Annotated in this window: 37 protein-coding genes and 1 pseudogene (1 of these 38 cut by a window edge); 15 read left to right on the top strand and 23 right to left on the bottom strand. The window is 72.3% G+C overall.

Features of this window, described 5'->3' with window-relative positions:
* The 16 genes from ABB07_RS39870 to ABB07_RS39795 form a co-directional block, all read right to left on the bottom strand.
* Positions 1–1,558, bottom strand: partial view of a type I polyketide synthase gene (locus ABB07_RS39870; protein ID WP_208903935.1) — the 5' end (the start) only. It extends 1,562 nt beyond the left edge of the window; only the first 1,558 of its 3,120 coding nucleotides appear in the window; the start codon lies at positions 1,556–1,558; its stop codon lies beyond the left edge, outside the window.
* A 56-nt stretch (positions 1,559–1,614) separates the two neighbouring features.
* A complete protein-coding gene (locus tag ABB07_RS39865) occupies positions 1,615–2,352 on the bottom strand; it encodes a thioesterase II family protein (RefSeq protein WP_208903934.1) in 738 nt (245 codons plus the stop codon).
* Positions 2,349–3,599: a cytochrome P450 gene (locus ABB07_RS39860; RefSeq protein ID WP_208903933.1), complete on the bottom strand. Its 1,251-nt coding sequence runs from the start codon at positions 3,597–3,599 to the stop codon at positions 2,349–2,351. Before ABB07_RS39860 ends, ABB07_RS39865 begins: the two co-directional genes overlap by 4 nt.
* A complete protein-coding gene (locus ABB07_RS39855) occupies positions 3,596–3,856 on the bottom strand; it encodes an acyl carrier protein (RefSeq protein WP_208903932.1) in 261 nt (86 codons plus the stop codon). The genes ABB07_RS39860 and ABB07_RS39855 overlap by 4 nt, the downstream gene beginning before the upstream one ends.
* Before the next feature lie 406 nt (positions 3,857–4,262).
* The gene (locus ABB07_RS39850; protein ID WP_425264842.1) at positions 4,263–4,988 is read right to left on the bottom strand and encodes an ABC transporter permease; all 726 of its coding nucleotides are present in this window, start codon (positions 4,986–4,988) and stop codon (positions 4,263–4,265) included.
* A 35-nt stretch (positions 4,989–5,023) separates the two neighbouring features.
* Positions 5,024–5,995: an ATP-binding cassette domain-containing protein gene (locus tag ABB07_RS39845; RefSeq protein WP_208903930.1), complete on the bottom strand. Its 972-nt coding sequence runs from the start codon at positions 5,993–5,995 to the stop codon at positions 5,024–5,026.
* A 100-nt stretch (positions 5,996–6,095) separates the two neighbouring features.
* The gene (locus ABB07_RS39840) at positions 6,096–6,830 is read right to left on the bottom strand and encodes a thioesterase II family protein (protein WP_244189848.1); all 735 of its coding nucleotides are present in this window, start codon (positions 6,828–6,830) and stop codon (positions 6,096–6,098) included.
* Positions 6,831–6,894: 64 nt separating this feature from the next.
* The gene (locus ABB07_RS39835) at positions 6,895–10,683 is read right to left on the bottom strand and encodes a non-ribosomal peptide synthetase (RefSeq protein ID WP_208903929.1); all 3,789 of its coding nucleotides are present in this window, start codon (positions 10,681–10,683) and stop codon (positions 6,895–6,897) included.
* 30 nt (positions 10,684–10,713) lie between these two features.
* Positions 10,714–14,601: a non-ribosomal peptide synthetase gene (locus ABB07_RS39830; RefSeq protein ID WP_208903928.1), complete on the bottom strand. Its 3,888-nt coding sequence runs from the start codon at positions 14,599–14,601 to the stop codon at positions 10,714–10,716.
* A gap of 4 nt (positions 14,602–14,605) precedes the next feature.
* Positions 14,606–22,372, bottom strand: a complete 7,767-nt coding sequence (locus ABB07_RS39825; protein ID WP_208903927.1) for a non-ribosomal peptide synthetase — start codon at positions 22,370–22,372, stop codon at positions 14,606–14,608.
* Complete coding sequence (locus ABB07_RS39820) at positions 22,369–30,153, bottom strand: amino acid adenylation domain-containing protein (protein ID WP_482269470.1); 7,785 nt, start codon at positions 30,151–30,153, stop codon at positions 22,369–22,371. Before ABB07_RS39820 ends, ABB07_RS39825 begins: the two co-directional genes overlap by 4 nt.
* Before the next feature lie 51 nt (positions 30,154–30,204).
* On the bottom strand, positions 30,205–31,392 hold the full coding sequence (locus tag ABB07_RS39815) for an NAD(P)/FAD-dependent oxidoreductase (protein WP_208903925.1): 1,188 nt from the start codon (positions 31,390–31,392) through the stop codon (positions 30,205–30,207).
* A gap of 16 nt (positions 31,393–31,408) precedes the next feature.
* Positions 31,409–31,639, bottom strand: a complete 231-nt coding sequence (locus tag ABB07_RS39810; RefSeq protein ID WP_208903924.1) for a phosphopantetheine-binding protein — start codon at positions 31,637–31,639, stop codon at positions 31,409–31,411.
* A gap of 34 nt (positions 31,640–31,673) precedes the next feature.
* Complete coding sequence (locus ABB07_RS39805; protein ID WP_208903923.1) at positions 31,674–33,254, bottom strand: amino acid adenylation domain-containing protein; 1,581 nt, start codon at positions 33,252–33,254, stop codon at positions 31,674–31,676.
* A 91-nt stretch (positions 33,255–33,345) separates the two neighbouring features.
* Positions 33,346–34,038: an LmbU family transcriptional regulator gene (locus ABB07_RS39800; RefSeq protein ID WP_244189847.1), complete on the bottom strand. Its 693-nt coding sequence runs from the start codon at positions 34,036–34,038 to the stop codon at positions 33,346–33,348.
* A 204-nt stretch (positions 34,039–34,242) separates the two neighbouring features.
* A complete protein-coding gene (locus ABB07_RS39795; protein ID WP_208903921.1) occupies positions 34,243–34,458 on the bottom strand; it encodes an MbtH family protein in 216 nt (71 codons plus the stop codon).
* 474 nt (positions 34,459–34,932) lie between these two features.
* Between ABB07_RS39795 and ABB07_RS39790 the strand changes: the two genes are divergently transcribed.
* From ABB07_RS39790 to ABB07_RS39760, 7 genes are all read left to right on the top strand, one after another.
* The gene (locus ABB07_RS39790) at positions 34,933–35,676 is read left to right on the top strand and encodes a thioesterase II family protein (RefSeq protein ID WP_208903920.1); all 744 of its coding nucleotides are present in this window, start codon (positions 34,933–34,935) and stop codon (positions 35,674–35,676) included.
* 30 nt (positions 35,677–35,706) lie between these two features.
* Positions 35,707–36,690 (top strand): AfsR/SARP family transcriptional regulator, encoded by a 984-nt coding sequence (locus tag ABB07_RS39785; RefSeq protein WP_208903919.1) that lies wholly within the window; start codon positions 35,707–35,709, stop codon positions 36,688–36,690.
* 155 nt (positions 36,691–36,845) lie between these two features.
* Positions 36,846–38,027: a serine hydrolase domain-containing protein gene (locus ABB07_RS39780; RefSeq protein ID WP_208903918.1), complete on the top strand. Its 1,182-nt coding sequence runs from the start codon at positions 36,846–36,848 to the stop codon at positions 38,025–38,027.
* 16 nt (positions 38,028–38,043) lie between these two features.
* Positions 38,044–39,072 (top strand): N-acetyl-gamma-glutamyl-phosphate reductase, encoded by a 1,029-nt coding sequence (gene argC, locus ABB07_RS39775; RefSeq protein WP_208903917.1) that lies wholly within the window; start codon positions 38,044–38,046, stop codon positions 39,070–39,072.
* A gap of 172 nt (positions 39,073–39,244) precedes the next feature.
* Positions 39,245–40,396: a bifunctional glutamate N-acetyltransferase/amino-acid acetyltransferase ArgJ gene (gene argJ / locus ABB07_RS39770; RefSeq protein ID WP_208903916.1), complete on the top strand. Its 1,152-nt coding sequence runs from the start codon at positions 39,245–39,247 to the stop codon at positions 40,394–40,396.
* Entirely contained in the window at positions 40,393–41,382 is a 990-nt protein-coding gene (gene argB, locus ABB07_RS39765; protein ID WP_208903915.1) for an acetylglutamate kinase, read from the top strand. Before argJ ends, argB (ABB07_RS39765) begins: the two co-directional genes overlap by 4 nt.
* Complete coding sequence (locus ABB07_RS39760; protein ID WP_208903914.1) at positions 41,379–42,593, top strand: acetylornithine transaminase; 1,215 nt, start codon at positions 41,379–41,381, stop codon at positions 42,591–42,593. The genes argB (ABB07_RS39765) and ABB07_RS39760 overlap by 4 nt, the downstream gene beginning before the upstream one ends.
* Positions 42,594–42,657: 64 nt before the next feature.
* Here the strand turns inward: ABB07_RS39760 and ABB07_RS39755 are convergent, their stop codons facing one another.
* Positions 42,658–43,398, bottom strand: a complete 741-nt coding sequence (locus ABB07_RS39755) for a GbsR/MarR family transcriptional regulator (protein ID WP_208903913.1) — start codon at positions 43,396–43,398, stop codon at positions 42,658–42,660.
* Between the two features lie 222 nt (positions 43,399–43,620).
* Between ABB07_RS39755 and ABB07_RS39750 the strand changes: the two genes are divergently transcribed.
* The 4 genes from ABB07_RS39750 (at position 43,621) to ABB07_RS39735 (ending at position 47,144) form a co-directional block, all read left to right on the top strand.
* Entirely contained in the window at positions 43,621–44,313 is a 693-nt protein-coding gene (locus ABB07_RS39750) for a DUF4097 family beta strand repeat-containing protein (RefSeq protein ID WP_208903912.1), read from the top strand.
* Positions 44,314–44,342: 29 nt separating this feature from the next.
* Positions 44,343–45,317, top strand: a complete 975-nt coding sequence (locus ABB07_RS39745; RefSeq protein ID WP_208903911.1) for an ATP-binding cassette domain-containing protein — start codon at positions 44,343–44,345, stop codon at positions 45,315–45,317.
* Entirely contained in the window at positions 45,314–46,090 is a 777-nt protein-coding gene (locus ABB07_RS39740; protein ID WP_208903910.1) for an ABC transporter permease, read from the top strand. Before ABB07_RS39745 ends, ABB07_RS39740 begins: the two co-directional genes overlap by 4 nt.
* Before the next feature lie 256 nt (positions 46,091–46,346).
* Positions 46,347–47,144 (top strand): LmbU family transcriptional regulator, encoded by a 798-nt coding sequence (locus tag ABB07_RS39735; protein ID WP_244189846.1) that lies wholly within the window; start codon positions 46,347–46,349, stop codon positions 47,142–47,144.
* 28 nt (positions 47,145–47,172) lie between these two features.
* Here ABB07_RS39735 and ABB07_RS39730 read toward each other — a convergent pair whose 3' ends face one another.
* A complete protein-coding gene (locus tag ABB07_RS39730) occupies positions 47,173–47,817 on the bottom strand; it encodes an FMN-binding negative transcriptional regulator (RefSeq protein WP_208903909.1) in 645 nt (214 codons plus the stop codon).
* Between the two features lie 298 nt (positions 47,818–48,115).
* On the opposite strand from ABB07_RS39730, the gene ABB07_RS39725 reads away from it, so the two are divergent.
* Positions 48,116–49,468: a lysine N(6)-hydroxylase/L-ornithine N(5)-oxygenase family protein gene (locus tag ABB07_RS39725; RefSeq protein ID WP_208903908.1), complete on the top strand. Its 1,353-nt coding sequence runs from the start codon at positions 48,116–48,118 to the stop codon at positions 49,466–49,468.
* 91 nt (positions 49,469–49,559) lie between these two features.
* Here ABB07_RS39725 and ABB07_RS39720 read toward each other — a convergent pair whose 3' ends face one another.
* A complete protein-coding gene (locus ABB07_RS39720) occupies positions 49,560–49,796 on the bottom strand; it encodes an MbtH family protein (RefSeq protein WP_208903907.1) in 237 nt (78 codons plus the stop codon).
* A 347-nt stretch (positions 49,797–50,143) separates the two neighbouring features.
* Here ABB07_RS39720 and argB (ABB07_RS39715) point away from each other — a divergent pair, with 347 nt between their 5' ends.
* The gene (gene argB / locus ABB07_RS39715) at positions 50,144–51,052 is read left to right on the top strand and encodes an acetylglutamate kinase (protein WP_208903906.1); all 909 of its coding nucleotides are present in this window, start codon (positions 50,144–50,146) and stop codon (positions 51,050–51,052) included.
* A gap of 130 nt (positions 51,053–51,182) precedes the next feature.
* A complete protein-coding gene (locus ABB07_RS41645) occupies positions 51,183–52,118 on the top strand; it encodes a hypothetical protein (RefSeq protein WP_208903905.1) in 936 nt (311 codons plus the stop codon).
* 48 nt (positions 52,119–52,166) lie between these two features.
* Here the strand turns inward: ABB07_RS41645 and ddaH are convergent, their stop codons facing one another.
* Positions 52,167–53,015, bottom strand: a complete 849-nt coding sequence (ddaH, locus tag ABB07_RS39705) for a dimethylargininase (RefSeq protein ID WP_208903904.1) — start codon at positions 53,013–53,015, stop codon at positions 52,167–52,169.
* Between the two features lie 676 nt (positions 53,016–53,691).
* On the bottom strand, positions 53,692–54,153 hold the full coding sequence (locus ABB07_RS39700; protein WP_208903903.1) for a nuclear transport factor 2 family protein: 462 nt from the start codon (positions 54,151–54,153) through the stop codon (positions 53,692–53,694).
* Positions 54,154–54,440: 287 nt separating this feature from the next.
* Here ABB07_RS39700 and ABB07_RS39695 point away from each other — a divergent pair, with 287 nt between their 5' ends.
* Entirely contained in the window at positions 54,441–56,687 is a 2,247-nt protein-coding gene (locus ABB07_RS39695) for an MMPL family transporter (RefSeq protein WP_208903902.1), read from the top strand.
* Positions 56,688–56,820: 133 nt separating this feature from the next.
* Here ABB07_RS39695 and ABB07_RS39690 read toward each other — a convergent pair whose 3' ends face one another.
* Positions 56,821–57,225: a hypothetical protein gene (locus tag ABB07_RS39690; RefSeq protein WP_208903901.1), complete on the bottom strand. Its 405-nt coding sequence runs from the start codon at positions 57,223–57,225 to the stop codon at positions 56,821–56,823.
* Positions 57,226–57,312: 87 nt separating this feature from the next.
* A pseudogene (locus ABB07_RS39685) lies at positions 57,313–57,671 on the bottom strand (2-oxoacid:ferredoxin oxidoreductase subunit beta); the annotation flags it as partial.

The following is a 57,671-nucleotide window of genomic DNA, read 5'->3' as shown; positions in this document are numbered from 1 at the left end:
CGTCACCGCCCGCCGCCACCAGGTCCAGGCCCGCCAGCGCCTCCTCCCGGTCACCGCCGAGCACCACCGCCCGGTGCTCGAACGACGACCGGGTGGCGACCAGTGAGTGCCCCACGTCCGTCGCCGACAGCGACGGGTCGAGGGCCACGAGCTCCCGCAGCCGCGCCGCCTGCTCCCGCAGGGCCGGCTCCGACCGGGCCGACAGCACCCACGGCACCGCACCGCGGACGCCCGCGGTGGCCGGCGCATCGGCCGGAGCGGCGGGTTCGGGGGCCTGTTCGAGGATCACGTGCGCGCTGGTGCCGCCCATGCCGACCGACGTCACCCCGGCCCGCCGCGGCCGGCCCGGCTCGCCGGTCCAGGGCCGTGCGGCCGTGAGGACCTCGAAGTGCTCCTCGAAGCCGGTGATGGCGGGGTTCGGGGAGCGGAAGTCCGGGTGCGGGACCAGCTGGGCGCGGTCCAGGCAGAGCACGGCCTTCACGAAGCCGACGATCCCCGCGGCGGGCTCCAGGTGCCCGACGTTCGCCTTCACCGAGCCGATCGTCAGGGTGCGGGTGCGGCCGGTCTTGCGGAACACCTCGCGCAGAGCGGACGTCTCGGCCGGATCACCGAGCCGGGTGCCGGTGCCGTGGGCCTCGACGTAGTCGACGTCGTCGAACGGGATGCCGGCGCGCTGGAGCGCGGACAGCACGGTCGCCGCCTGCCCGCTGGGGCTGGGGTCCGGCATCCTGCTGCTCGCTCCGCTGCTGCCGACGCCCCAGCCGCGTACCACCGCGTAGATGTGGTCACCGTCCGCGAGGGCGAGGTCGAGCCGCTTGAGCACGACGAACGCGCCGCCCTCTCCGCGGATGAAGCCGTTGGCCCGTGCGTCGAAGGGGAAGCAGCGGCCGTCGGGCGACAGGGCTCCCAGATTCGCCAGACCGGCCCCCGCTTCCGGATCGACGACGAGGTGCACGCCGCCGGCGATCGCCGCCTCGACGGCGCCGGAGCGGATCCGTTCGCAGGTCAGCGCCAGGGAGACGAGGGAGGAGGACTGGCCGGAGTCGGCGCAGAAGCTCATGCCGCGCACGTCGAACAGGTGCGAGATGCGGTTCGCGATCAGCGCGCCGCTGGAGCCGAGCGCGGCGTAGTGGTCGTCCTGGTCGCTGCCGGAGAGCCTGCGCAGCAGCTCGTACCCGGAGGGCGCGGCGCCGACCACGACGTCGATCTCGCGTCCCGCGAGCGCGGTCGCCGGGATGCGGGCGTCCTCGACGGCCTCCCAGGCGAGTTCGAGACCGAGGCGCTGCACGGGGTCCATGGCGGCGGCTTCCGCCGCTTTCGTGCCGAAGAAGGCGGCGTCGAATCCGTCGATGGAGTCGAAGAACGAACCCGAGCCCAAGGTGGTGGCGTCCGGGTGGGACGCGTGTGCCGAGTTCGCGTCGGCGGCCCGTTGCCGGGGAAACGTTCCGATGGTCGATTTCCCGTCGACCAGCAGGCGCCAGAACTCGTCCGGGCTGTGCACACCGGGAAAGCGGCACGACATCCCGATGACGGCAATATCGGTGGCTGCGCCGGTCATCTGCATTCCTTCCGGTTTCCTCGGTGTACGTGCTCTCACGGGCGGCTGCACCGCGCTCACGGCCAATGGGTCAGCAACTTCCGCAGCTCGTCCGGCGCGTCCATGAAGTCGTAGTGGCCGCCGTCGACCTCCCGGAACTCCACCGAGTCCGCGTACCGGCGCCATCCCTGGAGGTCGGCGAGGGTGACGTCCGGGTCGTCGCGCCAGTGCAGGACGACGACGGGGCAGTCCACCGCGGCCGGCTCGGTCCTCCGGTACGCGCCCGCCGCCGCGTGGTCGCGCAGCAGCACCATCAGGCCCAGCTCGACCATGTCCGGCCGCGGCTCGATCCCCCGGCTGCGGACGAACGCCTCCACCTCGGCGCGCAGTTCGGTCTCGGTCATGGTGAGCATCCGGTCGCGCGAGGCGTCGTGCGGCGCCGGCTGGCCGGAGACGAACAGGCGGTCCGGGGTGGGCAGGCCGCGTTCGGCGAGCCGGAGCACGGTCTCGTACGCGGGCAGCGCGCCCGCGCAGTGCGCGAAGAACGCGAACGGCCGGTCGAGCAGCGGCGCCAGGGGTTCGACCAGGTCGGCGGCGAGCTTCTCGTAGGTGCCGTAGTGGGGGTGGGCCAGCCGGTTCTCGCGGCCGGGGAACTGCACCGGGCAGACCTCGACGTCGCCGAGGGCCGCCGGCCAGGCGCTGAAGGCCGACGCCCCGGACCCGGAGAAGGGGAAGCAGAACAGCCGGGCGGGGTGCTCGGCGGACGGCGGCCGGACGAACCACGGCGACGCGGCGGTGGTGGAGCCGGATGTCATGGCGTCCTTCGTTTCTGCGCGACGATGGGCAGGTGGGTCATCCCGGCGATGAAGTACGACCGCAGGTGCTGCGGTTCGCCGGCGAGTTCGAGGGAGCCGAACCGCTGGGTCAGTTCCTCGAGGAAGACGCGCAGGGTCAGCCGGGCCAGCGGCGCACCGATGCAGAAGTGCGGGCCGAAACCGAACGCGACGTGGCGCTTGGCGCCGCTGCGCGTGAGGTCGAAGGTGTGCGGGTCGGGGAACTGGGCGGCGTCCCGGTTGGCCGAGCCGATCCAGGCGACGACCGCCGCACGGGCCGGGATCGTGCCCCCGGCGATGTGGACGTCGTCCACCGCGTACCGCATGAAGTTGCACGCGGGCGACGTCCAGCGCAGCCCCTCCTCGGCCAGGTTGGGGATCAGCGACGGGTCGGCCTGCGCCTTCTCGAACTGCTCGGGCCGCTCGATGAGGGTGTGCACCAGGCCCGAGACGGTGTGCGGTGTCGTCACGTTGGCGCCGACGAGGATGCTGTAGCCGTCGAGGGCGATCTCCTCGTCGGTCAGCGGCACGCCGCCCGCGCGCACGCTCATCAGGTGGGCGAGCAGGGTGTCGTCCTCGCCGCCGGCCGCCCGCCGCCGCTTGACCCACTCGGTGACGTAGTTGACCAGCTCGTGGTGGGAGATGGCCAGCGTGGCGGCCTCGTTGCCCACCATGAAGTGCGGGTCCGAGGGCGCCGTCACCATCGCGGTCAGCTGGACGAGTTCCTCCCAGTCCTTCGCCGGGATGCCGAGCAGCGGGCCCGTGACCATCGCCGGCAGCAGCAGCGCCCGCTCGGCCAGGTCGAACCTCTCGCCGTCGAGGGCCGGCTCGAGGAAGCGCTGGATGGTCCCGCGGATCGAGTCCTCCCAGGACTTCACCGCGCGGGCGGTGAGCTTCGCGCCGAGCGGCCTGCGGACCTCGGTGTGCCGCGGCGGGTCGGTGGAGGTCAGCAGCTTGCCCGCCGCCGGGTCGTCCACCCCGACGTGGGTGGGTGTGGTGCCGCGCTCGGAGGTGAACTCCCGGTGGTCGCCGAGCACCCGGCAGACGTCCTCGTAGCGGGTCACCGACCAGAACTCCCGGCCGTCGGGCAGGACCTGGTGGTGCAGCGGCGCCCTGTCCCGCATCGCGTCCCAGATCGGGTGCGGATCGCCCGAGGTGTACAGGTCCAGGTCGAACAGGTCGACACGGTCGAGGTCGATGTCGCGCCCGGGACCCGGCGTCAGCCTCACGCCGCCGCCCTCCCCTGCTCGATCAGCTCGGCGACCCGGGCCGGGGTCTGCGCCAGGTAGAAGTCGCGTACGGACAGCTTGACGCCGTAGTCCTGCCGCACCCGCTCGATGATTTTGATGCCGGCGATCGAATTGCCGCCGAACGCGAAGAAGTCGTCCTCCGGGCCCATTTCGCAGTTGAGGTATTCCCCCCACATGTCCGCGATTTCCTGGCCCAGTGACACCGGTGCGCCCGACGGCGCGGCTTGACGTTCCATTGCCAGTCTTTCCTTCCTCCGCCGACCGGGAATGCCCGCTCGCGTCCCTTGCGGTCCGGTGTCCGGACCGTCATCGCCATGACGCCCACCGGGGCCCTGTGTGCGCTGTCCCGCCGGCGAGACAAATTCTTCGAATGGCCGAATCGAGTGTGGCGCGCACGCGCGTCCGTTCCCACCGCGCCGGTGGTGTCCCGGGCGCGCCGGCCATCGGGGTTGAAAGCGCCCCGGTAAGTCCGCACGCCGGCCATTCGCCCCGCCGGGGGGACAGGGCAATTCGACAGCGGCCCGGTGCAACGCCGTTAGAGCCCCGCTGGAACGAGGAGGAACGCGCGCCACGCACACGGCCGCCTCGGCGAATGCGTTCGCCGAGGCGGCCGGGGAGGGGGTGCGGACCGGTGGGCCGGGCTCACACCCGCTTCTTGAAGTTGGCGACCGCCCACACATAGCCGACGACCGTGAGCCCGGCGCACCAGGCGACGGCGGCGACGACGTGGCCGGTCGACGGCGCACTGCCGGACAGCAGCCCGCGCAGCGTCTCGATGATCGGGGTGAAGGGCTGGTACTCGGCGAACTGCCGCACGCCCGTGCCCATCGTGTGCGCGGGGACGAACGCGCTGCTCAGGAACGGCAGCATGATCAGCGGCACGGTGGCCATGCCCGCGGACTCCACCGTCTTCGCGCCCAGGCCCATGGCGACCGTCAGCCAGCTGGTCGCAAACCCGAGGAACAGCATGATGCCGATCGCGCCGAGCCACTGCGGGAAGCTCGCGTGCGGACGGAACCCCATCGCGAAGCCGACGCCGATGATGGCCGCGTCGGCGATCAGGGCGCGCAGCGTCGTGGAGACGACGTGACCGAACAGCACGGCGCCGTGCGACACGTCCATGGCCTTGAACCGGTTGGTGATGCCGGTCGTCATGTCGCTGTTCACGGCCGCCGCGGTCGGCCCCAGCCCGTAGGTGATGGCCATGACGAGCAGGCCCGGCACCGCGTAGTCGACGTACTTGCCCTGGACCTTGAAGGCCCCGCCGAACACGTAGACGAACATGAGCATCATCACGATGGGGAACAGGACCGCGTTGAACACGGTGACCGGATTCCGGGTGGTGTGCTTGTAGTTGCGGCGCATCATGATCGCCGCGTCGCCGAACGACGTCGAGACACTGCTCACGGTGCGACCGCCTCCTTCTCCTTGATCGTGTTCTCGGTGTCCGTGCCGCCGGCCGTGCTGTCGGTCAGGGCGAGGAAGACGTCGTCGAGGTCCGGCGTGTGCACCGAGAACTCCTTGGCGTTGATGGCGTTCTCGTCGAGCCGGCTCAGCAGGGCCAGCAGCGACTTCGACTCACCGTCGTTGGGCACCCGCAGGGTCAGCTCCTCGTCGTCCCGCGTGCCGCCGGGCAGCACACGCGCCGCCGCGTCGAGGTCGTGGACGTCGGCGAAGCGGAACCGGGCGTGGGTGCCGGGGATCTGGCGCTTGAGCTCCTCGGGGGTGCCCTGGGCGACCAGACGGCCCTGGTTGAGCACCGCGATCCGGTCGGCGAGCTGGTCGGCCTCCTCGAGGTACTGGGTGGTCAGGAAGATGGTGGTGCCCTCGGCCACCAGCTCGCGGACGATCTCCCACATCGTGCGCCGGCTGCGCGGGTCGAGACCCGTCGTCGGCTCGTCCAGGAAGATGACCTGCGGGTTGCCGACCAGCGTCATGGCCAGGTCCAGCTTGCGGCGCATACCGCCGGAGTAGGTCCCCGCCATCTTGTCCGCGGACTCCACCAGGTCGAACCGCTCCAGCAGCCGGTCGACCAGCCGGCCGGCCCCGCGCACGCGCTTCAGGTCCGCCACCAGCCGCAGGTTCTCCCGGCCCGACAGCAGCTCGTCCACCGCGGCGAACTGGCCGGTCACGCCGATGGCCGCGCGCACCTGCTTGGTCTCGGTCACCACGTCGTGCCCGGCGACCCGCACCGTCCCGGCGTCGGCCTTCATCAGCGTCGTCAGGATGTTCACGGTCGTCGTCTTGCCGGCCCCGTTCGGACCGAGCAGGGAGAAGATCGACCCCGCGGCGACATCGAAGCCGACGCCGTCGAGCACGACCTTGTCGCCGTACGCCTTGCGCAGCCCTGAAACTGCAATCGCTGAACTTCTCATGCTTCCACTTTCCTCTCCGGGCCTGTCACCCCCCTGTCACGGCGCTCGACCCCGTCTTGCCTGGTCACAGCCGTGCGTCCGGTCGGTGGCCGGCGCCTTGTCAGCGGCTGCGGGCGGACTCCGCTTCGATCACGTCCAGCACCTCGCGGCCGTGGTCGACCAGGTACATGTGGTCGCCGGGGAACTCGGCGTAGCTGAATTCCGCGGTGGTCGCGGCCTGCCACTGCCGGGCCTCCTCCGCGGTGACCAGGCCGTCGTGGTCGCCGCGCAGCGAGCAGATCGGCACCGACACCGGTTCGTCGGTGCTCGGGACGTAGGCCTCGTGCATCTCGCAGTCGGCCTGCAGCGCGGGGAGGATCAGTTCCCGCATCTCCGGGTGGTCGAGGGCCTCGTGCCGGAAACCGGCGAACTCCTCGACCCTGGCGAGGAACTCGTCGTCCGGCAGGCCCGCCGCCCGCCGCTCGCGCTGGGTCCACGGCCCCGGCGACCCGCTGACGACCAGCCGCTCGACGTGCACGTCGCGGTGCTTGAGCAGGTGCACCAGCTCGTAGGCGAGGACCGCGCCCAGGCTGTGCCCGAACAGCACGGTCCGTGCCCCCTCGCCGAGGTCCGCGACGATGTCGTCGATCGAGCCCTTGGCCGCCTCGACGACATTGCGGTACGGCGTGTCAAGGATCCGCCGCTCTCTGCCGGGCAGTTCGACCGAGGTCACCCGCCAGCGGCCCGCGGCCAGCTCCCGCCACGGGTGGAAGAACGAGGGACCCGCCCCCGCGAAGGGCACGCACAGCAGCGTGGTCCGCTCCCCGTGTCCCGCGGATGTGCCGGGTGCTGTCACCCTGACCAACTCCTGTCTTCTGTTCGATGCTTCATGTGACGATGTCCGGGACCGCGAGGCCCGGTCAGCGGGCCAGCTTGCGGTCGATGACCTCGAAGACCTCGGCCACGGGCGCGGGCATGTGCATCTCGTGGTGCACGGCGCGTACGTCGTGCACTTCGATGGCACCGCGGACGTAGGGCCGCCACAGGTGCGCGTAGGTCTCGTCCTGGAGCGTGGCGTTGAAGAACAGCACGTCTCCGCGGTAGACCGGGGACTCGAAATCCATCATGCGGCGCATGTTGTTGGCCAGGACCTTCGACATGGTGTCCAGGAACTCCTGCCGGTTGCCGGTGTCGATGTACCGGCCGAAGTAGTCCTCGAGTTCGTCCCGGTACTCCGACACCTGCTTGCCGGCGTGTATCTCCGTGAATCCGTGGCCTCCCGGCTGGGAGTCCAGGATGGCCACCAGGGCGATGTCGTGACCACGCCGGTCGAGCGCGTCGGCGACGGCGTGGACGACGGTGCCGCCGTAGGACCAGCCGATCAGGTGGAAGGGCCCTTCCGGCTGGATCTTCAGGATCTCGTCGACGTAGTCGTCGACCATCTCCTGCACGGAGCCCGCCAGCGGCGACAGTCCGTCGGAGCCGCGGGACTGCAGGGCGTAGGCCGGCCGGTCCCGCACATGCAGCACGAAGCTGAAGTAGGCCCAGCCGAGTCCGCCGCCGCCGTGGAAGAACCACATCGGCGGCTTCCCGGTGCCGGGATCGCTGTTGAGGGGCAGGACGACCGCGAACGGGTCGGCGAGGTCCACGGGGGTGTCGCCGGTGAGCAGCAGCGCGGCCAGCTCGGCCACCGTGGGGAACTCCATGATCGTACGCAGGGGGATGACGATGCCGAACTCCTCGTGGATGCGCAGGCTGAGCCGGGTGGCGAGGAGTGAGTGCCCGCCCGACGCGAAGAAGCTGTCGTCGATCCCGACCGTGCTCCGGCCGAGCAGTTCACCGAAGAGCGCACACAGCTTCTCCTCATGGGCGTTGCGCGGTGCCCGGCCGGTCCCGGTGGCCGTGACCTCGGTGGGCAGTGCCCGCCGGTCGAGCTTGCCGTTCGGGGTCAGCGGGAGTTCGGGGAGCACCAGCACCGCGGAGGGCACCATGTAGTCGGGCAGCCGGCCGCGCAGGTACGCGGTCAGCTCCTGAGCCCGGACCTCGGTGCCCGGTGCGGGCACCGCGTAGCCGATGACGCGCTTGTCGCCGTCCCGGTTCTCGTGCACCACGGCCGCCGCCTGCGCCACCGCGGGGTGTCCGGCGAGCACGTGCTCGATCTCCCCCAGCTCGATCCGGTAGCCGCGGACCTTCACCTGGTGGTCGGTGCGCGCGATGTACTCCAGCTGACCGTCCCGGTTCCACCGCGCGAGGTCTCCGGTGCGGTACATCCGCGCACCGGCGGGGCCGAAGGGGCTCGGCACGAACCGTTCGGCGGTCAGGTCGGGCCGGCCCTGGTACCCGCGGGCGAGCCCGTCGCCGCCGATGTAGAGCTCGCCCTGCACCCCGCGCGGGACGGGGCGCAGCCGGGCGTCGAGCAGGTACACCCGGGTGTTGCCGACCGGCGTGCCGATCGCCACCCCGGCCCCCGCCGTCACGGGCGCCATGGTCGACCATGTCGTCGTCTCGGTCGGGCCGTACCAGTTGCCCACTTCGGCGGCCTGTTCGGCAAGCGTCCGGGCCAGCCGTACGGGCACGGCCTCGGCACCGGTGATGATCCGCAGCCCCTGTGCGGCGTCCGGCTCGTGGGCCAGCAGCATCTGCCAGAAGCCGGGCGTGGCCTGTACGGCGGTGACCCGGTGGCGGCGTATCAGCGCCAGCACGGCCGAGGGGTCGGTGACGGTGTCCTTGCGCGCCATGACCATGGTCGCGCCGCAGACGAGGGGGAGGTACAGCTCGGTGTTGGCCATGTCGAAGGAGACCGTGGTGCTGAACAGCATCCGCTCCCCCGGGGCCAGCGGGAAGCGCCGCCGCACCGTGGCGAGGAAGTTCGCGACCGCGCCGCGCGGGACGGCCACGCCCTTCGGGGTGCCCGTCGAGCCCGACGTGTAGATCACGTACTGGGTGTTCTCCGGCCGTACGGCCACCTGCGGTGGCGTGTCCGGACACGCCGAGCAGTCCGCACCGGCCAGGGTGGCGGCGTCGAGGACCAGCGCCGGGCCGGCCTGCCGCAGGACGTGGTCGATGCGGGCGCGCGGGTGGTCGGGGTCGACCGGCACATAGGCCGCGCCGGCCTTCAGCACGGCCAGCAGGGCCACCATCAGGTCGACGGTGCGGGGCAGGAGGACGGCGACCAGTGTCTCGGCGCCCACGCCGCGCCCGGCCAGCCAGTGCGCCAGCCTGTTCGACCGGGTGTCCAGCTCCTGGTAGGTGAGCGACTCCTCCTCGCCGATGACGGCGAGTGCCTGCGGCGCCGCCCGGACCTGCCGGCGCACCGCCTCCACCAGGCCCGCCTCCAGGGTGGGTTCGGCGGTGTCGTTGACCTCCGTCAGCAGCCGTTCCCGCTCCCCCGCGACCAGCACGTCGACGTCCCCGACCCGCACCGCCGGATCGGCGGCCACCTGTTCCAGGACGCGCGTGAACCGGGCTGCCATGGCCTCGACGGTGTCCCGGTCGAACAGCCTGGTCGCGTACTGGATGTCGCCGTACAGCGTCCCCGCCTCGTCCGTGGTCATGCTGAAGAACAGGTCGGCCATGGCCTTGGCGGTGAGGGCCTGCTTGAACTCCACCTGGAGTCCGGGGAATTCGAAGGCGGGCTTGGCGAAGTTCTGCCAGCCGCACATCACCTGGAACAGCGGCCGGTACGCCGTGGAGCGGTCGGGGTTGATCGACTCCACCAGGACGTCGAAGGGCAGGTCCTGGTGCTCGTAGGCCGTCAGTGCCTTGTTCCGCACCTGGGTGAGCAGGTCGGTGAAGGCCGGGTCGCCGGAGAGGTCCACGCGCAGCACGAGGTTGTTGACGAAGCAGCCGATCAGGCCGGCCAGCGCCTCGTCGGTCCGTCCTGCGATCGGTGAGCCGATCGGCACGTCCTCGCCGCCGCCGAGCCTGGACAGCAGCACCGCCAGCGCGGCCTGTACGACCATCGCCATGGTGGCCCCGTGCTCGGCGGCCAGCTTCTCCAGCCGGGCCGCCACCTCCGGCCGCACCGCGAAGGCGACGACGTCGCCCTCCGTGGACACCGCCGCGGACCGCGGGCGGTCCAGCGGCAGGGTCAGCGGCTCCGGTATCCCGGTCAGTTCCGCACGCCAGTGGGCGAGTTGTGCCGCGCCGAGACTGTCCGGGTCGGCGAGGTCCCCGAGCAGCTGGCGCTGCCAGAGCGTGTAGTCCTTGTACTGCACCGGCAGCGGCTCCCAGCCGGGCGCCCGGCCGCCGCGGCGGGCGGCGTAGGCCTCGGCGAGGTCCCGGGCCAGCGGCGCGCCCGAACTGCCGTCCGTGGCGATGTGGTGGATGACCAGCACCAGGACGTGTTCCTGGGCGGAGCAGCGCAGCAGGCGGGCCCGGAACGGGATTTCGGCCGACAGGTCGAACGTGTGCGCGACTTCCTCGGCGATCACCTCGTCCACGTCCTCGGGCACCACGTCGACGACCGGCACCGGCACCGGTGCCTCGGCCGCCGGCAGGATCCGCTGGTGCGGCTCGCCGGCGGCGTCGGTCACGTATGTGGTGCGCAGGATCTCGTGCCGCTCGACGATGTCGCGCAACGCGGCCACGAGTGCGTCCTGGTCCAGGCACCCGGTCAGCCGCAGGGCCGACGACATGTTCCAGGTCTCTCCGCCCTCCAGCTGGTGCAGGAACCAGTAGCGGCGTTGCGCGAACGACAGCGGAATCATCGGTTCAGTCCTTCACGGCTTCCTGGGTCGTCATGCCAGCCTGTCGCCGACGACCTCGAAGAACTCGGCGACGGGTGCGGGCATGTGCATCTCGTGGTGGGTGGCGTGCAGTTCGTGCACCTCCAGGGAACCGCCGACGTACGGCCGCCACAGGTGCGCGTACGACGTCTCCTCGAGCGCCGCGTGGAAATACAGCACGTCGCCGCGGTAGACCGGGGACTCGAAGCCGATCATGAGGGAGGTGTTGTTGGCCATGACCTTCGCCATGGTGTCCAGGAATCCCTGCCGGTCGCCCATGCGGATGTACTGGCCGAAGTCGTCCTCCAGCTCCGCCCGGTAGTCCGACGACTGCTTGTCGGCATGGACCTGCCGGAACCCGTGTCCGCCGGGCTGGGCGTCCAGGACGGCCACGAGGCGGACCTCGTGCCCGCGCCGGTCGAGCGCGTCCGCGACGGCCTGCACGACCGTGCCGCCGTAGGACCAGCCGATCAGGTTGAAGGGTCCTTCCGGCTGGATCTTCAGGATCTGGTCGGCATAGTCGTCGATCATCTCCTGCGCGGAGCCCGCGGGCGTTTCCACGCCGTCGGAGCCACGGGACTGCAGGGCGTAGGCCGCCCGGTCCTGCAGATGCGCGGCGAAGCTGTAGTACGCCCAGCCCAGCCCGCCGCCTCCGTGGAAGAACCACACCGGCGGCTTGCCCGTACCGGGATCGCTGTTCAGGGGCAGGACGACCGCGAAGGCGTCGGCGTCGTCGGCGGGCACGCCGCCGGCGAGCATCAGCGCGGCCAGCTCGGCCACCGTGGGGTACTTGATGATCGTCCTGATGGGGATGTCGATGTCGAACTCTTTGCGGATACGGACGCTGAGCCGGGTGGCCAGCAGCGAGTGCCCGCCGAGCGCGAAGAAGCCGTCGTCGATGCCGACGTTCTCCCGCCCGAGCAGCTCGCCGAAGAGGGCGCACAGCTTCTCCTCGAAGGCGTTGCGCGGCTCCCGGCCGGCCGCGGCGCGGGTGTCCTCCTCCGGCAGGGCGCGCCGGTCGAGCTTGCCGTTCGAGGTCAGCGGGATCTCCGCCAGCGGGATCAGCGCGGACGGCACCATGTAGTCCGGCAGCCGCTTCAGCAGGTACGCGGCAAGCTCAGCGGCGTCGAGCGCGGCGTCGGGCTCGGGCACCACATAGCCGACGAGGCGCTTGTCGCCCTCCTGGTACTCGCGCACCAGGACCACCGCCTGCGCCACGCCCGGGTGTCCGGCGAGCGCGTGCTCGATCTCGCCCAGCTCGATGCGGAAACCCCGGATCTTCACCTGGGAGTCGGCCCGTCCCACGTACTCCAGTTGGCCGTTCCTGCTCCAGCGGACCAGGTCGCCGCTGCGGTACATGCGCTCGCCCGGCTCGCCGTAGGGGCAGGCGACGAACCGTCCGGCGGTCAGGCCCGGCCGGCCGTGGTAGCCGCGGGCCTGGCCGTAGCCCGCCACGTACAGCTCCCCGGTCACGCCGGTGGGCGTCGGCCTGAGGTTCGTGTCCAGGACGTAGGCGCGCAGGCCCGGGACGGCCGGGCCGATCACGCTGGCCCGGTAGCGGGCGGCGGAGTGCTCGTCCAGGTCGATGCGGGTGACGTGCACGGTGGTCTCGGTGATGCCGTACATGTTGACCAGCACCGGCGCGTTCGAGGCGTGGCGCGCGTACCAGTCCGCGAGGCGGCCCAGGTCGAGGGCCTCGCCGCCGAACACCACGTACCGCAGCGCCAGTTCCTGGCCGGGGGCTTCGGCGTCGGCCTGGATGAGCTGGTAGAAGGCGGAGGGGGTCTGGTTGAGGACGGTGACCCGCTCGCGGGCGAGGAGCTTCAGGAAGTCGGCCGGGGAGCGGGAGACGTCGTAGGGGACCACGACCAGGCGGCCGCCGTACAGCAGCGGCCCCCACAGCTCCCACACCGAGAAGTCGAAGGCGTAGGAGTGGAAGAGGGTCCACACGTCGTCCGCGCCGAAGGCGAAGTCCTCGGTGGCGGTGAAGAGCCCGACCACGTTGCGGTGCGGGATCAGCACGCCCTTGGGGCGGCCGGTCGACCCGGAGGTGTAGATGACGTACGCCGGGTGCGCGGGGCGCAGGGCCGCCGGGCGCTCGGCGTCGGTGAGGTCGGCGTCCGGCTGCCCGGCGAAGGCCTCGGCGTCGTCGAGGTGGACCAGCGGCAGGTCCTGGGCCAGGTCCTGGGCGGTGGCGTTGGTGCTGGTGGTGACCAGCAGGACCGGCGCTGCGTCCTGGACGATGTAGGCGATGCGGTCGGCCGGGGAGTCGGGGTCGATCGGCAGATAGGCGCCGCCCGCCTTGAGCACCGCGAGCAGCGCGACGACCAGCTCGGCCGAGCGCTCCAGGCAGATGCCGACCAGGGACTCGGGGCCCACGCCCCGGGCGACGAGGTGCCGCGCGAGCCGGTTGGCGCGGGCGTTCAGCTCGCCGTAGGTGAGCGTGGTGCCGTCGCAGGTCACCGCGACCGCGTCCGTCCGCTCGGCCGCCTGCCGTTCGAACAGCTCGACCAGGGTGGCGTCGGGGATGTCGCGGCCGGTGGCGTTGACCTCCGTCAGCAGGTGTTCGCGTTCCGCCGCGCCGAGCACGTCGACGTCCCCGATGCGCATCGCCGGGTCGGCGGCCAGCTGCTCCAGCACCCGGGCGAGCCGGGCGGCGATCACCTCGGCCGAGTCCCGGTCGAACAGCTGGGTCGCGTACTGCAGGTCGCCCCGCAGCGCCCCCGACTCGTCCACGGTCAGGCTGAAGAACAGGTCGACCATGGCGGTCGACGGGATGGCCTGCTCGAACGTCACCTTCAGGCCGGGGATGTCGAGGTCCGGCTTCTGGTAGCTCTGCCAGGCGAACATCACCTGGAACAGCGGCTGGTAGGCGGCGGAGCGCTCGGGGTTGATGGCCTCGACCAGCAGGTCGAACGGCAGGTCCTGGTACTCGTAGGCGGTCAGCGCCTTGTCCCGCACCTGCGCGAGCAGGTCGGTGAACGTCGGGTTGCCGGACAGGTCGGCGCGCAGCACCTGGGTGTTGACGAAGAACCCGATCATGTCGGCGAGCGCCTCGTCGGTCCGCCCGGCGATCGGGCTGCCGATGGTCACGTCGTCGCCGCCGCCGAGCTTGCGCAGCAGCACCGCCAGCGCGGCCTGCAGGACCATCGACATGCTGGCCCCGCGCTCGTCGGCCAGCTTCTGCAGCCCGGTCGCGACCTCGGCCGGCACCGAGATGCCGATCGTGTCGCCGTGCGAGTTCGCCGCCGCGGGCCGGGGGCGGTCGAACGGCAGGTTCAGCGGCTGCGGCACCCCGGACAGTTCCCTGCGCCAGTACTCGATCTGCGCCGCGGCGAGGCTCTCCGGGTCGGACAGGTCACCGAGCACCTCGCGCTGCCACTGCGCGTACTCCTTGTACTGCACGGGCAGCGGCTCGAACCGCGGCGCCCGGCCGTCCCGGCGGGCGGTGTAGGCCTGGATCAGGTCCCGCATCATGGGCGCGCTGGAGCTGCCGTCCGAGGCGATGTGGTGGACGACCACGACCAGCACGTGCTCCTCGGGGGAGCAGCGGAACAGGCTGGCCCGCAAGGGGAGTTCGGCGGCCAGGTCGAACCGGTGGGCGACCGCCTCCTCGATCGCGCCGGCCACGTCCTCGGGCGCCACCTCGACCACCCGCAGCCGCGGGTCCGCCTCGGCTGTCGGCAGGATCCGCGAAAAGGGCTCACCGCCGTCGTCCGTCGCGTAGACGGTGCGCAGGATCTCGTGCCGGTCGACCACGTCGCGGACCGCCGCGCCGAGGGCGGCCTCGTCCAGGGACCCGGTGAGCCGGAACGCCGCCGAGATGTTGTAGGTCGCCGCCCCTTGTTCCAGTTGGTGCAGAAGCCACATACGGCGTTGGGCGAATGACAGCGGAATCATCGATTCACTCCTTGACGATCATCTGGCGCAGACTGGGGCGACGGGGAGCGGCCGATTCCTCCGACCACGCGGCGAGCGCGGCGACCGTCGGCAGGTCGAAGATCTTGCGGATGGGTATCTCGATGCCCAGCTCGGCACGGGCGCGGCTGATCAGCCGGGTGGCGAGCAGCGAGTGCCCGCCCAGTTCGAAGAAGCCGTCGTCGATGCCGACCCGGTCCATGCCGAGCACCTCGGCGAACAGCCTGGCCAGGGCCTCCTCGCGGGGAGTGCGGGGCGCCCGGTAGGCGGCGCCGGTGTACTCCGGTTCGGGCAGCGCGGCCCGGTCCAGCTTTCCGTTCGGGGTGAGCGGCAGCCGGTCGAGGACCATGAAGGCGGCCGGCACCATGAAGTCCGGCAGCCGCTCGGAGACGAAGCCGTGCAGCTCCTTGGTCTCCAGGCCGGCGCGGTCGCCGGCCGTGGTGTCGTCGCCGGCCGTGGCGTCGCCGCCGGTGACGGCGGGCACGACGTACGCGACCAGCTGCTTGCCCGTGCCGCCGCCGCGCCCGTCGCAGGCGAGGACGGCGGCCTGCGCGATGCCGGGGTGCGCGGTCAGCGCGGCCTCGACCTCGCCGGGCTCGACGCGGAAGCCGCGCACCTTGACCTGGCTGTCCGCGCGGCCCACGTACTCCAGCCGGCCCTCTTCGTGGAAGCGGGCCAGGTCGCCGGTGCGGTACATGCGCGCGCCCGCCGGGCCGAACGGGTCGGCGACGAAGCGCTCGGCGGTCAGCGCGGCGCGGCCGTGGTAGCCGCGGCCCACGGCCCCGCCGACGTACAGCTCGCCGACCGCGCCGGGCGGCACCGGCGTCAGGCCGGGGCCGAGGACGTAGGCCCGCATGTTGCCGAGCGGGGTGCCGACGGGCGCGCTGCCCGCCCAGCCCCGGGTGCCGTCAAGGACGGTGAAGGTGGTGGCGTAGAACGACTCGCTCTGTCCGTAGGCGTTGACGACCCGTACGCCCGGGAAGGCGGCCCGCACCTTGTCGACGAGCGACGCGGGCAGGGCCTCGCCGGCGAAGACGACCGTCTCCACACGGGCGCGGCCGGCGATCTCGTCGACGAGTTCGGCGAAGGCGGAGGGCACGGTGGACACGACGCTGCCGCTCCAGTCCTTGCGCTCGCCCAGGACCAGGACGTCCCGGACCACTTCGACGACGCCGCCGGTGGCGAGGGTCGTGAAGATCTCGAACACCGAGACGTCGAAGTTGACCGAGGTGCCCGCGAGGAGCCGCTTGCCCGGCGCCAGCCCGACCCGCTCGGCGAGCCGCAGCACGCCGTTGACCACGCCCGCGTGGGTGATGGCGACGCCCTTGGGCTTGCCCGTGGAGCCGGAGGTGTACATGACGTACGCCAACTGCTGGGGGTGGTGCGGGACTTCGGGGCCGGTGTCGGCGCCGGACAGGTCGAGCGCGTCGAGGAGGACGTCCGGGGCGGTGTGCCCCGGCAGCGCCGCGGCCGTCGCGGAGTCCGTCAGGACCAGGTGCGGCCGCGCCTCGTCGAGGATGGCGGTGAGGCGCCGGCTGGGGTACCTGGGGTCGACCGGCAGATAGGCGCCGCCCGCCTTCAGCACCGCGAGCAGGGCGACCACCAGGTCCGCCGAGCGCGGCAGCGACACCGCGACCACCGACTCACGTCCCACTCCGCGTCCGGCCAGCTCGCGCGCCAGGCGGCCCGCCCGGGCGTCCAGCTCCCGGTAGGTGAGCAGCGTGCCGTCGGCCTCCACGGCGACCGCGTCCGGGGTCCGCGCCACCTGTGCCGCGACGAGCCCGTCGACCGTGAGGTCCGGGGTCGGTACGGCGGTGTCGTTGAACTCGGTGAGCAGCCGGTGGCGTTCGGCCGGTTCCAGGACGTCGACCTGCGCGGCCTTCGCCTGGGGGTCGGCCGCGAGCTGCCGCAGGACGCGCACGAGGCGGGCCGCGATCACCTCCACCGTCTCCCGGTCGAAGACGCCCTGCGTGTACTGGAGGATGAGCTGAAGGTGCGGGGCGGCCGCCGCCATCAGCGTCAGCGGGTAGTTGGTGGCCGTGGACGCGCGCAGACCGGTGAAGGCGATGCCGTCCGCGGCGGCGGAGGCGGCGCTGATGCCCTCCTCGTCGACCGGGTACGACTCGAAGACGACCAGGGTGTCGAAGAGGGACTTCAGGCCGACGGACTGCTGGATCTCCGTGAGCCCGTAGTAGTGGTGGTCCAGCAGAGCGGCCTGCCGGCTCTGGAGCCGGGTGAGGATCTCGGCGAGGGTGTCGCCGGGCGCGTACGCGACGCGTACGGGAAGGGTGTTGATGAACATCCCGACCATCGAGTCGACGCCCGTCACGGCGGGCGGCCGCCCGGAGACGGTGGCGCCGAACACCACGTCCTGACGGCCGGTGAGCCGGCCGAGCAGCAGCGCCCAGGCGCCCTGGACCAGGGTGTTGATGGTGACGCCCAGCTCGGTGGCGCGCCGGCCCAGTGCGCGGGCCTCGTCGGCCGGGAGCGTGATGTCGACCTGGCCGACGCCCTCGCCCGCGCCTTCGGAGCCGGGGGCGAGCAGGGTCGGCTCCTCGACGCCGTCGAGTTCGGCCGCCCACACCCGGGCGGACTCCGCCTCGTCCTGCCGGGCGCGCCAGGCCAGGAACTCGCCGAAGTCGCGGGTCGCGGGCAGGGCGGCCGTCTCGCCGCCGGACGCGTAGAACAGCAGCAGGTCCTGCATCAGCAGGGGCATGGACCAGCCGTCGATCAGCACGTGGTGGGCGGTCATCACGAGTTCGGCGCGGCCGTGCTCGAGGTGGACGAGTGCCACCCGGAGCAGCGGCGGGGTGGCCACGTCGAAGTGGGCGGCCCGGTCCTCGGCGAGGAACCGCTCGAACTCCTCGGTCCGCTCCGCCTCGGCGAGGGTGGTCAGGTCGAGGTGCTGCCAGGGCAGGGACACCGTCTCCGGCACCGCCTGCACGGCGTCGCCGTCCGCCCGGTCGACGAACGCCGCGCGGAGGCCGGCATGACGCCCCAGCAGGGCCTGCGCGGCCCGGTGCATCCGGTCGGGGTCGACGTCGCCGGACAGGTGGAACACCAGCTGCATGTGGTAGGCGTCGAAGGAGGAGCCGGCCAGCGCCGTGTGGAACAGCATCCCGGACTGCACCGGCGTCGTCGGCCACACCTCGGCCAGCTTGCCGAACCGGGCCTCCCAGGCGTCGATCTCGTCCTGGCGCACCTCGACCAGGGGCGCGTCGCTCGGGGTGAGCCCGCCGGCGTCCGGGGCCTGGGCGTGCCGGGCCAGGGCGGTCAGCGCCTCGACCCACAGCCCGGCCAGCTCGGTCACCTCGGCGCGGGAGAGCACTCCGGTCGGGAAGCCGAAGTAGGCGGTCAGCTCGTCACCGGCGGCCACCGCGTTGATCTCCAGCGCCGACAGCACCGGCATGTCCGCGTCGGGCGCGGCGATCAGGTCCCGGTGCGTGGTGTCCGGTGCCCAGCCCAGGCCCCGCAGGTCCTCGGGGATGTCGGCGCCGGAGGAGCGGCCCAGGTAGTTGAACCCGATCTGCGGTGCGCGCGCTCCGGCCAGTTCCGCGGCGGTCTCCTCGTTGAGGTGGCGCAGCAGGCCGTAGCCCATGCCGTTGTCCGGGACCGCCCGCAGCTGTTCCTTGACGGCCTTGACGGCCCGTCCGGCGGCCGCGCCGCCGGCGAACGCGTCGGCCACGTCGACGCCCGCCAGGTCCAGGCGCACCGGGTACATCGCGGTGAACCAGCCGATCGTGCCCGACAGGTCCGCGCCGGGCACCAGGTGCTCCTCCCGGCCGTGTCCCTCCAGCCGCACCAGCGCCTGGGACGCGGAAACACCCCGCGCCTCGCGCCAGCGGGCCAGTGCCAGGGCCAGCCCGGCCAGCAGCCCGTCGTCGACACCGCCGCGGAACACCGTGGGCAGCGTGGTCAGCAGGGTCCGCGTGACGTCCGCCGGCACCTGGACGCGCACCGTGTCCACGGTGGCCGTGACATCGCGGGCGGGGTCCGGCTCCCGCGCGCCCAGCACCGGTTCCTGCGCGCGCAGGACCTCCTGCCAGAAGGGCAGTTCGGCCACCCGCTCGGGGGTGGCCGCCGCCTCGGCCAGGGCATGGGTCCACCGGCGCAGCGAGGTGCCCACCGCCGGCTGTGCCGGGGCGTGTCCGTCGCGGACGCGCTGCCAGGCGGACACCAGGTCCGGCAGCAGGATCCGCCAGGACACCCCGTCGACGACCAGGTGGTGCAGCACGATCAGCAGCCGGTCCGCCGCCGTGTCCGTGGCCGTGCTCGTGCTCGTGCCGGAGGTGAACCACACGAACTGCGCCATGACGCCCGCGTCCGGGTCCAGCCGGTCCGCGGCCGCGTCCAGCTCGGCCTGCACATCGGCGCCGCCGTAGGGGACTTCCCGCAGCAGGGCTCCGGCGTCCACCCGGCCGGCCGGCTCCATCCGCAGGCCCGGCTGCGCCCGGTCGAGCCGGGAGCGCAAGCCGTCGTGCCGGTCCAGGACGGCCTGCAGCGTCGCGAGCAGGCCCGTACGGTCGATGTCCGCGGGCAGGGTCAGCAGCGCGGACATGCAGAACCGGCCGATGCCACCGCCGAGCGCGAGGACGTGGGCCGCCGTCGGCGGCAGCGGGGCCCAGCCCACGCCGCCGCCCGGCAGCTCGGCCAGGGTGACGCGCTCCTCTTCCTGCCGGCCCTCGACCAGCTCCGCGAGCCGGGCGACCGTGCGGTGCTCGAAGATCTCCCGGGTGCTGACGACGACGCCGCGGGTCTTGGCCCGCGCGACGACCTGGATCGAGCGGATGCTGTCCCCGCCGCTGGTGAAGAAGTCGTCGTCGATGCCCACCTGTCCGGCGCCGAGCACGTCGGCGTAGACCTCGGCCAGGATCCGCTCCGCCTCGCTGCGCGGCGCCCGGTACGCGGCGCCGGTGAACTCCGGCTCGGGCAGCGCGGCCCGGTCCAGCTTGCCGTTCGCGTTGAGCGGCAGCCGGTCCAGTACCACGAACAGGGCGGGCACCATGTAGTCCGGCAGCCGCTCGGCCATGTACCGCCGCAGCTCCGCCACGGGGACGTCGGCGTTGCCCGCCGGCGCCACATAGCCGACGAGCCGTTTGGTGCCGCTGTGGTCCTCGCGCGCCATGACCGCTGCCTGGGCGACCTGGGGGTGCCGGGCGAGGACGGTCTCGATCTCGGTCGCGTCGAGGCGGATGCCGTTGATCTTCACCTGGGTGTCGGCCCGGCCGGCGTACCTCAGCCGGCCCTGCTCGTCCCACTGGGCCAGGTCGCCGGTGCGGTACATCCGGGTGCCGGCGGGGCCGAAGGGGCAGGGCACGAACCGCTCCGCGGTCGCCCGGCCGTTGCCGTGGTAGCCGCGGGCGACCAGGCCGGTGACGTACAGCTCCCCGACCACACCGGGCGGAACCGGTGCCAGTTCCGGCCCCAGGACGTGGGCGCGCATGTTGGCCAGGGGGGTGCCGACGGGGATCGCGCCGGTTCCGCTCCACTCCTGCGGAAGCGCGAAGGCGGTGGCGTAGAAGCTCTCGGTCTGCCCGTAGGCGTTGACGACACGGACGCCGGGCAGGGCCCGGTGCACCTTGTGGACCAGGTCGGCCGGGAGTGCCTCACCGGCGAAGACGACGGTGCGCACGTCGAGTTCGACGGCCTCGTCCAGCAGTGCGGAGAACACCGACGGCACGGCGCTGACGGTGGTGCCCGACCACCCGCCGCGCTCGGCGAGTTCGAGCACGTCACGGACGATCTCCACGCACGCCCCGGCGGTGAGCGCGGTGAAGATCTCGAAGACGGAGACGTCGAAGTTCACCGAGGTCGCGGCGAGCATCCGGGACCCCGCCCCGACCTGGACCGTACGACGCAGATCGCGCACCCCGTTGACCACGGCCGCGTGGGTGACGGCCACGCCCTTGGGCGTCCCGGTCGAGCCCGAGGTGAACATCACGTAGGCCAGGTTGTCCGGGCCGGTCCGGGGCGCCGGGGGCTCGACGGCGCGGCCGTCGAGGCACAGGTCGTCGAGGTGGAGCACGCGCGTGCGGCACTTCGCCACGGTCGCCGCCGTCGCGTAGTCGGTCAGGACCAGCGCGGGACCGGCCGTCTCGAGCAGCAGGTCGACGCGCGTGGCCGGGTAGCCGGGGTCGATCGGCAGGTAGGCGCCGCCGGCCTTGAGCACCGCGAGCAGCGCGACCACCAGGTCCGCGGAGCGCGGCAGCGCGACCGCGACCAGGACGTCCGGCCCGACGCCGCGGTCCCGCAGCACCGCCGCCAGCCGGTTGGCGCGGGCGTCCAGTTCCCGGTACGACAGCTCGGTGTGCCCGCACACCACCGCGGTCGCGTCCGGTGTCTCGGCCACCTGGGCGGCGACCAGCTCCGGCACCGTCGCCCGGTCCACCGGCGCCCCCGTGTCGTTCAGCCGTGCCAGCCGGTCCCGTTCGGCCCCGGTGAGCACCTCGACCGCGCCGAGCCGCGTCCCGGGATCGGCGACCACCTGCCGCAGTACGCGCACATAGCGGTCGACGAGGCTCTCGGCCGTGGCGTGGTCGAAGAGTTCCGTCGCGTACTCCAGCCGGCCGTACGCGCCGCCGGACGGGGCCGGGACGATGTTGAAGAACAGGTCGAACTTCGCGGTGCCGGTGCCCGCCGGGACGGGGCTGACCCGCAGGCCGGGTATCTCGATCTGCGACCACTCGAACTGCCAGGCCAGCATCACCTGGAACAGCGGCTGGTACGCGGTGGTGCGCTCCGGGCTCAGCAGCTCCACCAGACGCTCGAACGGGACGTCCTGGTTGTCGTAGGCGGCCAGGGCCCGGTCGCGCACCTGCTCCAGCAGCTCGCCGAACGACGGGTTGCCGGACAGGTCGACGCGCAGCACCCAGGTGTTGGCGAAGAACCCGATGAGATCGTCGAGCTGCTCGTCGGCGCGCCCCTCGATCGGGCTGCCGATCGTCAGGTCGTTGCCGGCCCCGACGTGGTGCAGCAGCACCGCGAGCACGGCCTGCGCGACCATCGGTGCCGTGCCGCCGTGCTCCGCGGCGAGCTTGCCGATCCCGGCGAGCAGGTCCGCGTCCAGTTCGAAGTCGACATGGCCGCCGTCGTGGCCGGCCGACGTCGGGCGCGGCCGGTCCAGCGGCAGCTGCACCGGCTGCGGCACCCCGGCCAGTTCGCCCCGCCAGTACTCCAGCTGGGCCGCGGCGATGCTCTCCGGGTCCTCCTCGTCGCCCAGCAGCTCCCGCTGCCACAGCGTGTAGTCCTTGTACTGCACGGCGAGCGGCGCCCACTGCGGCGCCTCGCCCCGGTGCCGTGCCGCGTACGCCGCCAGCAGGTCCCGCAGGAACGGCGCCATCGACGCCCCGTCCGCGGCGATGTGGTGGAACACGAACACCACCACGTGCTCCTGCGGGGCCAGGCGCAGCACGGTGGTCCGCAGCGGGAGTTCCCTGTCCAGCTCGAAGCCCTCGCACGCGGCCTGCTGCAGCGCGGCGTCCACCGCGTCCGCGGCCACGTCGGTCACCCGGAACGGCGCGTTCGCCTCCCCGGGAGGCAGGATCCGCTGCTCCGGCGTGCCGTCCGCGTTCTCGGCGACCAGGGTGCGCAGGCTCTCGTGCCGGGTGACCACGTCCCCGACCGCCGCGGCCAGGGCCGCCGTGTCCAGCGGCCCGTCCAGGCGCAGCACGAACGGGATGTTGTAGGTCGCGGACGGGCCTTCCAGGCGGTGCAGGAACCACAGCCGGCGCTGGGCGAAGGACAGGGGGATCATCGACGCGTCTCCTCAACGGTCATCTGGCCCAGCCGGGGACGCAGCCGGGGGCGGTTCGACGTGCCCAGTTCCTCGATCCGCTCGGCCAGCTGGGCGACGGTCGGATTGCGGAACACGGTCGTGACCTTCACATCGGCGTTCAGCTCGTTGCGGATGCGGCCGACCAGCCGGGTGGCCAGCAGCGAATGCCCGCCGCGGCTGAAGAAGTCGAGGTCGATGCCGACCTCCGTCAGCCCGAGCAGCTCGGCGAACAGCCGGCACAGGACTTCCTCGGTGGGGTTGCGCGGCCCGCGTCCGGTCGCCTCCTCGGTGTAGTCCGGTGCGGGCAGCGCCTTGCGGTCGAGCTTCCCGCTCGGGGTCGTGGGGAGCTCGGCGAGCGGCACGATCGCCGAGGGGACCATGTACTCCGGCAGCTGCTCGCGGACCTGGCCCGTCAGGGCCGCGAGGTCCAGCCCGGCCGGATCCGTGCCCCGGACCGGCACGACGTACGCGACCAGCCGCTGGTCGTCGGCGCGGTCCTCGCGCACCACGGCCACCGCGCTGTCGACGTCCGGGTGGGCGGCAAGCGCCTGCTCGATCTCGCCGAGCTCGATGCGGAAGCCGCGCACCTTGACCTGGAAGTCGGTCCGGCCGATGTACTCGACCTGGCCGCCGGTGTTCCACCGCACGAGGTCACCGGTGCGGTACATCCGGGTGCCCGGCTCGCCGAAGGGGCAGGCCACGAACCGGCTCGCGGTCAGCCCGGTCTGTCCGAGGTAGCCCCTCGCGAGGCCGGTGCCGGCCAGGTACAGCTCGCCGGGGACGCCGGGCGCGACCGGGCGCAGCGCCGCGTCCAGCACGTACACCTGGGTGTTCCAGATCGGTGCGCCGATCGGCACCCGGTCCGCGCCCGGCACGTGCTGCCACGCCGTGACCTCCACCGACGCCTCGGTGGGCCCGTAGAGGTTGTGCACCCCGCAGCCCGGCAGCACGCCGGCCGCCTTGTTGGCCAGGGCGGGCGGGAAGGCCTCGCCCGCGACCTCGATCCAGCGCAGGCTGGTGCACTCCTTGGCCGCCGGCTCGGCGACGAACGCCTCCAGCAGCGAGGGCACGAAGTCGGCGCCGGTCACCCGCTCGCGCTGGATCAGGTCGGCGAGGTAGGCCGGGTCGCGGCGCCCGTCCGGACGCGCGATGACCACGGCGGCCCCGACCTGGAGCGGCGCGAACAGCTCCGGCACCGACACGTCGAAGCTCGCCGTCGTGCTGAGCAGCACCCGGTCCTCGGGCCCGACGCCGAAGTGCGCCAGCCCCCACTTCAGCCGGTTCATGATCGACCGGTGTGCCACCTGCACACCCTTGGGGCCGCCCGTGGAGCCGGAGGTGAAGATGACGTACGCGGCGTGGTCCGGGGACAGCGCGCGCCGCGGGTTCGTCTCCGGGTAGGCGGAGACGTCCGGAAGGTTCTCGTCGAGGACCAGCAGCGGCTGCGCGCTGTCCAGCACGTGCCGCACCCGGTCCTCGGGCAGCTCCGGGTCCACCGGCACATAGGCCGCGCCCGCCTTCACCACCGCGTACAGCGCCACGAGCAGGTCGACGGAGCGCGGGATCTGCACCGCGACCAGCCGCTCGGGTCCCGCGCCCTGCTCCACCAGCCAGTGCGCCAGCCGGTTCGCGCGCCGGTTGAACTCGCCGTAGGTCAGCGTCTGGTCCTCACCGATCAGCGCCACCCGGTCCGGGTCGCGCTCCGCCTGGGCCTCGAACGCGCCCGGCAGGGTGTCCGGGACCACCGGGCGGGCGGTGTCGTTGACCCGGCGCACCAGCCGGTCCCGCTCGTCCTCGCCGAGCACCTCCACGGCGCCCACCGCCGCCGTCGGGTCCTGAAGCACCTGCTCCAGGACGCGGACGAGCCGGGCGGCGATCACCTCGGCCGAGGCGCGGTCGTAGAGGTTGCGCTGGTAGTCGAGGGAGAGCCGCAGGTAGGGGTCGGAGGAGTTGAGGGTGAGCGGGTAGTGCGAGCCCGCGAACGGCCGGATGGCGTCGATCGTGAAGCCGGCCGAGGCGTTGGCGTCGACGATGCCCTCGCGGTCGATCGGGTAGTTCTCGAACACCACGATCGTGTCGAACAGCGAGGGCAGCCCGACGCCGCGCTGGATGTCGGCGAGGCCGTAGTAGTGGTGGTCGAGCAGGCCGATCTGCCGGTTCTGCAGGTCGGTGATGACCTCGGCCAGGCTGCGGTCCGGGCGGCACACGGCCCTGGTCGGCAGGGTGTTGATGAACAGGCCGACCATTTCGTCGGAGCCGGTCAGGTCGGCGGGGCGGCCGTTGACGGCGGCGCCGAACACCACGTCGTGCTGCCCGGTCAGCTTCGACAGCAGCACCGCCCACGCGCCCTGCAGCAGCGTGTTGAGGGTGACCCCGAGTTCCGCGGCGCGCCGGGCGAGTTCGCGTCCCTGGTCGATCGACAGCGGTACCTCGACCCGTCCGAGGGCGGTCGCCTCGCCCTCGGAGGGCAGGTCCGCGGCCACCAGGGTCGGCTGGTCGAATCCCTCCAGCTCGGCCTGCCAGCGGGCCGCCGACGCCTCCCGGTCCTGCCGGGACAGCCAGGCCAGGTAGTCGCCGTAGGAGCGGACCGGGGCGAGGTCGCCCGTCTCGGCGTACAGGCGGATCAGGTCCGTGATCACCAGCGGCGACGACCAGCCGTCGAACAGCGTGTGGTGCGCCGTGATGATGAGCTTCGCCCGCTCGGGCCCGCAGGTGAGCAGGGCCAGGCGGAACAACGGCGGCCGGGCGGGGTCGAGTTGGTCGGCCCGGTCGTCGGCGAGGGCCGTCTCGAGCGCCGCGTCCTGCTCGGCCTCGCCGCGCCCGGTCAGGTCCAGGTGCCGCCAGGGCAGCGCGACGTGTTCGGCCACGACCTGCACCGGATCGCCGTCGGCCGTGGTCAGGAACGCGGAGCGCAGGTTCGGGTACCGCTCCAGCAGCGCCTGCCCGGCCGCCCGCATGCGCTCGGGGTCCACGTGCCCGGACAGGTGCAGCACGAACTGCATGTGGTAGACGTCGAAGGTGCCGTCGGCGAGCGCCGCCTGGAACTGGATGCCGGACTGCCCCGGGGCCTGCGGCCACACCTCGGCCAGCCGGCCGTAGCGCTCCTCCCAGGCCTCGATCTCGTCCTGCCGCACCGTGACCAGCGGGGCGTCGGAGGGGGTGAGCCCGCCGGTCCGCGGGCGTGCGGCGTAGCGGGCCATGCCGTGCAGCACCTCGACCCACAGCTCGGCCAGTTCGGCGGCCCGCTCGCGGGACAGCACCCCGGTGGGGAACATGAAGGCCGCCTGCAGCCGGGTGCCGTCGGCGGTGTCCGTGACGACCGAGTTGACCTCGAGCGCGGACAGCGCGGGCAGGTCCGGGTCGGGCGTCGGGATCAGCTCGGCGGACCAGGAGGCCGGCCCCCAGCCGTGGGCGCGCAGGTGCTCGGGCACGTCGGCGTCGGAGATCCGGCCGAGGTAGTTGAAGCCGATCTGCGGCGCCGGGTAGTCGGCGAGCTGCTCGGCGGTCTCCGGGTTCAGCCAGCGCAGCAGCCCGTAGCCGACGCCCTTGTCCGGGACCGCGCGCAGCTGCTCCTTGACCAGCTTGACGGCCTGCCCGGCCGCGGGGCCGCCCGCCAGTACGTCGGCCAGGTCGACCCCCCGCACATCGACCCGGGCCGGGTACATGGCGGTGAACCAGCCGACGGTCCGGGAGAGGTCGGCCCCGGGCACGACCTCCTCCTCGCGGCCGTGTCCCTCCAGGCGGACCAGGGTGGAGCGGTCCGCGCCGCGCCACCGGTTCACCGCGAGGGCGAGCGCGGCGAGCAGCACGTCGGTGCCGGTGCCCCGGAACGCCGCGGGCAGCTTGGTCAGCACCGCCTCGGTGACCTCGGCGGGCAGCTGCACCCGCACGGTGTCGAGCGTCGACCACACGTCCACGGCCGGGTCGAAGGCCCGCGTGCCCAGCGGGGGGTCGGTCGCCTCCAGCAGGTCCCGCCAGTACGTCAGTTCGGCCTCCCGCTCCGGCGAGAGGGCCTCGTCCTGCAGCGCCGACGCCCAGCGGCGGGCCGAGGTGCCGACCGCGGGCAGCTCGGGCGTCCGGCCGGAGCGGACCTGCTGCCACGCCTCGGCGAGGTCCGACATGAGGATCCGCCAGGAGACGCCGTCCACCGCCAGGTGGTGCAGCACCACGAGCAGCCTGCCCGCACCCTCGGGTGCGGCGAACCAGACGAAGTCCGCCATGGTCCCGGCCTCCGGGTCGAGCCGGCCGACGGAGGCGTCCAGCGCGGTCCTGGCCGCCTGAAGCGCGGACGGCTCGTCCCACCGCCCGTCGCAGTCGACGCGGTGGATCAGGTCCGCGGCCCGCACGGTGCCCGCGGGGCGCACCAGGAGGGAGGGCTCGTCGCCGCGCACCAGCTGTGCGCGCAGCAGGTCGTGCCGGTCGAGTACGGCGTCGAGCGTCGCGGCGAGGCCGTCCGCGTCGATGCCGGTGGGCAGGTCGAGGACGATCGACATGGCGAAACGGTTCGTCCCGCCGCCGTGCTCGAACACCTGCCGCGCCACCGGCTGCAGCGGCATCGGGCCCACGCCGCCGCCCTCCAGCTCGGCGAGCACGGGCGCCCGGCCCTGGCGGTCGGCGGCCGCCTCGGCGAGGCGGGCCGCCGTGCGGCACTCGAAGATCTCGCGGGTGCTGAGCTCCAGGCCCCGGGCGCGGGCCCGGGCCACCACCTGGATGGAGCGCAGGCTGTCGCCGCCCACCGCGAAGAAGTCGTCGTCGACACCGACCCGGTCCACCCCGAGCACGTCCGCGTACGCCGCGGTGATGATCTTCTCGGCCTCGGTGCGCGGCTCCCGGTAGGTCTCGCCGAGGAACTCCGGTTCGGGCAGCGCCTTGCGGTCCAGCTTGCCCGTCGGTCCGAGCGGGAGCCGGCCGAGGGCCACGAAGGCCGACGGCACCATGTAGTCGGGCAGCCGGGCCGCGACGAACCTGCGCAGCTCGGCGGCGGAGGCGCCGGACTGCACGTCCACGTCGCCGATCCCGCCGGCGCCGTCGTCGCCGACGGCCCCCTCGCCGGTGTGCACCACGTACGCGACGAGCCGCCGCCCGCCCGAGGGCACCTCCCGGCTGATCACCACGGCCTCGCTGATGCCGGGGTGCGCGGTGATCGCGGCCTCGACCTCGGCCGTCTCGATGCGGAAGCCGCGCACCTTGACCTGGCCGTCGGCCCTGCCGACCACCTCCAGCTGCCCCTGTGCGTTCCAGCGGGCCAGGTCGCCGGTGCGGTACATCCGCTCGCCGGCCGGACCGAAGGGGCTGGCGACGTAGCGCTCGGCGGTCAGCCCGGGGCGGCCGTGGTAGCCGCGGCCCAGGCAGGTCCCGACCACGTACAGCTCACCGATCACGCCCTGCGGCACCGGGGCGAGTCCCGGGCCGAGGACGTAGGCGCGCATGGTGCCCAGCGGGGTGCCGATGGGCGCGACATCGCCGTCCGCCCACTCCTCGGACGCCGCGAGGGAGAACGTGGTGGCGTAGAAACTCTCGCTCTGCCCGTAGGAGTTCACGATCCGTGCGCCGGGCAGGGCCTCGCGCACCTGCCGCACCAGCCGGCCCGGGAGCACGTCGCCCGCGAACACGACCGTGCGCACCTCGGGCGCCTTGTGGAGCTGGCCCACCAGTTCCCCGAGCACCGAGGGGACCCCGCTGATCACATGGCCGTCCCAGTGCTCCCGCTCGCCGAGCGCCAGCGCGTTCGCCACCAGCTCGGCCGTGCCGCCGGTGGTCAGGGTGGTCAGCAGCTCGAAGACCGAGACGTCGAAGTTGACGGAGGTGCCGGCCAGCATCCGCCACCCGGGCGGCGCGTCGAGGACGCGCACCAGCTCGCGCACGCCGCCCACGACACCCCGGTGGGTGATCGTCGCGCCCTTCGGCTTGCCCGTGGAGCCGGAGGTGTACATCACGTACGCGACGTTGTCCGGGCTCAGCGGCGCCTTCCGGCCCGCGTCGTCCGGTGCGCCGGCGGGCGTCCGCCACTGCGCGCGCAGGTCGAGGTTGACGCACGCCATGTCGTTGTCGGGCAGGGCCTGCCACGTCTCGGTGTCGGTGACCGCGAACCGCGGCGCTGCCTCGGACAGCACGCTCTCCGCCCGCCCGCTGAGGTACTGCGGGTCCAACGGCACGTATCCGGCACCGGACTTGAGGATGCCGAGCAGGCCGGCCACCAGGTCCTCGGTGCGCGGCAGCGCGAGGACCACCAGGTCCTCCGGCCCGACGCCGCACCGGATGAGCTCCCAGGCGACGCCGTTCGCCCGGTCGTCGAGCTCCCGGTAGGTCAGCGTCCGGCCGTCGCACACGAGCGCCGGGGCGTCGGGCGTCCGGGCCACCTGGCTCTCGAACAGCTCCGGGACCGTCGGTTCGGGCACCGCCCGGGCGGTGTCGTCGAACCGGGTGAGCAGCCGCTCCCGCTCGGCCTCGTCGAGCACGTCGACGGTGCCGACGGCGCGCTCGGAGTCGGCCACGAGCCGGCCCAGGACGCGGACGAAGCGCTGTGCGATGCCCTCGGCCGTGTCCCGGTCGAACAGGCTGGTGGCGTACTCCAGACGGCAGTTCGCGCCGCCGGAGCCGTTCGGGAGCAGGTCGAAGAACAGGTCGAACTTGGCCGTCCGGGTCTCGAGCCGTTCGGCCCGGACGTCGAGGCCGGGCAGTTCCATGGGCGGCACGGGCGGCTGCCAGGACAGCATGACCTGGAAGAAGGGGTTGTAGGCGGTGGACCGGTCCGGGTTGAGCAGCTCCACCAGCCGCTCGAACGGCATGTCCTGGTTGTCGTACGCGGCCAGGGACCGGTCCCGCACCTGCCCGAGCAGCCGGCGGAACGTCGGGTTCCCGGACAGGTCGACGCGCAGCACCCAGGTGTTGACGAAGAAGCCGACGAGGTCCCGCAGTTCCTCGTCGGTGCGGTCCGTGATCGGCGCGCCGATGGACACGTCGTCACCGCACCCGAGGTGGTGCAGGAGCACCGCGAGCGCCGCGTGCATGACCATCGACACCGTGGTGTCCGCCTCCGCGGCCAGCCTCTCCACCGCCGCGAGCAGGTCGGGGCCGATGGAGAACGGGACGCGGTCGCCGGCGGGGTCCATCACCCTCGGGCGCGGGCGGTCCGTCGGCAGGGCCAGCGGCTGCGGCAGGTCGGCCAGGGCCTCGCGCCAGTACGCCAGTTGCCGGGCCGCCGTGCTGTCCGGGTCGGACTCGTCACCGAGCACGTCCAGCTGCCACAGCGTGTAGTCCGCGTACTGCACCGGCAGCGGCTCCCACGCCGGTGCGCCGCCCTCCCGGCGGGCCGCGTAGGCCGTGGTGAGATCGCGGAACAGCGGCCCGAAGGACTCCCCGTCCACGGCGATGTGGTGGGCCACGACGACGAGGGTGTGCTCGTGCGGCCCGGACCGCACCAGGCGGGCGCGGATCGGGGCGTCGGCGGCCAGGTCGAAGGTCGCGGTGGCCACCTCGTCGACCGCCGCCGCCCGCTCGTCCTCCCCCGCGACCTCGACGACCGGCAGGTCGAACGGCTGCTGTCCGGACGGCAGCACCTGCTGGTGCGGGACGCCGTCGTCGCCCTCGACGATCACCGTGCGCAGGACTTCGTGCCGGTCGATGACATCGCGGAGCGCCGCCTGAAGCGCACCCGTGTCCAGCTCACCGGTCAGCCGCAGGGCGAAAGCGCCGTTGTAGGTCGGCGACGGGCCTTCGAACCGGTCCACGAACCACAGCCGACGCTGCGCGAACGACAACGGGATCATTGTGTCTCCAAATCGGCAAACCAGGTGAGCAGGTGGTGTCGGTCAGCCCTGGTCGAGCAGGGTCAGGAGTTCGTCGTTGTAGAAGTCGTCGATGGAGCACGCGCCCGACAGCGTGGAGAAGTACCGGTCGATGTGGTCCTGGTGGCCGACCAGCTTGCGCAGCATGTCCGTCCGGCCCTCGGGCTTGAGCTCGGCCACGTTGAGGGCGCCCTGGTAGTGGCTGAGGGCCTCGCCGCCCAGGTCGTTCTCGTAGCGCCGCAGCGCCGCCTTGAGCGCGGCGTCGTCGTGCAGCCGGTCCCCGATGTGGTCGGTGAGCGACTGGGCCTGCACGAAGGCCTCGGTGATGCCGCGGGCGGTGATGGAGTCCTTGTGGTTCACGGCGTCGCCGACCAGCGCCCACCCGGGCCCGTAGGCCTTGCGGAAGTAGTTCTCCTGGTGCCCGGTGCCGTACAGCTGCTCCTCGCGCCTGCCCGACTGCATCCGCTCCCACAGCTCGGGTGCCGTCGTGCGGAAGGCGTCGAGGTAGGCGGGCTCCACGTTCTTGCGGACCTCGTTGTAGTCGGCCTGCGGGAAGTAGGCCATGAGCAGGGTGAGGTCGTCGTTGGTGGGCAGGACACCGATCCAGCGCCCGGGCCGCTCGTACAGCTCGAAGTTCGCGGGCACCCCGGACCAGTAGCTGTAGTAGGTGGTGGTCAGCCGCGGGTGCTCGATGACGTTCTCCGCGCCGACCTTGCGGGCCACCAGCGAGCGCATGCCGTCCGCGCCGACGACGAGGCGCGCCCGGTCCGTCGCCTCGGCGCCGCCGGGCGTCGTGTACCGCACGCCGACGACCCGGTCGTCCTCCCACACCAGGTCCCTGACCGCGCACCCCTGCCGGAACTCCACGCCGGCCGCCACGGCGCCGTCCGCGAGGATCGGGTCGAGCACGTACCGCCGCGGCGCGTACGTGGTCGTCAGGCCGTCGATCGGCAGGGAGAAGCCCTCGATGCGGACACCGGGCCCCTGATAGCTCTGGCGGGTGATCGGCTGGGCGCCCGAGTCACGGATCCTGTCGAGCAGCCCCCACCGGTTCAGCAGCGCCACGCCCTGCATGTGGAGGTAGTGCGAGGAGAGCGTGTCCTGCGGGAATTTCGCTTTCTCCAGGAGCAGGACGCGATAACCCTGGCGGGCGAAGAGCATGGCCGTCGGTGAACCCGCGCAACGGGCACCTATGACAATCACGTCGTACATGGCGGCGCCTCTCTTTCTATTTGGTGACCGCACTCAGGGATTCGATGTAGGCGGAGATCGACGCCACCGTCGGGTTGAGGAAGAGCTGGTCCATGGGCACCTCGGCGCCCAGCTCCTCGATGAAGGCACCCTGGATCCTGACCATGATCACGGACTGGCCGCCCAGGGCGAAGAAATCGTCGTCGGCCGAAATGTCGTCGCGCTGCAGTTCCCGGCACCAAATGGCGCGCACGCGGTCGGCAATCATCACAGTCCTCTCGTTCGTCGGCAAGGTCCGTCGACTATGCCGCCGTGCCGCTGTACTGGTTCTTGAGTGAATCGGCCAGCGCCGCGCGGTCGACTTTTCCGTGGGGGCTCAGCGGAATGCGCAGGATGCTCACGAACCGCGCCGGGACCATGTTCCGCGGCAGTGTCTGCAGCAGGCCCTTGCGCAGGTCGTCCTCGGCGAGTTCGCCGCCGGACGGGACGAGGAACGCGGTCAGCTCGGCCTCGCCGGCACCGGTGTACGTGACCACCACGGCGGCCTCCCGCACCCCGGGCAGCCTGCCGAGCGCGCGCTCGATGTCGGTGGGGTCGATGCGCATGCCCCGCACCTTGACCTGCGCGTCCATCCGGCCGGCGACGACGAGGTCACCGGCCTCGGTGACGTAGCCGCGGTCGCCCGTGCGGTACACCCGGCGCGGCTCGCCGTCGACCACGACGGTCGTGAACTTCGCGTTCTCGGGGCCCGAGGCGCCCAGGTAGCCGGCGCCGACGCCGGCCCCGGCGATGCAGATCTCGCCGTACTCCCCCGGCGCGACGCCGCGCAGGTCCTCATCGAGCAGGAGGATGTCGGTGTTGTGGGCCGGCGTGCCGACCGGGGCGATGTCCTGGTCGCAGGGCCGGTGCCCGGCGAGGTCGTACGACGTGGCGACGTCCGTGCACTCGGCGACGCCGTACTGGTGCAGGAGGGTGCAGTAGTTGCCCTCGCGGCTCGCCCAGTCCACGATCCGCTCGTACTTCAGCGGCTCGCCGCCGAAGAGTATGTAGTCGAGCTGGGTGAGCGCGTCACCGCCGCGTGCGGTCTCCCAGTCCACCAGCAGGTACAGCGTGCTGGAGGCGCAGTGCACGGTGCGGATGTCGTGCTCGGTCAGCAGGCGGTACGCCAGCATGGCGTCGAAGTTCCGGCTCGCCATCAGGTACTGGGTGGCGCCGCAGAACAGCGCCGTCATCAGGGCGCGCTGGGAGAGGTCGAAGCCGAAGGCGCTGACGACCAGGTTGTTCGAGGCGCTGTCCAGGTGGTACTCGAGCTTCAGCCAGTTCATCAGGTTGAACCAGCCCTCGTGCCGCACCGCGGTCAGCTTCGGCGTACCGGTCGAACCGGATGTGAAGACGGCGTAGCAGATGTCGTCCCCGGTGACGTGGACGTCCGGGGCGGTCGCCGGGAGACCGGCCAGGTGACCGGAGAGCTGCTGGAGGTCGACGACGTCGGCGGCCGCCGACTCGACCATCCGGGCCGTCGCCTGCGAGGCCACGATCAGGGCGAGGTCGGGGACCTGGCCCAGCAGCAGCTGGAGCCGCTGCGCCGGGTAGGCCGGGTCGAACGGCACATAGGCCGCGCCGGCCTTCAGCGTGCCGAGGATGGCGACGAGCAGGTCGACCGAGTAGTCGAGACAGACGCCCACCTTCGCGCCCCGGCCGTGTCCGCGCGCGGCGAGGAACCGCGCGAACCGGTTGGCCCGCGCGTCCAGTTCCGCGTACGTCACCCGCTCGGCGCCGCAGACGACGGCGAGGGCGTCGGGAGTGGCCGCCACATGGGCCTCGAACTGCTGGTGGACGACGGGCGCCAGGGGCAGGGCGACCCGCTTTCCCTGAAGGATCATCAACTGACTCCGATGTGAGAGGTGTCCGGTCGGACGAGCCGCCGGCACACCCCGGGGAACGGGCTTGCCGGCACCTTCGGGCGGCGCGCCGCTAGGCGGTGCGCGCCTCGGGGATGCGCCGGTCGACGGTCTCGAGCAGCTGGGCCACCCACTTGTCGACGGACAGGCCGTGCGCGGCCGCGGCTTTCGAGAGGTGCTCCAGCTGGCCGGCGGACAGCTCGATGGTGAGCGTGGTGACCTGCGGCCGGCGCTGGTCCGCGGCCGCCGGCTCGGCCGGCCGGGGCACCTCCCGCTGCCCGTCGCCACCGCCCGGGGAGACCCCGGCCGTGCCGCTCTGCACGGCCAGGCTGGCCCGCACCGCCCTGCGCAGTTCGTTGCGCGACCACTTCTGCTGGTCGGCCTTGCGCAGCCAGTAGTCCTGCTCCGGCGGCGACAGCCGGGCCACCTCGGCGTGGTGGGCGAAGCTGAGGCTGTCCCGCCTGCGGTGGTGCTCGAACCGCCGGGCCACCCACGCGTAGTTGCGCAGGGTCTGGTAGTCGAGTCCGGTGCGCTCGATGGCCTCCTTGTAGCGCCGCCACCCGTAGGTGGCCTCGCCGTAGATCAGCCAGTCGGCGAGCCACCACGCGGAGGAGTTGACCAGCTCGCGCAGGCTGGTGCCGATCTGCTCCCAGGACCGCTCCGGCAGGTTCTGCGGGAAGACCAGCCCCGACTTGCGCACCTTGGCCTGGGTCCCCACGAAGGACAGGAGCACATCGCGCTGTGCCGGTTCACCGCTGTTGTCCACCGGAATCGCCTTGTACCTGCCCGCGGTCCTCACAGCCCCCGTCACACCCTTCATCTCCCAACTCAGCGTTTTTTCCCGGGTGTTGAGCGATCACCCGGGGGCGATCACCGTTGTTGCTCGTCGGCCGGCCTGCTCGCCCGCGTCGCGAGCGCCGGCCGGGCGCAGGTGTGCGGGCCCGCGAGCCCGCCGGTGAGCGGCCGGTGTTCAGTCCGCCGCCATCGCCTCGCGCAGGCTCCTGGGGCGCAGGTCGGTCCAGTTCCGCTCGACGTACTCCAGGCACTCGGCCCGGGCCGCCTCACCGAAGACCACCCGCCAGCCCGCCGGCACCTCGGCGAACACCGGCCACAGGGAGTGCTGCTCCTCGTCGTTGACCACGACGTAGAAGCGGCCGTCCTCGTCGTCGAAGGGGTTAGCGCTCAACTGGCACCGTCCTTAACCGTCACGGAGTGACTCGGGATTGGGAAATCGCCAGGCCGGGTGCGCGACAGCACCGGGCGCGAGGTCGCCGATCGGCGTCGTCCGGCCGACAGGACACTTCGGCTGTCCGGTCGACAGGACACTCGGGCGTCCGGTCGACGGGACACCCGGCATCGGTGGCGACCCCGGCGTTGCCACGTCACCGTAAGGACTCGACCGTCGGCGCTACAAGGCGACGGGCGCGCCGACCGCCCGGTCGTCGGCCTGGCCGTGCACCCCACCGGATCCTCTGTACCCCACCGGGTTCCTGTGCCACGATGCCGCCCCTCGCCCGCCCGGGTGGTGCGGGGCGCCCCGCCGCCCGAGGATCGCTCGAGAGCCGCCACAGCACCGGCGGAGAACGCCCGGTGCCCGCGCCCCCGCGGCCCGGCACCGTTCTATGGTTCGGGGGTGCGCGGCCCGAGCCGAGGGAGAGCGATGGACAGCACACGACCTGACCTGCGCTTGTTCGTCCTGCACCACGCGGGCGGCTCACACCTGCTGTACCGCGACTGGCCGCAGCGGCTGCCGGACACGTGGGACGTCCGGCTGCTCGACGCCCCGGGCCACGGCCTGCTGCTCGAGCTGCCGCAGATCCCCGACGCGGGCCGCCTCGCCGACTACCTGCTGCGCAGCATCGAGCCCGAACTGACCTGCCCCTACGCGCTGTTCGGGCACAGCATGGGCGCCCTCGTGACGTACGAGATCATCCGCGGTGCCGTCGGCCGGGGCCTGCCGCTGCCGGTGTGGGCCGGGGTCTCCGCACGCTGCGCACCGCAGCTGGCGGGGCCGGGAAGCGGAATCCACGAGCTGCCCGACGCCGAGCTGCGGACGCGTCTGCGGCTGCTGGGCGGCACGCCGGACGGGGTCTTCGACGATCCCGAGCTGTGGGACCTGTACGACCCGATCATCCGGGCCGACCTGCGGCTGGTGGAGACCTGGCGCCCCGCTCCCGACGCCGGTCCGCTGCCCGTGGCGCTGTCCGCCTTCGCGGGCGCCCTGGACCACTCCGCCGCACCCCGGCGGATGGCCGGCTGGGCGGAGCACAGCGAGCACTTCCTGGGGCTGCGGGTCTTCGACGGCGGCCACTTCTACTTCCAGGCCGATCCCGGACCGCTGCTGCGGCAGATCGAACGGGACGCGACCACGGCGCTCCGGGCGGCGGGCGCGGCGCGCTCCTGACGAATCCACCAGCCTGTGTGAGGGGGAGCGATGCAGTTCCGCATTCTCGGCCTCGTGGAGGTCCAGGACGAACAGACCGGTGTGCGGATCCTTCCCACGGGTGCCAAGCAGCGCGCCCTGCTCGGGGCGCTGGTGGTGAAGGCCGGGCACAACGTGTCGGTGCAGCGGCTCATCGACGAGCTGTGGGGCGAACACCCGCCCGCCAACGCGGCGAACGCGCTGCAACTGCAGGTGACCCGGCTGCGCCGGCTGCTGTCCGGCCCGCAGCACCGTAAGACCGGCCGGCCCGTACCGCACCCGTGGATCGTGACCACCTCGCGCGGCTACGTCCTGCAGCTCGACCCCCTCGACACGGACGCCGCGCGCTTCCAGCACCTGACCGAGCGGGGCCGCAGGGTGCTGCGCGAGGACCCGCGGCAGGCCGGCGAACTGCTGCGGCGGGCCCTGTCGTTGTGGCGCGGCCCGGCGCTGGAGGGCAGCGTGCTCGGCGACATCTGCGCGGGCCGGGCGGCCCAGCTCGAGGAGCACCGGCTGACCGCCCTGGAGATGATGTACGACGCGTATCTGCGCACCGGGCGCCACCGCGAGATCACCGGCGAGCTGATGGAGCTGACCACCGACCACCCCACGCGGGAGCGGTTCTACGACCTGCTGATGGTCGCCTTCTACCGCTGCGGCCGGCAGGCGGAGGCGCTCGGCGTGTACGAGCGGGCGCGCAACCGCATGGTGCACGAACTCGGTGTCGAGCCGGGCCCCGCCCTGCGCGGCCTGATGGAGGCGATACTCCACCACGACCCGGCGCTCGACACCGCGGTGCGCCCCCGCCCGGCCGCTCCGGTCCAGGCCGGGCCGGTGGCCGCGCCGGCCGACGCGACGGCCGGCGACGCGGTGCTCTCCCTGTGCCAGGAGATCTCCCAGCTGCAGCGCCGTATCGAGCGACTGCAGCAGGAGCAGGACCAACTGATCCGGCGCTTCAGGGAGTTGACGGCGAGCACGGTGGCGCGGGCCTGCTGACAACGCTGCCACACGGCTCACGGTACGTCTTCGGGTCCCGCGTGCCCCACGGCGGGAACACACGACCCGCACTCAAGGCAGGTGACCTACTGTGCCGCCCACAGACCGCACAAGTACGACATCGGCCAAGTAGAGACGATTCTCAGGAGCGGGGAATGACGAGACGGATGAGACCACGGGCCGGCGTGGTGGGTTTGGCGGCAGTCGCGCTCGCGGCCACCGCCTTCGCGGGTCCCGCCCAGGCGGCGCGGGGCGCGGCTTCCCCGGCGGCCGACCACCAGGCGACGCAGCGCGCGATCGACGCGGCCGTCGCGGCCGGCATCCCCGGCATCACCGCCGAGGCCCGCGACGCCGACGGGGTCTGGAAGTCGGCGTCGGGCGTGGGCAACCGGCAGACGGGTGCGCCGCGCGGCAAGAACGACCGGTTCCGCATCGGCAGCATCACCGACACCTTCGTGGCGACCGTCCTGCTCCAGATGGAGGCGGAGAAGAAGCTCAGCCTCGACGACCCCGTGGAGCGCTGGCTGCCCGGCGTGGTGACGGGCAACGGCAACGACGGCAGCAAGATCACCGTACGGCAGCTGCTCAACCACACCAGCGGCCTGTTCGACTACCTCGCCGACGAGACGTTCTACCGGACGTACACCCTGGGCGACGGCTTCCTCCAGCACCGGTACGACACCCTGACGCCCGAACAGCGCCTGAAGGTGGCCTTCTCCCACGCGCCGCACTTCCAGCCCGGCGCCCGGCACTGGTTCTCGCACACCAACGACATCCTGGCCGCGCTGATCGTCGAGAAGGTCGCGGGGAGGTCGTACGAGAGCGAAGTGCGCGAGCGCATCATCGAACCCCTGGGGCTCAGGGCGACGTCCAACGCCGGCACCAGCACCACCGTGCCCCGGCCGAGCAGCCGCGGCTACAGCAAGCTCTTCTTCGACTCGCAGCCGGACCGGATCGACGACGTCACCGAGTTCAACGCCTCGCAGATGTGGGGCGACGGCGACATGATCTCCAGCGCGGGCGACCTGGACCGCTTCTTCAGGGCCCTGATGGGCGGGAAGCTGCTGCCGGCGCAGCAGCTGGCGGAGCTGAAGACGACCGTCGTCAACCCCGATCTGCCGATCTCGTCCTACGGGCTCGGCGTCGAACGGCTCGCGCTGCCCTGCGGCACGACCGTCTGGTACCACGACGGAGGCACGGTGGGGTCGCTCTCGGTCGCCGCCTTCAGCGAGGACGGCCGCCACGAGCTCACCTTCAACTTCAACGGCGACTGGGACGTGTCGGGTCTCGTCCCCATCCTGAGCGCCGAATTCTGCGACACGCCGTCCGAGCAGTGACCGACCTGGGGGGTCCATGACCGTGCGAGCAGCCGTGGCCGGAGCGAGCGGATACGCGGGGGGCGAACTCCTCCGTCTGCTTCTGGCCCATCCCGAGGTGGAGATCGGTGCTCTGACCGGGCATTCCAGCGCGGGCCGGCGTCTTGCGACACTGCAGCCGCACCTGGCTCCACTGGCCGAGCGGGAGGTAGGGCCCACCACCGCCGGCGTCCTCGAGGGCCACGACGTCGTCTTCCTCGCCCTGCCGCACGGCCAGTCCGCCGCCGTCGCAGGGCAGTTGGGCGACGACACGCTCCTCATCGACTGTGCCGCGGACTTCCGCCTCGCGGACGCCGCCGACTGGGAGAGGTTCTACGGCTCGCCGCACGCGGGCACCTGGCCGTACGGCCTGCCCGAACTTCCAGGTGCCCGCGCGGCGTTGGCGGGCGCCCGGCGCATCGCGGTGCCGGGCTGCTACCCGACCGCCGTGTCGCTGGCGCTCTTCCCCGCCTACGCGGCCGGTCTGGCCGAACCCGAGGCGGTGGTCGTCGCGGCGTCGGGTACGTCCGGCGCCGGGAAGGCGCCGCGGGCGGATCTGCTGGGCAGCGAGGTCATGGGGTCGATGCGGCCCTACGGTGTGGGGGGCGGCCACCGGCACACGCCCGAGATGGTGCAGAACCTCAGCGCCGTGGCGGGGCGCCGGGTCGCCGTCTCCTTCACCCCGACCCTGGCCCCCATGCCCCGCGGCATCCTCGCGACCTGCTCCGCCGCGGCGCGGCCCGGGGTCGGCGCACAGGACGTACGGTCCGCGTACGAGAAGGCGCTGGCGGACGAGCCGTTCGTCCGGCTGCTGCCCGAGGGGCAGTGGCCGAGCACCGCGGCCGTGCAGGGCTCGAACGCCGCCCAGGTGCAGGTGACCCTCGACGCGGCGGTCGGCCGGATCATCGCGATCAGCGCCATCGACAACCTCACCAAGGGCACCGCGGGCGGCGCCGTGCAGAGCATGAACGTCGCCCTGGGACTGCCCGAGGGACTGGGGCTTTCCACGATCGGAGTCGCACCGTGAGCCGCGGGGCACCTGCCGGCGGTCGCCGGGGAAGCACGCGCAGCCGCCGGGCCGCGCACGACGACAGCCGCGCCTGTGCACCGCACGGGCGGCAGTGACACCAGCCTCCCCCACGCTCGGCTTCGCTCGCGCGGGGGAACCCCATCCGCGGCAAGGCGAACAAGGAGATGCAGTGAGCGTCACCGCAGCACGAGGCTTCACGGCGGCGGGCATCGCCGCCGGAATCAAGGAGAACGGCAACCGGGACCTGGCTCTCGTGGTCAACAACGGGCCGCGCTGTGCCGCGGCGGGCGTCTTCACCTCCAACCGTGTGCAGGCCGCCCCCGTCCAGTGGTCCCGGCAGGTGCTCGCGGACGGCGAGGTCCGCGCGGTCGTGCTCAACTCCGGTGGGGCCAACGCCTGTACCGGGCCGCGGGGATTCCAGGACACGTGCGCCACCGCCGAGCGGGCCGCCGAGCGGCTCGGCCTGGACGCGACGGACGTGGCGGTCTGTTCCACCGGGCTGATCGGCGTGCCGCTGCCCATGGACCGGGTCCTGGCCGGCGTCGACAGCGCCGTCACCCGGCTGTCCGAGTCCGGCGGCGAGGACGCGGCGGTCGCCGTCATGACCACCGACACGGTGCACAAGACGGCCGCGGTCACCCGGGGCGGCTGGACCGTCGGCGGCATGGCCAAGGGCGCCGGGATGCTCGCCCCCGGGCTCGCCACCATGCTCGTGGTGCTCACCACGGACGCCGACGTGGACGGCGCGGTCCTGGACCGGGCGCTGCGGGAGGCCACCCGGGTCACCTTCGACCGGGTCGACTCCGACGGCTGCATGTCCACCAACGACACCGTGCTGCTGCTCGCCTCCGGCGCCTCCCGACAAGCCCCTGAGTACGGCGAGTTCGCGGAGGCCGTGCGCGCGGTCTGCGCCGACCTGGCCCGGCAGCTCGTCGGGGACGCCGAGGGCGCGAGCAAGGAGATCCGCATCGAGGTCGTCGGCGCCGCGAGCGAGGACGACGCCGTCGAGGTGGGCCGCTGCGTCGCCCGCAACAACCTCCTCAAGTGCGCGATCCACGGCGAGGACCCCAACTGGGGCCGCGTCCTGTCCGCCATCGGCACCACCTCCGCCGCCTTCGAACCCGACCGGCTCAACGTGGCCATCAACGACGTGTGGGTCTGCAAGAACGGATCGGTGGGCGAGGACCGCGCGCTGGTGGACATGACCGGCCGCGAGGTCCGGATCGCGGTGGACCTCGCCGCGGGCCCGGACTCCGCCGTCATCTGGACCAACGACCTCACCGCCGACTACGTCCACGAGAACAGCGAGTACGCCTCATGAGCGCCTCTCCGTCTCCCGAACCGGCCCCCCGTCCGGCTCCTCGGCCGTTCGGTTCCGGCCGCTCCGGCGCGCACGCGGACCTGCCGAAGGCCCGTGCCCTCGTCGAGGCGCTGCCCTGGCTGGCGCGCCACCAGGGCAAGACCGTCGTCATCAAGTTCGGCGGCAACGCCATGGTCGACGACGACCTGAAGGCGGCCTTCGCCATGGACATCCTCTATCTGCGGCACGCGGGCCTGAAGCCCGTCGTGGTGCACGGCGGCGGCCCGCAGATCAGCGCACAGCTCGCGCGCCTGGGCCTCGAGTCCCGGTTCGAGGGCGGCCTGCGGGTCACCACCGACGAGACCATGGAGGTCGTACGCATGGTCCTCGCCGGGCAGGTGCAGCGCGAGCTCGTCGGGCTGCTCAACGCGCACGGCCCGCACGCGGTGGGCCTGACCGGTGAGGACGCCCGCCTGATGACCGCCGTCAGGCGCTATGCGCACAAGGACGGCAGGTCCGTGGACATCGGCCGCGTCGGCGACGTCGCCCAGGTCGACGCCGGGATCGTGCGGGACCTCGTCGAGGGCGGACGCATCCCCGTCGTCTCCTCCATCGCCCGGCCCGAGGACGCCAAGGACGCCGCCGAGGGCGGTGTGTTCAACGTCAACGCCGACACCGCGGCCGCGGCCCTCGCCGCCGCGCTCGGCGCCGAGACGCTGCTCATCCTGACCGACGTCGCGGGTCTGTACGCCAACTGGCCGGACAGCGACGAGGTGATCCCCCGCCTGACCGCCGGCGAACTGGCCGAACTGCTGCCCCGGCTGGCCTCCGGGATGATCCCCAAGATGGAGGCCTGTCTGTACGCCGTGCGCCACGGGGTGCGCGCCGCCCGCGTCGTCGACGGCCGGACCGAGCACTCCATCCTGCTGCAGATCTTCGCCGACGACGGCACCGGCACGGTGGTCGTGCCGGACGACGACGCCAGCTTCGAGGGAGCGACGGCATGAGCGACGGCATCACCGGGACGGGCAACGCGGCGCTGACCCGCCGCTGGCAGGGCGTCATGATGGACAACTTCGGCACCCCCCGGCTGCCTCTGGTCAAGGGCCGGGGCGCCTGGGTCTGGGACGCCGAGGGCAACGAGTACCTCGACTTCCTCGGCGGCATCGCGGTCAACGCGCTCGGCCACGCGCATCCCGCGGTCGTACGGGCCGTCGGCGAACAGCTCGCCTCGCTCGGACACGTCTCGAACCTGTTCATGGCCGAACCGACCGTGCGCCTCGCCGAGCGCCTGCTGCAGCTCGCCGGGCGCCGGGGCCGGGTGTACTTCTCCAACTCCGGTGCCGAGGCCAACGAGGCGGCCTTCAAGATCGGCAGGCTCACCGGCCGTACGCACATGGTGTCGGCCACCGGCGGCTTCCACGGCCGCACCATGGGGGCCCTGGCGCTGACCGGCCAGCCCGCCAAGCAGCGCCCGTTCCTGCCGCTGCCGGGCGAGGTCAGCCATGTGCCGTACGGGGACGTCGAGGCCCTGCGTGCCGCCGTCACCCCGCGCACCGCGCTGCTGGTCCTGGAGCCCGTGCAGGGGGAGAACGGCGTGGTCGTGCCTCCGCCCGGCTACCTGCGGGCGGCCCGCGAGATCACCGCGGCGACCGGAACCCTGCTCGTCCTGGACGAGATACAGACCGGCATCGGGCGCACCGGCCGCTGGTTCGCGGCCGAGGCCGAAGGCGTCGAGGCGGACGTCGTCACCCTCGCCAAGGGGCTGGGCGGCGGTCTGCCCATCGGCGCGACACTCGCCTTCGGTGCGGCCGCCGAGCTGCTCACGCCCGGCGCGCACGGCTCCACCTTCAGCGGGAACCCCGTGGTGTGCGCGGCCGCCCTCGCCGTGCTGGACACCATCGAGCGGGCGGGCATCCTCGACCACGTGACCTGGACGGGGCAGCGGCTGCGGCGCGGCCTGGAGGAGCCGGCCCACCCGCTGGTGCGCGAAGTCCGCGGCGCCGGCCTGCTGGTGGGCGTCGCGCTCCACGGGGAGGTCGCGGCGCGCGTGCAGCGGGCGGCCCAGGACCACGGCCTCCTGGTGAACGCGGTGACGCCGGACGTCGTCCGGCTCGCGCCGCCGCTGATCGTGTCGGACCGCGAGGTGGACACCTTCCTCACGGGGTTCCGGGCGGCCCTGTCCGAGACCCTCGCCGCGGGACTGACGGCGGCCTGAGCCGGCCGGGTGGAGGCGGTTCACATGACCCCGACGAACACCTCGTACGCCCCGGGCGTCCCGGTCACGCCCGGGCCGTGCCGCCGGAGGCCGTTTCGGGTTTCGTGTACAGGACGTCGCGGGCCTGCTCCGCCGCGCGGGTGATGCTCTCGCCGACGAAGTCGACGAAGCGGGCGATGCTTTCGAGGCGGGTGGCCGCCGGGGTGTCGTGGCCGAGGACGGCGACGCCCTGCCGTGCGGTCTCGGCCAGCTGGAAGTTGGACCGGGCGGCGGCGACCATCGAGTCGTACCAGACGTCGTCGTTGACGGCATAGCGCTCGCGGCGGCCCTCGTCGGGTTCCCGGCGGACGAGCCCCTGGTTCTCCAGGAACGTGACCGCCTTGGAGATGGACGCCGGGCTGACCTGGAGGCGCTGGACGAGTCCGGCCGCCGTGAGACTGCCCTCGTCGGTGGTGAGGAGACAGGTCAGCACCCGGGACATCATCTTGGGCAGGCCCTGTTGCATGAGCAGGGTGGTGAACGCCTCCTCGTACTCGCGCACCGCCTCCGGGTCGCGCCCGTGGGCCTGCGGGGCCGCCTCCGCTCCCCGGCGCGTGGCCTGCCTGCGCTTGTGGGTGCGGCGTTCGGTGGCGCGGTGGGCCAGGTCGGCGCGGTAGCCGGTGGGGCCGCCGTTGCGCATCACCTCGCGCGTGATCGTCGAGGTCGGGCGGTCGAGACGTCTGGCGATCTCCGCGTAGGCGAGGCCGTCGGCCAGCCCGGTCGCGATCTGCTGGCGTTCCAGCTGGGTGAGTCTGCTTCCCGGCATCGCGGTCTCCTTCGTGCTCCGTGGGGTGCCCAACATAGCGTTCACCTTCAATACATTGCAACGAACGAAGAACGGGCCGTTGCGTTAGATTCACTCTCGTTGCAACGATTTCCTGCCAACTACCTGCGGATACAAGAATTTCTCGCAACACTGCTGTTGCCAAAATAATGAATGCAACGTAGCGTTTCCATCATCAGAAACAGCGAGCCGAAGGAGCCCACCATGCAGAAGAACCTGAGCACCCCGCAGAAGTTCGACACCCCCTCCCCCATCTCCGCCGTCCTCGACATCCCCGCCGGACGCCTCCAGTTCATCGCCGCCGACCGGACCGACACCACGGTCGAGGTGCGGCCCGCCAACCCCGCCAAGAGCCGCGACGTCAAGGCGGCCGAGGAGATCTCCGTCCACTACGGCGACGGCGTCCTGCGCATCCAGGCCCCGGAGGCGACCAACCGGTTCCTCGGGAGCTCCGGGTCCGTCGAGGTCACCGTCCAGCTCCCCGCCGGCTCCCGGATCGAGGCGAAGACCGCCGGCGCCGAGTTCCGCGGCGTCGGACGGCTCGGCGACGTCGCCCTGGAGGGCGGCTACCGCTCGGTCAAGCTCGACGAGGCCGCGAGCGCCCGCCTCAGCGCCCACGAGGGCGACATCACCGTCGGCCGCCTGGGCGGCCCCGCGCAGATCAGCACCCAGCGGGGCGACATCCGTGTCACCGAGGCCCACGGCGGCACCGTCGCCCTGGACACCCAGCAGGGCAACATCTCGGTCGGCGCCGCCCGCGGCGTCTCCGCCTCCCTCGACGCCGGCACCACCTACGGCCGTGTCCACAACTCGCTCAACAACTCCGAGGGTGCCGCCGCCGACCTGAACATCCGCGCCACCACCGCCTACGGCGACATCACCGCCAGCAGCCTCTGACCACCGCCGTCCCCGAAGGAGCACCCCTCATGAGCACTCTGGCCATCGCGGCGAACGGGCTGCGCAAGTCCTACGGTGACAAGGTCGTGCTCGACGGCATCGACCTGGCCGTCCCGGAGGGAACCATCTTCTCCCTGCTCGGCCCGAACGGGGCCGGCAAGACCACCACGGTGCAGATCCTGTCCACCCTGATCTCCGCCGACGGCGGGCAGGCCCGAGTCGCGGGCCACGACCTCGCCACCGACGCGCAGGCGGTGCGGGCCGCGATCGGGGTGACCGGGCAGTTCTCCGCCGTGGACGGCCTGATCACCGGCGAGGAGAACATGCTCCTCATGGCGGACCTGCACCACCTGTCCAAGGCGGAGGGCCGGCGAGTCACCGGCGAACTGCTGGAGCGCTTCGACCTGGTGGAGGCGGCGAAGAAGCCCGCCTCCACCTACTCCGGCGGCATGAAGCGCCGCCTGGACATCGCCATGACCCTCGTCGGCAGCCCCCGCATCATCTTCCTCGACGAACCGACCACAGGCCTCGACCCCCGCTCTCGCCACACCATGTGGGGCATCATCCGCGAACTCGTCACCGGCGGCGTCACCGTCTTCCTCACCACCCAGTACCTCGAAGAAGCCGACCAACTGGCCGACCGCATCGCCGTCCTGAACAACGGCAAGATCGCCGCGGAAGGCACCGCCGAGGAACTCAAGCGGCTCATCCCCGGCGGACACGTCCGCCTGCGCTTCACCGACCCCGCCGCCTACCGATCCGCCGCGGCCACGCTGCGCGGAGCCTCCCGCGACGACGAGGCGCTGGCGCTGCAGATCCCCAGCGACGGCACCCAGCGCGAACTGCTCTCCATCCTGGACTGGCTGGACTCGGCCGGGATCGAGGCCGACGAGCTGACCGTGCACACCCCCGACCTCGACGACGTCTTCTTCGCCCTCACCGACAGCGGCAGCGTGCCCCAGCAGAGCAGCCGGCCGAACCCGTCCAAGGAGACCCTGCGATGAGCTCCCTGTCCCTCGCCGTGCGCGACACGAACACGATGCTGCGCCGCAACCTCCTGCACGCCCGGCGCTACCCGTCGCTCACCCTGAACCTGCTGCTCACCCCGGTCATGCTGCTGCTGCTGTTCGTCTACATCTTCGGCAACGCCATGAGCGGCGGCGCGGGCCGCGACGCCTACATCGCCTACATCGTCCCCGGCATCCTGCTGATGACCGTCGGCTCCACCACCATCGGCACCGCCGTGTCGGTCTCCACCGACATGAGCGAAGGCATCATCGCCCGCTTCCGCACCATGGCCATCCACCGCGGCTCCATCCTCATCGGCCACGTCATCGGCAGCGTCCTGCAGTCCGTCCTGAGCGTGGTCCTGGTCGGCGCCGTCGGCGTCGCCATCGGCTTCCGCTCCAGCGGCGCCGGCGTCCTGGACTGGCTCGCCGCGTTCGGACTCATCGTCCTGTTCGCCCTCGCGCTCACCTGGATCGCCGTCGGCATGGGCCTGGTCAGCCCCAACGCCGAAGCCGCCAGCAACAACGCCATGCCCCTGATCCTGCTGCCGCTGCTCTCCAGCGCCTTCGTCCCCCTGCACACCATGCCCGGCTGGTTCCAGCCCATCGCCCACTACCAGCCCTTCACCCCCACCATCGAAACCCTCCGCGGACTCCTCCTGGGCACCCACATCGGCAACAACGGGTGGATCGCCCTCGCCTGGAGCCTCGGCCTCGCCGCCCTCGGCTACCGCTGGGCCACCGCCAAGTTCAACCAGGACACCAAGTAACCCCGCCACCACACAGCCCACCCCCGCCGAACCCACCCCGGACCAAGGCGGCGCACCCCGGCACCACGCCGGTGTACGCCGCCTCGTTCGTGTGCCGTGGCTCAGGGATCGGTGTCCCGTCGGCGGGACACCCCCGGGCGATCGGCGCCATGCCACGGAGATGTTCGACGCGCAACCGTTCGAGTGCCGCTCCGGCCCTGCTCCACCCCCCGCTGCGAGGCTTCTCGCCGGTTATGTGGGCCCTTTTCATGGAGGCATGATGACGCGTCAGGCCGGTCAGACCGCGGGGTCGCACGGCGGCCCGGCAACCGCTCTCGCGCAGCCCCCGCGGCAGCCGCGCACCACGGGGACCGCGCCGCGCCGGGGCCAGGTACTGACGACCAGAGTGGGCCTGCAGATGCCGGCCAAGATGGCCTACGACGAATGGGAGCGGGCCGGACGCCAGCTCGCCGACGTCCTCGACTCGTCCTCCTGGTGGCTGGGCGACTGGCTCGTCTACGGCAAGGACCACTACACCGACCGGTACCAGCGGGGGATACGCGCCGCGGGCCTCTCGTACCAGACCCTGCGCAACTACGCGTGGGTCTCACGGCGCTTCGACCTCAGCCGGCGCCGGCCCTCCCTGAGCTTCCAGCACCACGCCGAGCTGGCTTCCATGCCGGTCGAGGAACAGGAACTCTGGCTCGACCGCGCCGAGCAGCGGCAGTGGACCACCAAACAGCTGCGCGGCGCCATCCGCGCCACGCGCCAGAGCGGGCAGCCGCGCACTCCCACCGAGCCGAGGCACCGCCTGGAGGTCCCGGGCAGCCGCTTTCAGTGGTGGCACCGGGCCGCGGAGCAACTGGGCGTCGACTTCGAGCAGTGGGTGATGACCACCCTGGACAGCGCGGCCGCGAACGCCCTGGAGGACCTCGGCGCGCCGGCGGAGCGCGTGGAGATCCCCGAGCTCACACGCGTCGAGGGCCTGGCCGCGGCGGCCGCGGGCGCCTCCCGGGAGCACGCGCGGCCCGAGGGCCTCACCGAGCGGCTCCGGCCGGCGGCCATCAGCGCCTGAAGGTCCCGGCGCCGAGGCCCGCGGCACCTCACGGCAGCCGGCTCATCAGCCCGGCGACCTCGCGCCTGTACGCGCACCCGCTCTGTCCGAACGCGTCCCGTACCCGCTCGCGCACCTCGCCCGGTTGCTCCTGGCTGAGCTTGAACATGCCCTCGGCCCCGGTCACCGTGAACCGGAAGGCCCCCACGGCGGGCACGATCTTGCGGAAGTAGTCGAGCGACTCGGACATGTCCCAGCCGTCGCCGAACGCCCCTTCGTAGGCGCGCACGGTGGACTGCACCACGCCCAGCGTCTCCTCGGTCGAGGAGATCTTCTCCACCACGCCCCGGACGTGCACCGCGGTGAAGTTCCAGGTCGGGGCGGCCGGAGTCGTCTCGTACACCGTGGGCGACACATAGGAGTGCGGGCCGGTGAACGTCAGCAGCAGCACGCTGCCGGTCTCCAGCGCCGCCCAGTGCGGGTTGGCCCGGTTCATGTGCCCGAGCAGCGTGGCCCCCGGCAGCTCGCCGGACCAGTCGCCGGACGTCTCGGGGTCGAAGATGACCGGCAGGTGCGTGGCGAACGGACCGTCCTCGGGGCTGCCATTGGTCACCGCGAGCGCCAGTGGATTACCGCGGATCAGGTCCACCATCCACGCACTGTCCGGTTCCCGATAAAAGCTTGGCACGAACATCCGGATTCACCTTTCGGCAATGGGCTCGGGGCATGGCTCTGGCTCAGGGGCAGGACTGATGCATTACTCCGGACATACGCCATGGGCCGCGCCACACGGAAATCTTGAGAATCCGCGCCGACCCTACCGTTCGTCCCGTCGACGGGACAACGCCTTCGGGTACGGAGCAACTTGCGAAGCCGTCGAACAGTCTTCATGCCGTTCTCGAGTTGCCTTTTAGACACTCTCCGGAGAACACTGCAAGACGGTCTCTCGAGCCACCGGTCGAGTTTTCCAGACGCAAGCGGGAGAGTTTTCTATGGACATAGCGGGTAGGCCCAGCCAAGAGATCTACGACGTGGTCGGTATCGGGTTCGGCCCGTCCAACATGTCGCTCGCGATCGCCCTGGAGGAACACGAAGCGAGCTCTCCGCAGCATCCGCTCAAGTGCCATTTCTTCGAGCGCCAGCCCACGTTCGGCTGGCACCGGAACATGCTGCTGCCGTCGACGACCATGCAGATCTCCTTCCTCAAGGACCTGGCGACCTTCAGGAATCCGACGTCCCGGTTCAGCTTCATCTCGTATCTGCACGCCGCGGACCGGCTGGTGCAGTTCGTCAACAACCAGGACTTCTTCCCGACCCGGCAGGAATTCCACCAGTACCTCGAGTGGGCGGCCGCCGGCCTGCGCGACCGGGTCACCTACGGCGCCGAGGTCACCTCGATCCGGCCCGCCGGCGAGGCCGGGTCCGGGACGTCCGACATCCTCGAGATCGAGGTGCGCGGCGGCGACGGCACCACCAGCGTGGTCAGCGCGCGCAACGTGGTCATCTCGACGGGCCTGGTGCCCCGGCTGCCGGAGGGCGTGACGTCCGACGAACGGGTGTGGCACAGCTCGGAGTTCCTGAGCAGGTTCCACGCGCAGGCCCCCGGCGACCTCAAGAGCGTGGCGGTGGTCGGCGCCGGCCAGAGCGCGGCCGAGATCACCCGGTTCCTCTACGACTCGCTGCCGCACGCCCAGGTCACCGCGGTCATCCCGTCCTACGGCTACTCGGTCGCCGACGACACCCCCTTCGCCAACCAGGTGTTCGACCCCAGCGCGGTCGACGAGTACTACTTCGGCACCGAGCGGGCCCGGGACTCGTTCTGGCGCTACCACCGCAACACCAACTACTCGGTGGTCGACGCCGACGTCATCCGGGCCCTGTACCAGCGTTCGTACGACGAGCAGGTGCGCGGCAGCCAGCGGCTGCACTTCCGCAACCTCACCCGGGTCGACGAGGTCGAACGCGTCGGGAGCGGGGCGCGCGTGGTGGTGCGCTCGGTGCTCGACGACCGGACGGAGGAACTGGCCCTCGACGCGCTGGTGTTCGCCACCGGCTACGACGGCCTGGACCCGGCCCGCCTGCTCGGCGACTTCGACCGGCACTTCCTGCGCGACGCGGCGGGCAGGCACCGGGTGGAACGCGACTACCGGCTCGTCCCCGCGTCGGGGCTGACCGCCGGCGTCTACCTGCAGGGCGGCACCGAGCACACCCACGGCCTGTCCTCGGCCCTGCTGTCGAACATCGCGGTACGCAGCGGCGAGATCGCCGACTCGATCGTGCTGCGGCGCACCGAGCGGGAGCTGGGCAGCGGCCGCCCCGTTCAGGCCGCGCGCTCCGCCGCCTGAGGCCGCACGGCAAGGGGGTGGGTCCCGGTGCTGTCGCTGCAGCACCGGGACCCACCCCCAGGCACGGTGTACCGGGCGGCGCCCGGTCGGCTCACGCGGCGTCGGCGGCGACCGGGCCGGCGTCCCTCGCGTCGCGCAGGCTCCGCGGCCGCAGGTCCCTCCAGTGCTCCTCCACGTACGCGAGGCACTTCTCGCGGCTCTCCTCGCTGAACACGGCGCGCCAGCCGGCGGGAACCTCGGAGAAAGCGGGCCACAGCGAGTGCTGCTGCTCGTCGTTCACCAGAACGTAGAACCGGCCGTCGGCGTCGTCGAACGGGTTGCTGCGCATGATTCCACTCCAATGCGAGCCGGCCACGATTCGCTTCCGAGCGGAAAGCGATTCGGGCTCGGCGGTCTCGCCAACTCCGCCATTGGCGGGTGATGAGTTGACGGGAATCGATGTTCCGTCGGAGCGCGTCCGCGCGTGATGATTGCGGCGCAATCACAGCCCGGGCCGACAGGTATTCACCTTCCCAAGAGCCCGCAGCGCGGCCAAGTGTTCTCTTGCCGCATTCAAGCGCATGTCCACCGGTCATCGGGCCTGGTCCCTGGCCTGGGTCCTCCACCAGAAGGAGTCGTGCCTATGAGCGCCACCTGCCCGGTCGGCGGTCTCGTCCCCGAACGTGCGAGGTTCTCATGACCGTCAGCGTGCACCCGGCCCTGGCCAAGGCCCAGTCCCTCGGCGACGCCCTGCCGTGGCTGGCCCGCCACCAGGGCCGTACGGTCGTCGTCAAGCTGGGCGGACACGCCATGGTCGACGAGGACCTCACGGCGGCCTTCGCCCGTGACGTCGCCTTCCTGCGCTACGCCGGGCTGCGGCCCGTGGTGGTGCACGGAGGAGGCCCCCAGATCGACGCCGAGCTCGCACGGCGCGGCCTGGAGCGCGAGTTCAGAGCCGGGCTGAGGGTCACCTCGCCGCCCGCGATGGACGTGGTGCGGATGGTCCTCGCCGGCCAGGTGCAGCGCGAGCTGGTCGGGCTGATCAACCGTTTCGGGCCGCTCGCCGTCGGCATGACCGGCGAGGACGCGGACACGCTCACCGCGGTGCGGCACGTGCCGTGGATCGACGGGGAGCCGGTGGACATCGGCAGGGTAGGCGACATCCGCCGGGTGGACACCGGTGCCCTGGAGGGCCTGCTGGCGGACGGCCGGATCCCGGTGGTCTCGCCGCTCGCCCGCAGCGCCGAGGACGGCCTCGTGTACAACGTCAACGCCGACACCGTGGCGGCCGCGCTCGCGACCGCGCTGCGCGCGGAGGCGCTCGTCATGCTGACGGACGTCGCGGGTCTGTACGCGGGCTGGCCGCACGGTGACGAGGTCATCCAGCGGCTCACGGCCGGCGAGCTGGAGAAGCTCCTGCCGGAGCTCAGCGACGGCATGGTCCCCAAGATGACCGGCTGCCTGGAGGCCGTGCGGGGCGGTGTGGGCGCGGCCCGGGTGATCGACGGACGGATCCCGCACTCGGTGCTCCTGGAGATGTTCACCGACGACGGGGTCGGCACGGTGATCGTGCCGGACCCGGACGAGGCGGAGGTCCTGCGGTGAAGGACCGGTCGCAACAGCACCGGCAACGCCGGCAGCGGCACATCGCCGGCCCGGCGCGGCCCCGCTGCGGCCGAGCGCGGCTCACCGGCACCCGGACGACGACACGCGAGCGAAGGCGAGGGCAGTGCCCGTGACACACACACCCTGGGCTCCTGACTGGGCCCATGGCCGCGCCGACGCCACGACGCCGTCCGGTGCGGCCGATCGGCACGCCGCCCTCGGCCACGAACTGGCCCGGGCGGCCGCGACGGACGGGGACGAGGCCCGCGAACTCGCCCGCCGTCTCGCCGCTTCCCTCTCGCCCGAGGCCCGGCTCGTCCTGCTCGGCGCCCTGGCCGAAGCCGGTCCGGTGCCCGGGCACGGCGGGGCGGACGTGCCCGCACGCTCCTCCGGCACGCCCGGCGACGGAGCCGGACTCACGGCGGCCGCGCCCCTCTCCGGCCTGCCCACCCTGCCGACATTCCTGGAACCCCGCACGGCCGGGCCAACCGGCGACCCCAGGCCCGCCGGCCCCGAGCCCAGCCACCCCAGGCCCGACCATCCCAGGCCCGGCGCCCCCAGGCTCGACGCCCCCGAGACCGGCCATCCCGTGCCCGACCATCCCAGGCCCGGCGACCCCGAGTCCGGCCATGCCGAGTCCAGCCACTCCACGTCCGGCCCCGGGCCCGACCACCCCAAGCCCAGCCACCCCAAGCCCAGCGACCCCAAGCCCGGCCACCCCGAATCCGGCTGCTCCAGGCCCGATGATCCGGGGCCCGGCGACCCCCTGTTCCGGCCGGGGCCGCCCGCGCACGATCCGCCGGACGGTGTCATCCGCCTGCGGTTCGCCGACGCGGGCGCGCTCGGGCGTGCCGGCGCCGCCTTCGGCGCCGGGGCCGGCCCGGGCCTCGGCGACGCGTGGAGCGACCCCGCGACGCTGACCCTCCGGATCACCGCCGACGCCGGCATCGAGACCCTGCGGGCCGTACTCGCGGTCCTCGACGCGGCAGCGGTCACGGCCGAGTCCCTCACCGTGCACACACACGAACTCGACGACGTCCTGGCCGTGTTCACCAGCCTGCCCTGAACCACCGGCGGTCTCCCGGCGGCGCGTCACCGGCCGCCGGGCGTCGGGTCAGGACAGCGCGAGAGTGCAGCACTTGACGCTGCCGCCCGCCTTGAGCAGCTCGCCCAGGCGCACGCCGATCGGGTTGAACCCCCGCTCCCTCAACTGTTCGGCGAGTCCGGTGGCCGCCTGGGGCAGCAGCACGTTGAGCCCGTCGGAGAAGGCGTTGAGGCCGAACACCGCGGCGTCCTGGTCGGAGGCGATGACCGCGTCGGGGAACATCTCCCGCAGCACCGCCTGGCTGCCCGGGGTGAAGGCCGCCGGGTAGTACATGACCTCGTCCGGCGAGAGCACCGCGAGCGCCGTGTCCAGGTGGTAGAAGTTCGGGTTGACCAGGGTCAGGCCGGTCACGGGGAGGCCGAAGAACTCCTGGGCCTCGGCGTGCGAGCGCGGGTCGGTCCGGAAGCCGGTGCCGGCCAGGATCCGGCGTCCCACGCGCAGGTAGTCGCCCTCGCCCTCGTTGATGTGCTCCGGCCACAGCAGTTCGCTAAAGCCGTTCCGGGCGAACCAGTCGAGGTAGGCCGGCCCCTCCGCGGTCCGCTCCCGGTGCCGGAACCGGGCGCCGAGGACCTTGCCGTCCACCACGGTGGCACCGTTGGCGGCGAACACCATGTCCGGGAGGCCCTCGATGGGCTCGACCACCTCGACGGTGTGGCCGAGCGAGAGGTACAGATCCCGCAGCTGCTCCCACTGGAGCAGGGCGGTCCCGGCGTCCGTCGGCTTCTCCGGGTTCATCCACGGGTTGATGCTGTACGTCACGTCGAAGTACTGCGGGCGGCACATCAGCAGGCGGTGCGGAACCGCCTTCCGTGCCGCCCGGGGTGCCCGTTCGTCGACTGCGGTGGCGTGCGGAGCCATGGCGGGTTCCTCCTTGTGTTCTTCGTGAGAGACAAGTGCGTGCTCGGCGCGGCGGGGTGTGCGGCGCCGGGGTGCCGGAGCAGCGGTGACTGCCGGTCGGGCCGGGTGTGGGCATCCGGGTCGTGGGGGACATCCCCCGGGGGGTGTGCTGCGACGCGGGGCAGGTCCGGCCGGACGCGTCCGACTCGGGTGCGGCGCCGGACCCGGGCCGGTTCCCCACTCACCGGGTCCCGTCTTCCGGACTCCTTGCACGGCCGTGGCCGGCTCCGCCGTAACTCTCCTGTGGCGCCGTAACTCCCCTGTGGCGTACGGCGGTTGACCGAGCCCACACTACCCCGGCGCACCTGCCGGCCCCCGGGTGCCGCGATCCGCGTTCGAGCGTTCTTCCAAGCGGCTAACCGGCGACCCGGCGGGGAGGTGTGCGGCGCGGCAGGCCGCCACGGACGCCGGCCGCGGCCCCTCGATGCCCCCGTACGTCGACGCGCCCGCCCTCGTCCGGTGACGGCAGGCGGGCGCGGACAGGGAGGGGATGTGCACGGCCGACTCTAGGGGTGGGACCGGCCCCAGGGCCCGCGCACCGTGCGGAACCTCGAGCTCGGCTGAAGCGGTGTTCCACCGCACGCCGCCTGTGCCGGGCCGGGGTCGTCCCGCTCGTCGCCCCGGTTCGTGCGGTGGTTCAGGCCAGGTCGTCGCGGGTCACCCGGCGGTGCGCGATGCGCCAGGTGCCGCCGGTGCGGACCAGGACGTCCGCCATGACGCACACATACAGGACGCGGGAACTTCCCCCGCCCGGCGTGACGTACGCCAGGGCCGAGCAGCGGGTGTGCAGCGCCCCGTCCGCCCGGGCCTGTACGTCGAGCATGCCGACCCAGTGGTTGAGGCGGCCGCCGGCCCGCCGCTGCCGTGCCGCGCCGGCGCGGACGTAGCCGGTGAGCCCGGCGCGGACCGGCACCGGCCCGGGCAGGGAAGGCAGTTCGAGGAGGGCGTCCTCGGTGAAGGTGCCCGCCAGACGCTCGGTGTCGTGCGCGTCCAGCAGCTGCATCTGGTGCGTGTAGAACCGCTGTGCCTCCGCGTACAGGGCGGCGAACTTCTGGCTGGGCAGCGTGCGTTCGGCGGTGCCCGCGAGCTCGACGGTCATGATCTCCGCCTCCTTTTCCGTCCGTCCGTGTCCATGGGTGGTGAGGGACGCCGAGGGATCCCGGGGCACTGGCGAGGATTCCGGGCTCGGTACGGACAGTCTTCGAGACCCCGATCGAGTCTCTTTCAAATACGCCTCAAGCGCTTCCGCAGAAGGTGTAGGGCGCGGGGCGCACCGTGCCCGCACGTCCCCGACGACGCGTTCCCCCCGGACGTGACCGGCCACCGGTCCCGGCAGCACCACCCATCCCCTCACAATCCGCGCGAGACCAGGAGTCTGTAACGACCATGGCCACCTTCCTCTCATCAGTGGGCCGCTTCGCCTTCCGGCGACGCGGCCTGGTGACCCTGCTGTGGATCGCCGCCCTCATCGGGATCGGCGTCGCCGCCTCCTCCGCGCCCACGCCGCCCGCCGACACGTTCTCCATGCCCGGCACCGAGTCCCAGAAGGCCTTCGACCTGCTCAAGGAGAAGTTCCCGGCGGCGAACGCGAACGGCGCCACCGCCCGCGTGGTGCTGCGCGCCCCGCAGGGCCACAAGCTCGCCGACCCGGAGCAGAAGGCCAAGGTCGAGGACCTGGTCGCCCGGCTCGGCAAGGCACCCGAAGTGGTCGCCGTGTCCGACCCGTTCAAGGCGAACGCCGTCAGCAAGGACGGCACCACCGGCTACGCGATCGCCACCTACAAGGTCGCCGCCACCAAGCTGGACGACAAGGCGCACAACGCCCTCACCGACGCCCTCGACCACTCCCGCAAAAGCGGCCTGACCGTCGAGGCCGGCGGTGACGCGGTCAAGCTGGAGGCGGGCACGGGCGGCAGCGCCGAGGGCATCGGCATCCTGGTCTCCGCCCTCGTCCTGGTCCTCACCTTCGGCTCGATGATCGCGGCGGGCATGCCCCTGCTGACCGCGCTCATCGGCGTCGCCATCGGCACCTCCGCGATCACCGCGCTCGGCTCCACGCTGGGCCTGTCGACGACCACCACCACACTGGCGATGATGCTCGGCCTCGCGGTCGGCATCGACTACGCCCTGTTCGTCATCTCCCGCTACCGCTCCGAGCTCTCCGAGGGCCACGAACGCCGGGACGCCGCCGCGCGCGCCGTCGGCACCGCCGGCACCGCCGTCGTCTTCGCCGGCCTCACCGTGATCATCGCCCTGGCGGGCCTCGCCGTGGTCAACGTGCCGATGCTCACCAAGATGGGCCTCACCGCGGCCGGCACGGTCGCCATCGCGGTCCTCATCGCCATCACTTTGGTCCCCGCCCTCCTCGGCTTCGCACCGATCAAGGTCATGCCGCGCGCCGAGCGCAGGCGGTTCTACGGCAAGCCGCTGAGCGCCCGTCAGCAGCGCAAGGCGGACAAGCGCGCCGCGCGCGGGAAGCCGAACCTCGGCAGCCGCTGGGCCACGTTCGTCGTCCGCCGCCCCCTGACCGTCCTGCTCGTCGGTGTCGCGGGCCTCGGCGCCCTCGCCCTCCCCGCGGCCGACATGCAGCTCGGTCTGCCGAGCGAGGGCACGTACGCGAAGGACACCACGCAGCGCAAGGCGTACGACATGCTGTCCGAGTCCTTCGGGGCCGGCTTCAACGGCCCGCTGACCGTCACGGTCCAGGCCCAGGACACGGCCGCCGCGGCGGCCCGGGTCGGCAAGCAGCTCGCCGGGATCAAGAACGTCGCGTTGGTCAGCCCTGCGACCACCAACCCCGAGCGGGACACGGCGATCATCACCGTCGTGCCGAAGACGGGCCCCCAGGACCACGCCACCGAGGAGCTCGTCCGGACGATCCGCGGCATGAAGGCGGACTTCCGTTCCGCCGACGGCGCCTCCGTCCTGGTCACCGGCCAGACCGCCCTCTACATCGACTTCTCCAAGACCCTCGACGACGCCCTCCTGCCCTACCTGGGTCTGGTGGTCGGCCTCGCCTTCCTCCTGCTGATGCTGGTCTTCCGCTCCGTCCTCGTCCCGCTCAAGGCGGCCCTGGGCTTCCTGCTCTCGGTCGGCGCGGCGCTCGGCGCGGTCGTCGCGGTGTTCCAGTGGGGCTGGCTCGCCAAGAGCTTCGGCATCCACCAGCAGGGCCAGATCATGAGCACGCTGCCGATCTTCATGATCGGTGTGGTCTTCGGTCTCGCGATGGACTACGAGGTCTTCCTCGTCGCCCGGATGCGGGAGGCGTACGTCCACGGGGCGAGCCCCTCCGACGCGGTGGTCTCCGGCTTCCGCTACGGCGGACGCGTCGTCACCGCCGCCGCGATCATCATGACCAGCGTCTTCTCCAGCTTCATCCTGGACACGAACGACTTCGTGAAGATGATGGGCTTCAGCCTCGCGGCCGCCGTCCTCTTCGACGCCTTCGTGGTCCGCATGGCCCTGGTCCCGGCCCTGTTCGCCCTGCTCGGCAGGTCAGCCTGGTGGCTGCCGCGCTGGCTGGACCGGCTGCTGCCGAACATGGACGTCGAGGGCGAGAAGCTGGGCCGCCTCCCGGCCGCCGCTCCGATCCCCGGCCCCCGCCGGGAACACGAGCCCACCTACGCCGGCTGACGGCCGCCCCCTGACCCCGGGCCGTGATTCCCCCGTCCGGCCCGGCCCCAACGGCCACCGCCGACCCGCGTGCCGCAAGGCACGGGGCCGGCGGTGGCCGCGTCTCTTCCGCTCCCGGGGTCCGGCGCTGCCGCTACTTCGTGCAGGCCTTGGTCAGTTCGCCCGCCGATGCCTTGACCGGGCTGAGGTCCGGGCTCTTGTCGCCGTTCTCGATGGACGTGCGGACGTTGTTCACGGCCTGGCCGAGGTCGTCGACCGCCTTGTGCACGTCGACGTCGTCGCTCTGGTGGCCGATGCCCTTCAGGTTCTTCTCGATGGGGTCGAAGTAGGTGCGGGCCTTCGACGGGTCGAGCGCCGCGTCCCGTGCCGCCTGCTGCAGGTTGCCGACGTCGTCGGCGATGTCGTTGGCGGTGCGCACGCAGTCCAGCGCCCGGTGGGCGGCGTCGCAGCCGGCGGTGAGTCCGGCGGCGAGCGCCACGGCGGCGACCGCGGCGACGGCGGTGGCGCGGCCCCGGCGTAAAGGATGGCTGGGTGTCATGGTGGTGTGTGTCCCTTCCCTGGTACGAGCGGCCGGACGCACGTGCCGGACGGGGACGCCCCGGCCGCTGGGGGCGTCCCGGTGTCGTCAGCCGATGACGGTCCAGGTGTCGCCGCCGGCGAGGAGTGCGGCGAGGTCGCCCTTGCCCTTCTGCTCGATGGCGGTGTCGAGCTGGTCGGCCATCGCGGTGTCGTAGACGGGCCGGTCGACGGAGCGGAACACGCCGATCGGGGTGTGGTGCAGGGTGTCCGGGTCCGCCAGGCGGGACAGGGCGAAGGCCGTGGTCGGGGACGCGGAGCGGGCGTCGTGGACCAGGACGTCCGCCTCGTTGTCGGCCGTGACGGTGACGACCTGCAGGTCGCCGGTGGTCTTGTCGCGGACGACGCCGCGCGTGTGGTTGGGGCCGAAGCGGATGGGCTGCCCGTGCTCCAGGCGGATGAGGGCTT

Origin of the sequence: Streptomyces incarnatus, assembly GCF_001027185.1 — a bacterium.
Lineage (GTDB): Bacteria > Actinomycetota > Actinomycetes > Streptomycetales > Streptomycetaceae > Streptomyces > Streptomyces puniciscabiei.
The sequence above is the reverse complement of the archived record's forward strand: the minus strand, read 5'-3'. Positions and strand labels throughout refer to the sequence as shown.

Excerpts from the sequence above, each read along its gene's own strand:
- ABB07_RS39865 (WP_208903934.1), bottom strand. The coding sequence starts at position 2,352 with ATGACATCCGGCTCCACCACCGCCGCGTCGCCGTGGTTCGTCCGGCCG.
- ABB07_RS39855 (WP_208903932.1), bottom strand. The coding sequence starts at position 3,856 with ATGGAACGTCAAGCCGCGCCGTCGGGCGCACCGGTGTCACTGGGCCAG.
- ABB07_RS39850 (WP_425264842.1), bottom strand. The coding sequence starts at position 4,988 with ATGATGCGCCGCAACTACAAGCACACCACCCGGAATCCGGTCACCGTG.
- ABB07_RS39845 (WP_208903930.1), bottom strand. The coding sequence starts at position 5,995 with ATGAGAAGTTCAGCGATTGCAGTTTCAGGGCTGCGCAAGGCGTACGGC.
- ABB07_RS39835 (WP_208903929.1), bottom strand. The coding sequence starts at position 10,683 with ATGATTCCGCTGTCGTTCGCGCAACGCCGCTACTGGTTCCTGCACCAG.
- ABB07_RS39830 (WP_208903928.1), bottom strand. The coding sequence starts at position 14,601 with ATGATTCCGCTGTCATTCGCCCAACGCCGTATGTGGCTTCTGCACCAA.
- ABB07_RS39825 (WP_208903927.1), bottom strand. The coding sequence starts at position 22,372 with ATGATCCCCCTGTCCTTCGCCCAGCGCCGGCTGTGGTTCCTGCACCGC.
- ABB07_RS39815 (WP_208903925.1), bottom strand. The coding sequence starts at position 31,392 with ATGTACGACGTGATTGTCATAGGTGCCCGTTGCGCGGGTTCACCGACG.
- ABB07_RS39810 (WP_208903924.1), bottom strand. The coding sequence starts at position 31,639 with ATGATTGCCGACCGCGTGCGCGCCATTTGGTGCCGGGAACTGCAGCGC.
- ABB07_RS39805 (WP_208903923.1), bottom strand. The coding sequence starts at position 33,254 with ATGATCCTTCAGGGAAAGCGGGTCGCCCTGCCCCTGGCGCCCGTCGTC.
- ABB07_RS39790 (WP_208903920.1), top strand. The coding sequence starts at position 34,933 with ATGGACAGCACACGACCTGACCTGCGCTTGTTCGTCCTGCACCACGCG.
- ABB07_RS39785 (WP_208903919.1), top strand. The coding sequence starts at position 35,707 with ATGCAGTTCCGCATTCTCGGCCTCGTGGAGGTCCAGGACGAACAGACC.
- ABB07_RS39780 (WP_208903918.1), top strand. The coding sequence starts at position 36,846 with ATGACGAGACGGATGAGACCACGGGCCGGCGTGGTGGGTTTGGCGGCA.
- argC (WP_208903917.1), top strand. The coding sequence starts at position 38,044 with ATGACCGTGCGAGCAGCCGTGGCCGGAGCGAGCGGATACGCGGGGGGC.
- argB (WP_208903915.1), top strand. The coding sequence starts at position 40,393 with ATGAGCGCCTCTCCGTCTCCCGAACCGGCCCCCCGTCCGGCTCCTCGG.
- ABB07_RS39760 (WP_208903914.1), top strand. The coding sequence starts at position 41,379 with ATGAGCGACGGCATCACCGGGACGGGCAACGCGGCGCTGACCCGCCGC.
- ABB07_RS39755 (WP_208903913.1), bottom strand. The coding sequence starts at position 43,398 with ATGCCGGGAAGCAGACTCACCCAGCTGGAACGCCAGCAGATCGCGACC.
- ABB07_RS39750 (WP_208903912.1), top strand. The coding sequence starts at position 43,621 with ATGCAGAAGAACCTGAGCACCCCGCAGAAGTTCGACACCCCCTCCCCC.
- ABB07_RS39745 (WP_208903911.1), top strand. The coding sequence starts at position 44,343 with ATGAGCACTCTGGCCATCGCGGCGAACGGGCTGCGCAAGTCCTACGGT.
- ABB07_RS39740 (WP_208903910.1), top strand. The coding sequence starts at position 45,314 with ATGAGCTCCCTGTCCCTCGCCGTGCGCGACACGAACACGATGCTGCGC.
- ABB07_RS39735 (WP_244189846.1), top strand. The coding sequence starts at position 46,347 with ATGATGACGCGTCAGGCCGGTCAGACCGCGGGGTCGCACGGCGGCCCG.
- ABB07_RS39730 (WP_208903909.1), bottom strand. The coding sequence starts at position 47,817 with ATGTTCGTGCCAAGCTTTTATCGGGAACCGGACAGTGCGTGGATGGTG.
- ABB07_RS39725 (WP_208903908.1), top strand. The coding sequence starts at position 48,116 with ATGGACATAGCGGGTAGGCCCAGCCAAGAGATCTACGACGTGGTCGGT.
- ABB07_RS39720 (WP_208903907.1), bottom strand. The coding sequence starts at position 49,796 with ATGCGCAGCAACCCGTTCGACGACGCCGACGGCCGGTTCTACGTTCTG.
- argB (WP_208903906.1), top strand. The coding sequence starts at position 50,144 with ATGACCGTCAGCGTGCACCCGGCCCTGGCCAAGGCCCAGTCCCTCGGC.
- ddaH (WP_208903904.1), bottom strand. The coding sequence starts at position 53,015 with ATGGCTCCGCACGCCACCGCAGTCGACGAACGGGCACCCCGGGCGGCA.
- ABB07_RS39700 (WP_208903903.1), bottom strand. The coding sequence starts at position 54,153 with ATGACCGTCGAGCTCGCGGGCACCGCCGAACGCACGCTGCCCAGCCAG.
- ABB07_RS39695 (WP_208903902.1), top strand. The coding sequence starts at position 54,441 with ATGGCCACCTTCCTCTCATCAGTGGGCCGCTTCGCCTTCCGGCGACGC.
- ABB07_RS39690 (WP_208903901.1), bottom strand. The coding sequence starts at position 57,225 with ATGACACCCAGCCATCCTTTACGCCGGGGCCGCGCCACCGCCGTCGCC.